The sequence below is a fragment of the Thalassolituus sp. ST750PaO-4 genome, from assembly GCF_020320405.1.
GTDB classification, from domain to species: domain Bacteria; phylum Pseudomonadota; class Gammaproteobacteria; order Pseudomonadales; family Oceanobacteraceae; genus Venatoribacter; species Venatoribacter alkanivorans.
Window position 1 is genome coordinate 722825 of the sequence record NZ_JABVCB010000005.1, and the last position, 55462, is coordinate 778286.

The 55462-nt window shown below is 54.3% G+C and carries 45 protein-coding genes and 1 riboswitch (1 of these 46 only partly in view); of the genes, 20 read left to right on the plus strand and 25 right to left on the minus strand.

Annotation, left to right across the window (positions count from 1 at the left end; genetic code table 11):
* The 8 genes from HUF18_RS05695 to HUF18_RS05730 form a co-directional block, all read right to left on the minus strand.
* A protein-coding gene (locus HUF18_RS05695) for a glycosyltransferase (RefSeq protein WP_225691452.1) crosses the window boundary here: on the minus strand, positions 1-199 show its 5' end (the start). 584 nt of this gene lie to the left of the window's left edge; only the first 199 of its 783 coding nucleotides appear in the window; its start codon is at positions 197-199; its stop codon lies beyond the left edge, outside the window.
* 9 nt (positions 200-208) lie between these two features.
* Positions 209-1144 carry an ATP-grasp fold amidoligase family protein gene (locus HUF18_RS05700; RefSeq protein WP_225691453.1) on the minus strand — a complete coding sequence of 312 codons (936 nt, stop codon included), beginning with the start codon at positions 1142-1144 and terminating at the stop codon, positions 209-211.
* Positions 1141-2730 (minus strand): YrbL family protein, encoded by a 1590-nt coding sequence (locus HUF18_RS05705; protein WP_225691454.1) that lies wholly within the window; start codon positions 2728-2730, stop codon positions 1141-1143. Before HUF18_RS05705 ends, HUF18_RS05700 begins: the two co-directional genes overlap by 4 nt.
* A complete protein-coding gene (locus HUF18_RS05710) occupies positions 2730-3884 on the minus strand; it encodes a capsular polysaccharide export protein, LipB/KpsS family (protein WP_225691455.1) in 1155 nt (384 codons plus the stop codon). Before HUF18_RS05710 ends, HUF18_RS05705 begins: the two co-directional genes overlap by 1 nt.
* A gap of 87 nt (positions 3885-3971) precedes the next feature.
* On the minus strand, positions 3972-4796 hold the full coding sequence (gene metF, locus HUF18_RS05715) for a methylenetetrahydrofolate reductase [NAD(P)H] (RefSeq protein WP_145466878.1): 825 nt from the start codon (positions 4794-4796) through the stop codon (positions 3972-3974).
* A gap of 77 nt (positions 4797-4873) precedes the next feature.
* Positions 4874-6256 carry an adenosylhomocysteinase gene (gene ahcY, locus HUF18_RS05720; RefSeq protein ID WP_145466876.1) on the minus strand — a complete coding sequence of 461 codons (1383 nt, stop codon included), beginning with the start codon at positions 6254-6256 and terminating at the stop codon, positions 4874-4876.
* A gap of 56 nt (positions 6257-6312) precedes the next feature.
* Complete coding sequence (metK, locus tag HUF18_RS05725; protein ID WP_225691456.1) at positions 6313-7524, minus strand: methionine adenosyltransferase; 1212 nt, start codon at positions 7522-7524, stop codon at positions 6313-6315.
* 43 nt (positions 7525-7567) lie between these two features.
* Positions 7568-8596: an ArsR/SmtB family transcription factor gene (locus HUF18_RS05730; RefSeq protein ID WP_225691457.1), complete on the minus strand. Its 1029-nt coding sequence runs from the start codon at positions 8594-8596 to the stop codon at positions 7568-7570.
* Between the two features lie 206 nt (positions 8597-8802).
* Here HUF18_RS05730 and HUF18_RS05735 point away from each other — a divergent pair, with 206 nt between their 5' ends.
* Complete coding sequence (locus HUF18_RS05735; RefSeq protein ID WP_225691458.1) at positions 8803-8958, plus strand: hypothetical protein; 156 nt, start codon at positions 8803-8805, stop codon at positions 8956-8958.
* A gap of 124 nt (positions 8959-9082) precedes the next feature.
* Positions 9083-9904 (plus strand): hypothetical protein, encoded by an 822-nt coding sequence (locus HUF18_RS05740; RefSeq protein ID WP_225691459.1) that lies wholly within the window; start codon positions 9083-9085, stop codon positions 9902-9904.
* 37 nt (positions 9905-9941) lie between these two features.
* On the opposite strand, the gene HUF18_RS05745 is transcribed toward HUF18_RS05740, so the two are convergent.
* Complete coding sequence (locus tag HUF18_RS05745; RefSeq protein ID WP_225691460.1) at positions 9942-10736, minus strand: MipA/OmpV family protein; 795 nt, start codon at positions 10734-10736, stop codon at positions 9942-9944.
* A gap of 158 nt (positions 10737-10894) precedes the next feature.
* On the opposite strand from HUF18_RS05745, the gene HUF18_RS05750 reads away from it, so the two are divergent.
* Together HUF18_RS05750 and HUF18_RS05755 are read left to right on the plus strand one after the other, a co-directional pair.
* Positions 10895-12058 carry a sensor histidine kinase gene (locus tag HUF18_RS05750; RefSeq protein ID WP_225691461.1) on the plus strand — a complete coding sequence of 388 codons (1164 nt, stop codon included), beginning with the start codon at positions 10895-10897 and terminating at the stop codon, positions 12056-12058.
* Positions 12055-12696: a response regulator transcription factor gene (locus HUF18_RS05755; RefSeq protein ID WP_225691462.1), complete on the plus strand. Its 642-nt coding sequence runs from the start codon at positions 12055-12057 to the stop codon at positions 12694-12696. The genes HUF18_RS05750 and HUF18_RS05755 overlap by 4 nt, the downstream gene beginning before the upstream one ends.
* A gap of 3 nt (positions 12697-12699) precedes the next feature.
* Here HUF18_RS05755 and HUF18_RS05760 read toward each other — a convergent pair whose 3' ends face one another.
* Complete coding sequence (locus HUF18_RS05760) at positions 12700-14547, minus strand: methyl-accepting chemotaxis protein (protein WP_225691463.1); 1848 nt, start codon at positions 14545-14547, stop codon at positions 12700-12702.
* Positions 14548-14697: 150 nt separating this feature from the next.
* Here HUF18_RS05760 and HUF18_RS05765 point away from each other — a divergent pair, with 150 nt between their 5' ends.
* Positions 14698-16698, plus strand: a complete 2001-nt coding sequence (locus tag HUF18_RS05765) for a DNA topoisomerase III (RefSeq protein ID WP_225691464.1) — start codon at positions 14698-14700, stop codon at positions 16696-16698.
* Positions 16699-16723: 25 nt separating this feature from the next.
* On the opposite strand, the gene HUF18_RS05770 is transcribed toward HUF18_RS05765, so the two are convergent.
* A complete protein-coding gene (locus HUF18_RS05770; protein WP_225691465.1) occupies positions 16724-20233 on the minus strand; it encodes an ATP-binding protein in 3510 nt (1169 codons plus the stop codon).
* A 283-nt stretch (positions 20234-20516) separates the two neighbouring features.
* A riboswitch (cobalamin riboswitch) is annotated at positions 20517-20728 on the plus strand.
* Between the two features lie 126 nt (positions 20729-20854).
* Here HUF18_RS05770 and HUF18_RS05775 point away from each other — a divergent pair.
* The 4 genes from HUF18_RS05775 (at position 20855) to HUF18_RS05790 (ending at position 26688) form a co-directional block, all read left to right on the plus strand.
* Complete coding sequence (locus tag HUF18_RS05775; RefSeq protein ID WP_225691466.1) at positions 20855-25264, plus strand: cobaltochelatase subunit CobN; 4410 nt, start codon at positions 20855-20857, stop codon at positions 25262-25264.
* Between the two features lie 65 nt (positions 25265-25329).
* The gene (locus HUF18_RS05780; RefSeq protein WP_225691467.1) at positions 25330-25800 is read left to right on the plus strand and encodes a MotA/TolQ/ExbB proton channel family protein; all 471 of its coding nucleotides are present in this window, start codon (positions 25330-25332) and stop codon (positions 25798-25800) included.
* Entirely contained in the window at positions 25797-26111 is a 315-nt protein-coding gene (locus tag HUF18_RS05785; RefSeq protein WP_145466855.1) for a DUF2149 domain-containing protein, read from the plus strand. Before HUF18_RS05780 ends, HUF18_RS05785 begins: the two co-directional genes overlap by 4 nt.
* Before the next feature lie 58 nt (positions 26112-26169).
* On the plus strand, positions 26170-26688 hold the full coding sequence (locus HUF18_RS05790) for a cytochrome b (RefSeq protein ID WP_225691468.1): 519 nt from the start codon (positions 26170-26172) through the stop codon (positions 26686-26688).
* Between the two features lie 57 nt (positions 26689-26745).
* Here the strand turns inward: HUF18_RS05790 and HUF18_RS05795 are convergent, their stop codons facing one another.
* Complete coding sequence (locus HUF18_RS05795; RefSeq protein ID WP_225691469.1) at positions 26746-28377, minus strand: alkaline phosphatase; 1632 nt, start codon at positions 28375-28377, stop codon at positions 26746-26748.
* Positions 28377-29174, minus strand: a complete 798-nt coding sequence (locus tag HUF18_RS05800) for a class II glutamine amidotransferase (RefSeq protein ID WP_225691470.1) — start codon at positions 29172-29174, stop codon at positions 28377-28379. Before HUF18_RS05800 ends, HUF18_RS05795 begins: the two co-directional genes overlap by 1 nt.
* Before the next feature lie 169 nt (positions 29175-29343).
* On the opposite strand from HUF18_RS05800, the gene HUF18_RS05805 reads away from it, so the two are divergent.
* Positions 29344-30186 (plus strand): hypothetical protein, encoded by an 843-nt coding sequence (locus HUF18_RS05805; RefSeq protein WP_225691471.1) that lies wholly within the window; start codon positions 29344-29346, stop codon positions 30184-30186.
* Between the two features lie 115 nt (positions 30187-30301).
* Here HUF18_RS05805 and HUF18_RS05810 read toward each other — a convergent pair whose 3' ends face one another.
* From HUF18_RS05810 to HUF18_RS05835, 6 genes are all read right to left on the minus strand, one after another.
* Entirely contained in the window at positions 30302-31231 is a 930-nt protein-coding gene (locus HUF18_RS05810; RefSeq protein ID WP_225691472.1) for a branched-chain amino acid transaminase, read from the minus strand.
* A gap of 56 nt (positions 31232-31287) precedes the next feature.
* Entirely contained in the window at positions 31288-34203 is a 2916-nt protein-coding gene (glnE, locus tag HUF18_RS05815) for a bifunctional [glutamate--ammonia ligase]-adenylyl-L-tyrosine phosphorylase/[glutamate--ammonia-ligase] adenylyltransferase (protein WP_225691473.1), read from the minus strand.
* 168 nt (positions 34204-34371) lie between these two features.
* Positions 34372-35187 carry an ABC transporter permease subunit gene (locus tag HUF18_RS05820; protein ID WP_145466841.1) on the minus strand — a complete coding sequence of 272 codons (816 nt, stop codon included), beginning with the start codon at positions 35185-35187 and terminating at the stop codon, positions 34372-34374.
* Between the two features lie 12 nt (positions 35188-35199).
* Complete coding sequence (locus tag HUF18_RS05825; protein ID WP_225691474.1) at positions 35200-36126, minus strand: ABC transporter permease subunit; 927 nt, start codon at positions 36124-36126, stop codon at positions 35200-35202.
* Positions 36123-37259 (minus strand): ABC transporter ATP-binding protein, encoded by a 1137-nt coding sequence (locus HUF18_RS05830; protein WP_145466837.1) that lies wholly within the window; start codon positions 37257-37259, stop codon positions 36123-36125. Before HUF18_RS05830 ends, HUF18_RS05825 begins: the two co-directional genes overlap by 4 nt.
* Before the next feature lie 108 nt (positions 37260-37367).
* A complete protein-coding gene (locus HUF18_RS05835; RefSeq protein ID WP_225691495.1) occupies positions 37368-38462 on the minus strand; it encodes a polyamine ABC transporter substrate-binding protein in 1095 nt (364 codons plus the stop codon).
* Positions 38463-39095: 633 nt separating this feature from the next.
* On the opposite strand from HUF18_RS05835, the gene mrcB reads away from it, so the two are divergent.
* The 3 genes from mrcB (at position 39096) to HUF18_RS05850 (ending at position 43091) form a co-directional block, all read left to right on the plus strand.
* On the plus strand, positions 39096-41444 hold the full coding sequence (mrcB, locus tag HUF18_RS05840) for a penicillin-binding protein 1B (protein WP_225691475.1): 2349 nt from the start codon (positions 39096-39098) through the stop codon (positions 41442-41444).
* Positions 41423-41905, plus strand: a complete 483-nt coding sequence (locus HUF18_RS05845) for a tetratricopeptide repeat protein (RefSeq protein WP_225691476.1) — start codon at positions 41423-41425, stop codon at positions 41903-41905. Before mrcB ends, HUF18_RS05845 begins: the two co-directional genes overlap by 22 nt.
* Positions 41906-42029: 124 nt before the next feature.
* Positions 42030-43091: a hypothetical protein gene (locus HUF18_RS05850; protein WP_225691477.1), complete on the plus strand. Its 1062-nt coding sequence runs from the start codon at positions 42030-42032 to the stop codon at positions 43089-43091.
* A gap of 87 nt (positions 43092-43178) precedes the next feature.
* Here HUF18_RS05850 and HUF18_RS05855 read toward each other — a convergent pair whose 3' ends face one another.
* From HUF18_RS05855 to HUF18_RS05870, 4 genes are read right to left on the minus strand one after another with little or no spacing between them, the layout of a single operon-like run.
* Entirely contained in the window at positions 43179-43760 is a 582-nt protein-coding gene (locus tag HUF18_RS05855; protein WP_225691478.1) for a hypothetical protein, read from the minus strand.
* Positions 43757-45052: a glutamate-1-semialdehyde 2,1-aminomutase gene (hemL, locus tag HUF18_RS05860; protein ID WP_222428489.1), complete on the minus strand. Its 1296-nt coding sequence runs from the start codon at positions 45050-45052 to the stop codon at positions 43757-43759. The genes HUF18_RS05855 and hemL overlap by 4 nt, the downstream gene beginning before the upstream one ends.
* 22 nt (positions 45053-45074) lie before the next feature.
* Complete coding sequence (hemJ, locus tag HUF18_RS05865) at positions 45075-45500, minus strand: protoporphyrinogen oxidase HemJ (RefSeq protein ID WP_225691479.1); 426 nt, start codon at positions 45498-45500, stop codon at positions 45075-45077.
* Entirely contained in the window at positions 45500-47242 is a 1743-nt protein-coding gene (locus HUF18_RS05870) for a chloride channel protein (protein ID WP_225691480.1), read from the minus strand. The genes hemJ and HUF18_RS05870 overlap by 1 nt, the downstream gene beginning before the upstream one ends.
* A 139-nt stretch (positions 47243-47381) precedes the next feature.
* On the opposite strand from HUF18_RS05870, the gene argC reads away from it, so the two are divergent.
* The 6 genes from argC to HUF18_RS05900 all read left to right on the plus strand — a co-directional run bounded on the left by argC (position 47382) and on the right by HUF18_RS05900 (position 51267).
* On the plus strand, positions 47382-48413 hold the full coding sequence (gene argC / locus HUF18_RS05875) for an N-acetyl-gamma-glutamyl-phosphate reductase (RefSeq protein ID WP_145466821.1): 1032 nt from the start codon (positions 47382-47384) through the stop codon (positions 48411-48413).
* Between the two features lie 29 nt (positions 48414-48442).
* Positions 48443-49174, plus strand: a complete 732-nt coding sequence (locus HUF18_RS05880) for a DUF6776 family protein (RefSeq protein WP_225691481.1) — start codon at positions 48443-48445, stop codon at positions 49172-49174.
* A gap of 11 nt (positions 49175-49185) precedes the next feature.
* Entirely contained in the window at positions 49186-49611 is a 426-nt protein-coding gene (locus tag HUF18_RS05885) for a bactofilin family protein (protein ID WP_225691482.1), read from the plus strand.
* Between the two features lie 51 nt (positions 49612-49662).
* Complete coding sequence (gene erpA / locus HUF18_RS05890; RefSeq protein ID WP_145466816.1) at positions 49663-50010, plus strand: iron-sulfur cluster insertion protein ErpA; 348 nt, start codon at positions 49663-49665, stop codon at positions 50008-50010.
* A 13-nt stretch (positions 50011-50023) separates the two neighbouring features.
* Positions 50024-50557: a DsrE family protein gene (locus HUF18_RS05895; protein WP_225691483.1), complete on the plus strand. Its 534-nt coding sequence runs from the start codon at positions 50024-50026 to the stop codon at positions 50555-50557.
* A gap of 95 nt (positions 50558-50652) precedes the next feature.
* Positions 50653-51267: a FecR family protein gene (locus HUF18_RS05900; protein ID WP_225691484.1), complete on the plus strand. Its 615-nt coding sequence runs from the start codon at positions 50653-50655 to the stop codon at positions 51265-51267.
* A gap of 13 nt (positions 51268-51280) precedes the next feature.
* Here HUF18_RS05900 and HUF18_RS05905 read toward each other — a convergent pair whose 3' ends face one another.
* Together HUF18_RS05905 and HUF18_RS05910 are read right to left on the minus strand one after the other, a co-directional pair.
* Complete coding sequence (locus HUF18_RS05905) at positions 51281-52366, minus strand: anhydro-N-acetylmuramic acid kinase (RefSeq protein WP_225691485.1); 1086 nt, start codon at positions 52364-52366, stop codon at positions 51281-51283.
* A complete protein-coding gene (locus HUF18_RS05910) occupies positions 52363-53652 on the minus strand; it encodes a peptidoglycan DD-metalloendopeptidase family protein (RefSeq protein WP_225691486.1) in 1290 nt (429 codons plus the stop codon). The genes HUF18_RS05905 and HUF18_RS05910 overlap by 4 nt, the downstream gene beginning before the upstream one ends.
* 149 nt (positions 53653-53801) lie before the next feature.
* Here HUF18_RS05910 and tyrS point away from each other — a divergent pair, with 149 nt between their 5' ends.
* Positions 53802-55103, plus strand: a complete 1302-nt coding sequence (gene tyrS, locus HUF18_RS05915; RefSeq protein WP_225691487.1) for a tyrosine--tRNA ligase — start codon at positions 53802-53804, stop codon at positions 55101-55103.
* The last annotated feature ends 359 nt before the right edge of the window (positions 55104-55462 follow it).

Below are 55462 nucleotides of genomic sequence, written 5' to 3' on the forward strand. Positions count from 1 at the left end.
CATTTGGATAGGTATAAATTTCATCGCTGGATACTACCGTGTTGCCATCAATCAAATTGACGCCGTCAGGAGCATTGGTGATTTCTTCATAATGATACAGGTTGACGGTATGCCCATGCTTAACAAATGAAGAGAGACATATCTGCTCCACTTTGCTTAAGTTTCCACCAATCCATAAAGCATGCAGTTCAGGTTTCATAAAGTTCTCTCAACGAATAAATCGCTTTAATATAGGGTCTTTTTTCAGCTCAAAATCTTTCATTAATAGTCCAAACTCCAGGTCCATTTCTTCCGGATTGAACTTTTCCATTCCATTGCCAGGAAGGAACGTAATTTCACCAAAGTATATGTTCGATTGGTGTGTGTATAAATCGATTCTGGAGTAATCGAAAAATTTTGATAGATCTTTTGCAATAGATATCAGCTGGATTAAATCTTCAGGTTTTTCCGGTTTGATACTGGTTTTCTTATATTTGTCAAAGCTCAGATCAAGCAAATCCCAGTCTTCTGATAAAAAAGCTAATGAGTGATCCTGGAGGCGATCAGTGCTTACCTGAATAATAACTTTCTCGCTTCCTGCTTTCCCAAAACAGTGAAATTTATAGTCTTTAGGTACTTTACCATTTTCATCAATAAGTAACTCTTCAACAACGACACAAGGCCGGATGTTTTCGTACTGTGATTCGCCAGTAAAACTGATAGAGTAGTTGCAGTTCAGCCAGGCGGAAATGAGACGCCTTAACTGAGTCTCATCCTCTTTTTTCTTGTCGTGAACAATATAGTTCCAGCCACTACCATGCGATGCTTTCATAATGAAAGATGATGGTAGCTTATCCAGCGAGAAATCTTTGGAGTCAAAGATTGTATCAATAAGCGGTATTAAGTGCTTTTCGCCAACAGATGTTTTGATGTAATCTCGCACAGAATATTTGCAGGCAAATCTGGATAGTGGAAGTAATAGACTACGCTGATATAATTTGCGATAAGTTAATTTTTCACTGAATGATTTTGGTGTAAGAAGATTTGGAAAATAACCATGTCTTTTCTTAAACTCTTTCAGAGTTTTATACCAGATTTTAAGAAGACTTCTTGTCTTCTCGCCTTTTTTCTCGAGGTGAAGTATTTGCTCTTCCAGACTTGTCATGAGCCAAACTCGCTTATAAGTTTTTTGATCATTTTCCGATAGCTCTTCTCGATTCTTTTTCGGCTGAAGTAAGGCATATAGCTGCGAAGACTAACAAATGTATCTCCAAGGCCGTCTATTATAATGGGTGTTAGATTGTCTCCGGTTTTTTTTAATACTATGTTGGAATCACTCATGTCCTTCATCAGGATGTTATTGGCAATCAAATTATCAACCAGAGGGGATAAGAGATTCTGCATATCTTTAATATTAATTTCTTTACTTTTTACGTAGTGTCGTATGGTTTTAGCAGGACTACCATCACAATCGGTGATGTAGTCAAATACCTCTCCTCGGCCAAGGTTTGTTGATACCGTGCCGTGATAACGTGAAATATAGTCCCACGGAATATTGCGATTGATCAGCTTTTTATAATAGCTGACTTCCCGCCTTGATTGAGTGTCATCTCTTGGAGATACCTTAATGCAGAGGCTGTCAGGATATTCTGGGTGGCGGTAGCAGCTGCGGTCTCTGCCAGCAGCAATAAAATGCTCAGCTCGAAACGTTAGTACGCCTTGTTTGTTATCTTGTGCTGCTGTTCTTATTCCCAGGGCCAGCAATAAGTTTAACCATAGACGTGACTCAGGCTCCCGATCCATCGATATTACTTGCAGATCCGGCCGTAGCCATTTGCAGGTTAACAGTGCAGTCGATAAGCCACCAATCACAGTTACCCTTTCCGCAAGCAATGGAAGTATTATTTCGATAGGCGTTGATGATGGTAATTCATGGCTGTTACTTGGTAATTGCCAGAAGTTTTTGAGTTGTTCTGGTGTTTTATAACGTTCTTCCGTGCGTGGATGATGCTTATAAAACACCGCCCCATTAACCTTACTAAGTAATGAGGTTAAGTTGGCCTGCGAATCAGAAACGGCAGAGTTGTGAGGTAGCAATACCAATGTGGCGACTCGTTGTAGTTGCTCTACATGCCCCTGTATGGCCAATTCGGTCAAGGATCTGAATTCCGAACGATCAAGATTATTGGGTAATTGTTTGCATCCTCGTCTGCGGATTTCGGGAATAACCATCTCGGGAAAGGCTACGATTGCTTTATCAATCCATTCCGATGCGCCAATTTGGCTAGGCTGTTTCCACCAGCGACCGTAAGTTGCTTTTTTCAGCAGATTGTCAAAAATTCTGTCGCTAAACCAACTGGTAGGGCGTCCTAGGTAGCTATAAGTACCATCATCAATGTAGGCCCCCTTTGCTTCAGGGCTGTGGGCTATTGCATATTGAAACTCAATACGGCGATCGTTACCTGTGTATATCCAATCAGGAGCACATTCTGTCAGACATCGGTCGATATTGCGGAACGCCTCTTTTCGGGCGGTACGCTTCTGCTTGTTCGGCACCTTTTCTGATATCAGTAGAATTTGCTTAAATGGGGTGTCGGGCCACTTCGCCAAAATATCGCGGAATACCTGGGTTGTCCTCGTCTGATCAATCAACCCCAATATCGCCTGGTCGCCCTTTGGCAATTCAAAAGCGACCATGGCTGCAGTTAATACGTTAAATGGCGTTGACGCCAGAAACAGATGGCTTGCCATTATTTACTCAGCTCCAGTAAGCGTTGGGCACAGGCCTGTAAGTGACCCTCGTCAGCGTGTTGCCATTTCCCTGGTAGCTGGTAACGGTTGGATAGATAGTTAAAAAACTGCTGGATATGCAGGTGGTTAGGTTGCCAGTCAGGCAGCTGTTGCAGGCAATGTTGTAATGCTTGCTGGCTGTCTGCACGCAGGCTCAGGCTGGGGTAACTGTAAAACGCATGGCCCAGCACAAGCAGCTTTTTATCCAGTAATAACGCCTCAATACCAACAGTAGAATTAATTGTGGCGACAGCCATCGCGTGCTGAATCAGCACAGGGGTTGGGGTGTCGTTGTCGATATGCAGTTTATTATGGTTTTCGAGGTGTTTGATCAGTTCAGCGTAGTTCTGGTCGCATGCAGGGTGTGTTTTAAAAATAATATCCGGCATCTGCTTGTCAAGTTTCTCGGCAGCTTGTTCAAATTCCTGAACCAGTGCATACATGTCCTTGATCCAAGGGGAAAATAACACTACCTGACTGTCAGTATTTACCTGAAATGGTACAAAAATATAACTTTCAGGCAGGTGCTGTGGACGCGGTGCAAATTGTTGTTTCAGTGATTTATTGAGCGGAGACAGATCAATGGGAGCCAGTGCTTGAAATGCATTAATGTCACGAGGCACGGAATTGAGGTAGTTGATGCCTTTCGGATCTATTGTGGTCATGTCAGGTAGTAGACCGTTTTCCATATAAACGACCTTCATTTCACAGGATTCGGCAGCACACACCGCCAGCCGCTGGCGGTATTTTAAGCCATTCCATATCACCATCTGGTGGGTGTTGGTCTGAATCAGAGCCTGACGGTATATAGCAAATAACAGCCGTGCCTCGACGGTTTTCAGCCGACGAAAACACCGCCAGTACAATGCAGAACGCAGACGACCTTTGCGGCTATTCTGCTTTTCGCGAAGGTGGTCGTTAACGATTTGTTGCCGCTGCTGGCTTGTTTTACTGTTGTTGAAGGCTAACTGCGGTATCCAATATATGGTTTGCCACAGGGTCTTATGCCACAAGACCTCACTGCGGCCTTGTGGTTCCAAGGTGTTCAGCTGCTGACTGACCCGGCTGAAATATTGCCGGTGTAGCTGCCGTGCGGCAAAAAATACAAAATTCATGGAAACCCCTGTGTTAGCTGCATTTTAGCGAAAAGACACAGGGGGGTGAAGCTGACAGTTTCAAAGAAGGCACAAAGAGCAGTTGCGTCAGACCAGATTTTTCCACACTGCCAGGCTGGGTTTAGCCTGATTCAGGGTGTAAAAATGCAGACCCGGTGCGCCACCATCAAGCAGACGACGGCACATGTCGGTAACCACTTCTTCACCGAATTTCACAATGCTGTCGCTGTCGTCGCCGTAGGCTTCCAGCTGCTTGCGGATCCAGCGTGGAATCTCAGCACCACAGCTGTCAGAAAAACGTGCCAGCTTGCTGTAATTGGTGATCGGCATAATGCCCGGAATAATCGGGATATCGACGCCCATCGCACGTACACGATCAACAAAATGGAAGTAGCTGTCGGCGTTGAAAAAGTACTGGGTAATGGCACTGTCGGCGCCGGCTTTCACTTTGCGTACAAAGTTTTGCAGGTCTTTTTCAAAGCTGCTGGCCTGTGGGTGCATTTCCGGATACGCCGCCACTTCAAGGGTGAAATGGTCGCCGGTTTCCTTACGGATAAATTCCACCAGTTCGTTGGCGTAACGCAGCTCACTGCTGGCCAGACCAGAGCCGGATGGCAGATCACCACGCAGGGTCACTATGCGTTTAATGCCCAGTGCCTGATAGCGTTGCAGCAGATCGCGCAGATCGGCGGTGCTGTCACCGACACAGGACAGGTGCGGCGCAGCGGCGATACCACGTTGCTGGATGGCCTCAACCATGGCAAAGGTACGGTCACGGGTGGAGCCACCGGCGCCGTAAGTTACCGAGAAAAATTCCGGATCAAACGCTGCCAGCTCATCGCGCACTGCGAGCAGTTTGCTGGTGCCTTCGTCGGTCTGGGTCGGGAAAAATTCAAAACTTAAAGTGGTCATGCTGACCTCGTATTCTGCGGCTGTTGGCCGTCTGTTGAGCGGTTATTCAGGCCGGGGGCAAAGCCCCCGTTCTGTTATTAATACTTGTACGCTTCCGGCTTGAACGGGCCATCAACGTGTACGTTGATGTATTTCGCCTGATCCGGAGTCAGCTGGGTGATAACACCACCGAAGCCTTCTACCATGTCACGGGCAACTTCTTCGTCCAGCTTCTTCGGCAGTACTTTCACATACACGCTTTCCGCTTTTTCCGCTTCCATCATGCTGGCGAACTTACGCTCGTACAGATAAATCTGTGCCAGAACCTGGTTGGCGAACGAGCCATCCATAATGCGTGACGGGTGGCCGGTTGCGTTGCCCAGGTTAACCAGACGGCCTTCAGACAGCAGCAGCAGGTGATCGTCGGAGGCTTTATCGCGGTAAACCTTATGCACCTGGGGTTTGATCTCTTCCCACTCCCAGTTTTTACGCATAAATGCGGTGTCGATTTCGTTATCGAAGTGACCGATATTACACACCACAGCACCGGACTTCAGTGCTGCCAGCATGTACTGATCACAGACGTTGACGTTACCGGTGGTGGTCACCAGCAGGTCAGTGTTGGCCAGCAGGGTTTTGTTGATGCCTTCTGCACTGCCGGTGTTGATGCCACCGACATAGGGGGATACAACTTCGTAACCGTCCATACACGCCTGCATGGCACAGATCGGATCGATCTCGGTAACTTTAACGATCATGCCTTCCTGACGCAGGGATGCGGCAGAACCTTTACCCACATCGCCGTAACCGATAACCAGTGCTTTTTTACCGGACAGCAGGTGATCGGTACCACGTTTGATGGCGTCGTTCAGGGAATGACGGCAGCCGTACTTGTTGTCGTTCTTGGATTTGGTTACGGCATCGTTAACGTTGATGGCCGGTACTTTCAGCTCGCCTTTGGCCAGCATTTCCAGCAAACGGTGCACGCCGGTGGTGGTTTCTTCAGAAATACCGTGGATGCTGTTCAGCATGGCGGGATACTTGGAGTGAACCATCTCAGTCAGGTCACCGCCATCATCCAGAATCATATTGGCATCCCATGGGGTGCTGCCGTCTTTTTCCGACAGAATGGTCTGCTCAATACACCACAGGAATTCTTCTTCGGTTTCACCTTTCCAGGCGAATACCGGAATACCGGCTGCTGCAATCGCCGCAGCAGCGTGATCCTGAGTAGAGAAAATATTGCATGAAGACCAGCGTACTTCGGCACCCAGATCGACCAGAGTCTCAATCAGTACCGCGGTCTGAATGGTCATGTGAATACAGCCCATGATCTTCGCGCCCGCTAATGGCTGAGACTCTTTGTATTTACGGCGCAGCGCCATCAGCGCCGGCATTTCGCTTTCAGCGATTTTGATTTCTTTGCGGCCCCAGTCGGCCAGCGCCATATCGGCAACTTTATAATCGGTGAAGGTTGTCATAATAACGTCCTCAAAATGGTCGCCGGGGGATGCCGGCGGCCTGAAAAATTAGTGTCTTATAAACCGGCGGCTGCTTTCAGGGCGTCGACTTTGTCAGTACGTTCCCAGGTGAAAGCGGTAAAGGTTTTGGTTTTTTCTTCGCCATTTTCTTTGTAGCTGTAGCTGGTTTCGAACGGCTCGCGACCGAAGTGACCATAAGCGGCGGTCAGCTGATACATCGGGTTCAGCAGTTCCAGCTGGTTCTGAATGGCGTATGGACGCAGGTCGAAGACTGAGCGGATGATTTTCGCCAGCTCAATGTCAGAGACTTTGCCGGTACCGAAAGTGTTTACCGAAATAGAGGTTGGTTCAGCCACGCCGATGGCATAAGACACCTGGATCTCGCAACGGTCAGCCAGACCTGCAGCAACCACGTTCTTGGCAACATAACGGCCCATATAAGCGGCTGAACGGTCAACCTTGGATGGGTCTTTACCAGAGAATGCACCACCACCGTGACGGGCCATACCGCCGTAGGTATCAACGATGATCTTGCGGCCGGTCAGACCACAATCGCCAACCGGACCACCGATCACGAAGTTGCCGGTCGGGTTGATGTGATACAGGGTGCCTTCGTGCAGCCACTCTTCCGGCAGTACATGCTTGATGATGTTTTCCAGCACCGCTGCGCGCAGGTCTTCAAGGCTGATGCTTGGATCGTGCTGGGTAGACAGAACAACGGCATCCACTTTTGGTGAACCGCTTTCCCAGTTAATGGTGACCTGAGATTTGGCATCCGGACGCAGCCACGGCAGAGTGCCGTTACGGCGTAATTCGGACTGACGCTGTACCAGCAGGTGAGCGTAATACACCGGTGCAGGCATCAGGTTTGGCGTTTCGTTGGTGGCGTAGCCGAACATCAGGCCCTGGTCACCGGCGCCCTGATCTTCAGGCTTGGCACGGTCAACACCCTGGTTGATATCCACAGACTGCTTACCAATACCATTCAGAACGGCACAGGTCTGGCCATCAAAACCAACGTCAGAGCTGTTGTAGCCGATACCGGTGATGACTTCACGCACGATATCTTCGAGGTCAACGTAGCAGGAGGTGGTCACTTCACCGGCGACCACCGCCATACCGGTTTTTACCAGAGTCTCAACCGCAACGCGGGCGTATGGGTCGCGGGCAATAATCGCATCCAGTACGGCATCAGAAATCTGATCGGCAACTTTATCCGGGTGGCCTTCAGACACCGACTCGGAGGTGAAAATGGAATATTCGCTCATGGTAAGCCCTCTTGATAATGGTTAGCGCGCAGGCGTCCGGCTGTTATTTCTGGCCGTTCGCGGCTGCGCGGTAAAACAAACGGAACTGGATCTGAAACCCGTTCCTTAAACCTAAAAACTGACTCTGGCCTTCATTCAGACCAGCTTCCTGCGCCCAGGCGGATAAATCCGCCGGTTCGAATCCCAGCCACAGATCGCCGCAGGATTCTCTGGCCCAGACCTGATCGTGACGACACAGATCGGTGACCAGCAAAGTACCGCCATCGCGCAACAGCTGTGCGACATCGGTGAAAATAGTTTTCGGTGCCGGCACGTGGTGCAACACCATATTGGCGACGGCAAAATCAAACTGGCCGTCCTGCTGTGCGCGCAATGTGCTGGTGTCGCCCAGCACACAGTGCACATTCTGCAGCGCTTCGCGGCTGATGGTCTGCTGCGCCTTGCTGAGCATGTCCGGCGAAATATCCAGTGCCGTTACGGCACTGAAACGGCGTGCCAGCTGGGGCAAAAATGCCCCCTCGCCAGGACCGATTTCCAGAGCGTAGCCAGTGCTCACCGCTTTTCCTGCTTGTCCGGTCAGGGAGGCAAGAATGGTCGTCAGGGCATCACCATACTGATCCCAGGACGCGATCAGATCCTGCTGCTCTTTAAACTCACCGGCATGGCGGGCAAAGAACTCAGCACAGGCTTCAGCGCGCTCGCTCAGTACCTGCTCAACCGCGCCGCTGTCCAGCTCGGACGTTGCCGCATCGATGGCGCTGAACAGCGACTTTAACCACAGGCTCCAGTGGCCATTGGCGGTGAGCAGCGGACGGCGGTAAAAAATACTGTTGCCTTCACGCTGGCTGCTGACCAGTCCGGCCTGAGCCAGCACCTTTAAGTGATGGCTCATCGCGGACTGTTTAATGCCAAACACCTGACACAGCTCCAGTACGCCAAACGCGCCCTGACCCAGTAACTGCAGAATTCCCATACGCAACGGGTCGCCGGCGGCTTTTGCAGCCTGTGCCAGTTGCTGCAGGCTCATTTCTGTCGCTGCGGGTAATTCAGATAAGGGGGTCGCGGTGTTCATGCTGCGCAGTTTAGACGCACAGGAAATCTATATCAATTTTTTTTGATATAGAATTTCCGGTCATTGTGGGTATCTGTGCAGTAGTAATGGTTTTAATAGAAAATTTGAATCAGCATCTTTTGGAAATACGATTTCAACTATGAATGAATCCTGCTTAGTCTGTTGTTCATCCGGCACACAGATGCCATCGTCACAGGAGTAATATGATGAAACAGGTCCGAACTTTGCTCACTCAACTCAGCCGTCGCCGGAAAACCGTTGTGACCACGCAGTGTAACTTGCAGTGTAACTACAGCAACGATTACTACGGTGATCAGGTCTGTCACCCTCTGGTGAAGGGTGAAATAAAGAAAGGTGATTAGATAAAAACAATCTAATGCCAAAGTACTGGCAAAAGCTTCCGCCGCTATACTGAAAGCAGTCCGACCGACGGTGTCTGTCTGCCGCCGGCCTTCTGCCTGTTGTGTTTCTGCGGGGGAGGCTGCTATGAAACATTCACTTCTTCTGGCCGGAGCGGCGGTGACCTTGTCACTGGCTCCGGCTGTCCGGGCTGATCACAACTGGAACGGTTATCACTGGGCCAGTACCGTCAGTCCCTTTACCCTGACTCTGATTAACAGCACGACCAGCGAGTGGGACCCCTTTGTCACCCAGGCGGTGGCCGACTGGTCGCTGTCCTCACGGCTGACGCTGGTAGAAAGTGAGGGCGATACCAGCAGTAAAACCCGGCGCAGCTGCAAAGGTGGCAGTGGGGGTATGCGTATCTGCAATCTGGCCTATGGCTATAACGGCTGGCTGGGCGTGGCGGGTATTTCGGTGGATGGTTATGGCCATATCACATCGGCCTATACCAAACTCAACGACTCCTACTTCTCGCCGGGCTATGCCAACGGTTATTACGACACCTTTGAGTGGCGCCAGAGTGTGGCCTGTCAGGAGCTGGGCCACGATCTGGGTCTGGATCATCAGGACGAGGTCTTTGATAACCTGCCGCTGTTTACCTGCATGGATTATCAGGACCCGCCGTACCCTTACCCCAATGCGCATGACTATGAAGAGCTGGACAGTCTCTACAGCAGCACTGACAGCTATGACTCTTACGCTGGTGGCGATAGTGGTGGTGGCGGTGACAGCGGCGGCTGTAATGCGCCGCAGGGCAAAGGCTGTAATAAGGCCGGAGTGGAGGATCATCCCGGCTGGGGGATTTCAGTTTCACGCCGTGGTGATCTGGAAGTATTCCTGCGCATCGACAGTCGGGGGCTGCGCCATTACACCTTTGTGCGCTGGATTAAAGAGCACCGCCACTGAGCCCGGCTGCTGGCTCTGAACGGAACCTGAGCCGGCATCAGTCCGGTGACCAGCTCAGCAGCAGCATTGCCTGACGGCTGACCGGCTGGCCGACCAGCGGGCTGTCCTGCAGGGTGTCGTCCAGCCACTCCTGCTGCCAGCGCAGACGCAGCAGCCACTGCGGACTGATGGGCCACAGCGCCTGCAGCGTCAGTTGCGGATTAAACGCCTGCTGCGGCTGGTATTCGGAGCGCAGTGCGTTGCTTTGTTCCGGGCTGATGCCATACACATAGCGGCTGTAAGATTCGCTCAGCCAGCGTGTACCGGCAAGCAGCTGGGCGCGCGTACCGCCCTGCAGATAAAACAGGGGCAGGGTGATGCTGGCATCGGCGGTCAGTGCACCGGAGTGCGAAGAAATATCCTGCTCGACACCAGCATTCAGCCAGCCCCAGCCGCCGCGCAGCTGAAAGGTGGTATCGCCACCATCGCTGCGATAGCCATCAAATACCGGGTCATTGCTGTCGGCTTTGCCCCATAAGCGGCTGTCGAACACCTCATCCCGCAAACCGATGCCAGCACTCAGGCTGTGGCTGTTTTGTTGCCACTGATACTGCAGCAGGGCGCCGTCGACGCCCAGGCGCCAGTTTCCACGCCGGGCTGACAGCAGCGGAAAATTAAAATGTTGGCTCTCCGCCTGCTGCCAGGGCATTGAGCGCTGCAGCGTGCCGGCGCCATATTCCAGCTGCCAGTATTCAGCCGGAGCCGTTTCATTGGCATACAGCGCCGGGCTCAGCGGCGCCATACACAGGCTGCAGCTGACTGAGGTGAATAAAAGATAGATAACCTGATTCATACGTCGCTCCGCCGGTCAGTGGTAACCGATGCTAGAGCGGCGGGGCAGCGCTGCCTTGTGGCAAATGTCACGACAGACGTGCGGCGGCACCGGGCCGACAGGCAGAAGATGACATTTGCCCTATTCAGCAACGGCAGCGCCTCTGGCACACTGCGGCCGTGAACAGAATCAAACCCAACCTCATTATTGCCGCCGATATTATTCTGGCGGCACTGACCATCGGCTTTCTGGCTGCGGCGCTGATCTTCCTCTGGCTGGGCCAGGTGGAGGCCGTTACCCGGGTGCCGGCGACCCCCGCCTGGATTGCACTGACAAGCGGTCTGTTTCTGCTGAATCTGGTTGCGAATGTGCTGGCACGTCTGCCGCCCTGGCGTGAGGCCCGGCGCCCGCCAGTCTGGTTGTGGCTGGCAATGGTCAGTGCTCTGTTGCTGATGTTGCTGTTTGGCAGCGGCATCTGTGCGGTGCTGTGGATTCTGGTGATCGCGCAGTTACCGCGTTATTTCAGCTGGCGCAGTTGCCTGCTGGCCGCGCTGCTGGTGCCGCTGCTGGTGGGCCTGTATCAGGGGCTGTTGTTTGATCAGGACTTTGTGCTGATCAACACCGTGCTCTATGCGCTGTTTAACCTCTTTGCGCTGTACATCTGTTTTACCCTGCAGGCGGAACAGCAGGCGCGGGAATATGCCTCGCAGCTGGTGCGTGAGCTGAAAGCCACGCAAAGCCTGCTGTCGTCGGCCAGCAAGCGCGATGAGCGTTTGCGTATTGCGCGCGAATTGCACGACCTGCTCGGGCACCATCTGGCGGCACTCAGTATTCAGCTGGAGATTGCCCGCCATACCGAAGCGCAACCGCGGGATCACGCCATTGACCGCGCCGGAACTATTGCTCATCTGTTGCTCAGTGATATGCGCGAGGCGGTGTCTGAATTCCGTGAACGGCGCGGGCTGGATTTGCGTCAGGCGCTGACCTCCCTGCTGGAAGCGGTGCCGCGTCCGCGGGTCTGGCTGCAGATTCAGCCGGGGCTGATTATCGATGATGTGCACTGCGCCGAAGTGATACTGCGTTGTGCGCAGGAAGCGCTGACCAATATTCTGCGCCACAGTCAGGCCAGTCGCGCGGCTATCCTGTTGCGGCAACAGGGCGCCAGCCTGCAGCTTACGGTAGAAGATAACGGCGGGCTGCGGCAGCTGCCGGTGCCCGGTAATGGCATGCGTGGCATGCAGGAACGGGCGCAGGATATCGGTGGCCGCTGCGACTGGGAATGTGGCCTGCATGGTTTAAAACTTACACTGACCCTGCCCTGGGATAATGGACTGCTCGTATGATCAATGTAGTGTTGATTGAGGATCAGCAACTGGTGCGTGAAGGCATCCGCACGCTGTTGCATCTGCGCCCGCTGTGCCGGGTGGTGGCCGAAGCCAGTGACGGCGTGCAGGGACTGGCGGCCATTGAAGAGCATCAGCCGGACGTCATCCTGCTGGATATCCGTATGCCGAATATGAGCGGCACAGAATTACTGGCAGAACTGCACCAGCGGCGCTGCAATATACCGGTCCTGGTTCTGACCACCTTTGATGACCATGAGCTGGTGCTGGAATGTATGCGCCGGGGGGCGCGTGGTTATCTGCGTAAAGACGTGGCGCTGGATGAGTTGCTGGCCGCCATCGAAACCCTGCATCAGGGCGGGCAATGGGTACAGCCGGCGGTGACGAGTAAGATCAGTGAACACCGCCTTGAGCTGGAGTTTGACAGCAGCACCAGCCTGGCTGATGAGCCACTGACAGCGATAGAGCTGCAGGTTCTGCGGCTGGTGGCGGCAGGTTATACCAATCAGGAAATTGCCGGAGCCTTGCATAAATCGACGGGCACGGTGCGTAATCAGGTGTCCTTTATTCTGGCCAAACTGAATGTACGCGACCGCACCCGGGCGGTGTTAAAGGCCATTGATAATGGCCTGCTATAACGCTCAGACGCGGAAACGCGATAGGTTTGAGCTGATATCGTGACTCAGGGTATGCAGCTGGTGAGACTGCTGGGTTGCCTGCTCAACGTTAGCCGCCAGATCATCCGACGCTGCCTGAATGGCGGTGGCAATACGGCTGATTTCTTCGGTGGCGGCATGCTGCTCACGCGAGGCATTGGCGATGCTCTGTGAGCGGCTGGAAATATCGTTAAGCGCATCGGCAATCGCGGTCAGACTGTCGGTCACCTGAATGGCGCTGCCGGCGGTTTCGGCGGTCAGCTGTTTGCTGGTTTCCATAATGCCCACGGCATTCTGGCTGTGGTGTTTCAGGCTGTCGATCATTTCCTGAATTTCGCCTGTGGCTTCGTGGGTACGCTGGGACAGGGTGCGAACCTCATCGGCAACCACGGCAAAACCACGGCCCTGCTCACCGGCACGGGCAGCCTCAATGGCGGCATTCAGAGCGAGTAAGTTGGTTTGTTCGGCAATGCCCTGAATCGTCGCGAGAATACCGGTAATCTGTTGCGCCTGACTGTCGAGCTGATTAATCACTTCGGTGGCACTGTCCATCTGTTGCGATAAGCCATCCATGCGGCGTTTATTTTCCTGCGCATTCTGAATGCCTTTATTACCTTCAGTGGTTGCACTTTGCGCAGCATTGGCCGTATCAGAAGCATTGGTCGCGACTTCGGATGAGGTGGAAGACAGCTCGTTAACAGCTACCGCAACCTGACTGATTTCATTCTGCTGCAACTGCACCGCCTGATTATTGTTTTCGGCATTTTCGCGTGCAGATTTGGCAATGCCATCCAGTTCGCGGGAAGAGTCGCGGCTCTGGGAAACCAGTTCATGGATGGATGAAACAAAGACATTGAAAGAGTTACTCAGTGCGCCAATTTCATCGTGCCGGGTCACCTGCAGGCGACGGGTTAAATCGGCTTCGCCCTGAGCAATGTCCGACATCGCACTGTTAAGCACGACCAGTGGTCGTAACAGGTAAGAGATAATCATGCCGGCAATCAGGGTTACCACCACGATAGTCAGAATGCCGATCAGCATGCTTGACCAGCGCAGGGTCGCCAGGCTGGCAAAGGCTTCGGCCTTATCCATCACCAGCAGCAGACGCCAGTCAGTACCGTCGATGGAGTAAAGTCCGACCAGGCTGTTGCGCTGATTAAAGCTGGCCTGCTGGATTTTATTCAGCTGCAGTTGTGTGCCGTTGCCGAGAAGGGCAGAAACATTTTTACCCAGCAGCTTCTGATCCGGATGGACCATAAAATCGCCTTTGCTGTCGAGCAGGGCAGCATAGCCACTGTCCCCGAGCTCGATACCCAGCACTTCTTTTACGATGGCTTCGAGAGAAATATCCCCACCGATCACTCCGCCACGCAGCGGCTCGGCAAAGGTGACGATTAATTCGTTGGTGGTAACGTCAACATAAGGCGCTGTCAGAACCTGGCGTTTTTCTGCCATCGCCTGCTGATACCAGGGGCGGGTGCGCGGATCGTAATCGGCTGGTAATTCATCATCCGGACGCATGATCATTTCGCCACTGTCGGTGCCCAGATAGAGGAACATATAGTCACCGGATGTCAGCCCCTGTTCGATCACCGTTATACGGTCGCCATTAATTAATGCTTTGGCGGTGCCACTTAAGACCTGACCTTTATTATTGATCCAGCTGCTGACGTAGCGGCTGGCACGTTCACCGGTTACCTGAATGCGCTCACCGATGGCTTGCTCGAGACTGCTGCGGGCCTGCTCGTAAGTAAAAATGCCACTCAGAGCAAGAAGCACCAGAATGGTGCCACCGACGGCGAGCATCATCTGTTTACGGATACTGTTACGCATAGGATTTATCCTGAAAAACGGGCTGTTTTCAGCATAGATCAAATATTGTACTGAGCGTTTTGTTAAAAGAGCCCGGCAATACGCGCAGGCGCTGGCACGTAAACAGGGGCTCGGCTATGATAAGTGCTGTATAAAAATACAGTGATTTCCATGCGCCTGATTATTGCCGAAAAACCCAGCCTTGGCCGTGCCATCGCCGCCGTGCTGCCCAAGCCACACAGTAAGGGCGAGGGATTTATCCGTGCCGCCAACGGCGACGTGGTGAGCTGGTGTATCGGCCATCTGTTAGAGCAGGCAGAACCGGATGCTTACGATCCGGCTTTTAAGCAGTGGCGGCTCGATCATCTGCCGATTGTACCTGCGCAGTGGCAACTGCAGGCCAAAGCGCAAACCCGTAAGCAGTTGAGTGTGCTGCGCAAGCTGGTTAAAGAAGCCGGCAGTCTGGTACATGCCGGCGATCCGGACCGTGAAGGGCAGCTGCTGGTGGACGAGGTTATTGAATTCCTGAAGGTGCCTGCTGCCAAACGCCAGGCAATGCAGCGACTGTTAATCAGTGATTTAAATCCGCAGGCGGTGAGCCGGGCACTGCAGCAGCTGCGCTCTAATCAGGAGTTTATTCCGCTGTCGGTTTCGGCGCTGGCGCGCTCCCGTGCCGATTGGTTGTATGGCATCAACCTGACCCGCGCGTACACCATAAAAGGTCGTCAGGGCGGAGTTAACAGCGTGTTATCCGTTGGCCGGGTGCAGACGCCGGTACTGGGGCTGGTGGTGCGCCGTGATGAGGAAATAGCTGACTTTATCAGCAAACCTTTTTACGAGGTGCAGGCGGCTGTTCATTTAACGGCAGATACCCCTCTGAGTTTCTACGCCAACTGGCAGCCGAGCGATGCCTGTGCCGCGCATCAGGATGAGGAAGGCCGGGTGCTGAATCCGAAGCTGGCCGCCAATGTGGCTGCCCGTATCAGTCAGCAACCGGCGCAGGTTGAACAGGTTGAGCGTAAAGAAAAAAAGCAGGCGCCGCCGCTGCCGTTTAATTTATCGGCGTTGCAGATTGATGCCGCCAAAGCGCTGGGCATGAGTGCGCAGCAGGTTCTGGACGGAGCACAGAGCCTGTATGAAAAGCATCAGTTAATTACCTACCCGCGCTCCGATTGCCGTTACTTACCACAGGAACATTTTGCCCAGCGCCAGCAGGTTCTGACCGCTATCAGTGCGCACAGCGAAGCACTGGCTTCGGCCTGCGCTCAGGCCGACAGCTCAATCCGCAGTCAGGCCTGGAATGATGCGAAAGTGGGGGCACACCATGCGATTATTCCAACCGCCAAAGCACTGCCTGGCGGACGGCTGAGCAGCAGTGAACAAAAACTCTATGCGCTGATCGCCCGCCAGTATCTGCTGCAGTTTTTTCCGCATTATGAATACGCCGATACCAGAATCAGCCTGACCATCAGTGGTGGACATTTTACCGCCAGTGAGCGTGAAACCCTGAAGCCGGGCTGGAAAGTCTTACTGCCACAAAGGGAAAATCAGGCGACCGCCAAAGCACCATTGCCGCCGTTAACGGCAGGACAGATGCTGTGGAGCGGAGAACCTTTGCTGCAGGAAAAACACACCCAGCCACCGGCACATTTTACCGATGCCTCTTTGCTGGCAGCGATGACCGGTATCGGCCGCTTTGTGCAGGACAAGGCGCTGAAAAGCATTCTGAAAGAAACCGATGGATTGGGAACAGAAGCAACCCGCGCCGGTATTATTGAGCTGTTATTTAAGCGCCGGTTTCTGCAGCGTGAGGGCAAAAGTATCCGCGCTACTGCTCTGGGAAAAGCGCTGATTAATGCGCTGCCAGAAGCAGCCACAAGACCGGACATGACAGCGCAGTGGGAAAAGCAATTACAGGATATTGCCCATAAAAGTCTGAATTATACGGCCTTTATGCAGCCGCTTACTGAGCAGCTGCAGCACCTCATCAACCTGGCGCTGACAGCCGATAGTGTGCAGTTTTCGGGGTTAGCGGGAAGTGCAGCGAATACTGCAGGCAGGCGCAAATACAGCACGGGAAAAAAGAGCGTCAGCAGGGCTGGTGCTGCGGGAAAAAGTAACAGCACAGCGGGCCGGCGCAGGAAAAAAGCACCGGCGGCAGGCCCTAATTAACCGCGTGTCTCTGAGCCGGCAGCATTTATGCCGGCTGATTTTCCTGCAGGCATTCCATCAGCGTATTGTAGCAAGGCGTCAGATGCTGGCTGAGACTTTGCAAGCGGCTGTTATCCTGCTCACGGGCTGCCTGTTCCAGCAATGCACTGAGTGCCATTAACTGCATACCGCCAATATTTCCGGCTACGCCTTTCAGCGTGTGCGCCTGTGCCTGAATACTGCTGATATCCTGTGCCGCCAGCGCATCCTGCAATGCCTGCAGCGTTTCTCCGGAAGTATTGATAAATAATTCCACGACCCGGATCAGAATACTTTCCCTGTTCATCAGACGCTGTAAGGCGCCGGCACGGTCCCATACTGTCTGGCTGCTGACCTCAGCCGGAAGCCTGTCGTCATTCTGCATAAGATTGTCTGCCTGTCTCATATTATCCTCCCTGGAGGGTGGCTGTTTTTCTTCGCCGGGCGTCAGCCAGGCACTGAGAGCATGTTGAAAACTGTTTATATCGATAGGTTTACTCAGATAATCATTCATTCCGGACAACAGACAGCTCTCTTTGTCACCGGCCATTGCCCCTGCAGTCATGGCGATAATGGTGATTGACCGGTAGCGTTCACCGGCATTACCCGCGCGGATTTTTTTCGTTGCGGCAAAGCCATCAAGAACCGGCATCTGGCAGTCCATCAGAATCAGATCAAAAGGTTCGTCGTCGCTGCTTTGTTGCAGTTTTTCCAGAGCCGCCATGCCGTTGTCAGCACTGTCGACAGCAAATCCCATGCTTTCCAGCAGGCCACAGGCAACCTCCTGATTAATGGCATTGTCATCCACAACCAGAACATGATGACGGCGTCCGTCTGGAGTGCATAAAGGAAAACGGCTGTTGCTGCCAGCGGTGCTCAGGTGCGCACTATGTTCCGGAGTCCGCCCGCCGCAGACGGCGTCGAGATCAGCCGGCGCGACCGGGCGGGTCAGGCTGGTGGCCTGCAGTTCGGCTGGTAATTGGGGTAACTCATTGTCGTAGCCCGGAGGCACCAGCACGATCAGCCTGCCGCGAAAAATGCCTTGTTGCAGGCTGGTCAGCAGGGAACCGCGCAGCCAGTGGATATCAAGTAATAAATAATCCGCAGGTGGGGTATTACCGATCATCAGTCCGGCTTGCTCTGCGCTGTGTATCGCAAGAAATTCTCCGCCCCGCTTATGGATAATATTTCCCAGCGCCTGTTGCAGTGCTTTGTTATCACAGGCAATCAGCCAGTGCTGGTCATGCAGGGAGACGTCCGGAGTATCCTGGTCATTTCCGGAACCGGCACGGAGCAAAATATCGAAAGCGATGGTTGTGCCTTCTTCACTGCTGCCCTGCACGCTGATCTGCCCCTGCATTAACGTGCAAAGCTGTCTGCAGATAGACAAACCGAGGCCGGTGCCGCCGAATTTGCGGGTGGTGCTGTTATCGACCTGATTAAAGGCTTCAAACAGTTTTTCGTGATGATCGGGGGGAATTCCAATACCGGTATCCGTCAGCGAGCAGAACAGGCGGATATCGCCATTGTCTTCTTCTGCAGTGGAAGCTTTGAGAATAATTTCGCCGGCGGGAGTGAACTTCACGGCATTGGATGTCAGGTTGGAAATAATCTGCTGCAGTCTGGCCGGGTCTCCTTGCACACGGTCATGCTCAATCGCGGCAATATCCAGTATAAACTCGATATTGGAATCAAATGCCGGAACCGATGCACTGGCGGCGATAGAACTGAGTAATGCCGTCAGACTGAAGTCGGTTTGCTCAAGCTGCAGTTTGCCTGCACCTATTTTTGAAAAGTCGAGAATGTCGTTGATCTGTGCGGTCAGAGCCGAGGCGCTGCTTTCCGCTATATGGATATAGTGCTGTTGTTTCTCGTTACTGCATTCCCGTTTTAATAATGACAGCATCCCCATGATGCCATTAATAGGGGTGCGGATTTCATGGCTGACATTCGCGATAAACAGGCTTTTTGCCTGACTGGCCTGCTGCGCTTCCTGTATGGCTTTTTCCAGCTCCTGGGTGCGCTCTTTTACCTGATCCTCCAGGCTGGTATTCATTCGTGCGATTCTTTCGTTCAGTAAATGCTGTTCGGTAATATCCCTGATACTGATTGCACAGCCAATAGTCTTTTGCTCAATAATAATGGGATAAATACTGGCCGAAATATGCAGTTTTTCACCCTTCTGAGTTCTTGCCCGGGTCTCACACTGGGTGAATACCTTGCCGGATAACACATCGGAAATCATATCCGGTGTAATCTGCTGATTATTACTGTCAAGAATTGTGTTAAATAGTGTTTTTCCTATCACTGTTTGTTCATGGTGGCCGAACATGACAGTGGCTCCACTGTTCCAGCTGTCGATTTTTCCATCCGGATTAATACCGATAATGGCATCGGTTGAATAATTAATAATGGCCCGGGCGGTTGATCTGGCCGTCAGCAGTGCCATACGTGCTTCGATGCGGCGCTGGTAAAGCCAGGCGATTGATATTGCGAATAACAGTAGTACGGCAATCAGCAACAGAACTTTAAGACGTATGCTGTCTAACTGGCTTTCTATATCTTCGGCAGAAAAGGCGGTATGCAGGTCAAGGTAGTGCCTGCTACCTGGGCCGTCGAGGAATATGCGACGGGAGTACGAATAAATAATATCATCCTTTGGACTGTTTTTACGTTTGAAGATGTTTTTGTGGTTATCAACTGCAACAGGTTCTGAATCGGTTTTCCAGTTGCTTTTCGGATCATATTCGTAACGGAACTCTTCTTTGGTGTCGGGATTTATCAGGTATCCGCCGGTATCATTCAGCAGAAATATCTGCATATTGTTTGGGGTGTCACTTTTAAGATTTCTGAGCAGTGTCTCGGCATCAAAGTTAATAATTACAAAGCCAAAAAAACGGTTTTCTGAATCAAAAACAGACTCGGCAATCCGGTAGGTCGGCCAGGCCGGGGTCTCAATTTTATTGTGTTCACGGTTAAGGTTGATGGCCGAGATATAGATTTCATCTTTATTCAGTTTTTCGGCTTCAGAAAAGTAACTGCTTTGTCCTTTTTCCTGCAGGTCTTCCTCTGCGGTAATGCGGATCATGCCATTTTTGCGTTCGACCCTAACCAGCTCCCGGCCATTATTGGCTTTACCGATAAAGCGGATCTGACGAATCTCCTCATTGGCAGCAATAAAACCGGTAAAAATAGTCTGCAGGCGTTGTTCCCATTGTTGCGTTGTGGTGTTGTCGAGCTGATCTTTACCATTATTTTCTATTGCTCTGACAATGCCGCTGATGGGAGGGGTGCTATGAATAAAGCGGACTTTATCCTTATCGGTATTCAGTGTTTTCAGAAAATAATTAGCGCGCAATGCAGCCTGCTCACTCAGCTCAGAAAAAGCCCTTTTGTAGGCTTCGTCACGGCTGTGGCTTTCGATCAATGCCATCAGTATGCCGCATAGCAATAAAGCAACCAGACCGGTGACAATAAAAAACCTGCGCATTGTGGGCAGGTTAGCGCTGCTGCTCATGTTGGATCCTTGCCGCAGACCCGTGGTCTGCGAGCGGTGTTAGCCCCTGAAAAACGGAGCAATTCTCCTGGAATTTATGCTGGTCCGCTGCGCGGTACTGTCTGACATGATTTGTAGCGGCTACCTTCTGTAACACTGCATGATTACGGGTAACCGTGACAGGAGCAGCACCTCCGGGCATTGGATCCATCGACGTTTCCCAACGTATTAAACTTAGCTGCTATTCGTATCCGGTCAATGGCATAAGGCGGCATCTTCATCTTTCGTTCGTGCCTCTCTGCAGGTATCCTCTGCGCCCTCAGGTGCCCGGCTTATGCCGGGATAATCGGGAAACAGGTTCAATGCCTGTGCTGCCCCCGCAACGGTAATGACAGCCAGCCCAACGCTGTGCTGAACCACACACCACTGTCGCTGTAAGGCGTATGGGAAGGTTGTGGTGCTGCTGATGATCAGCAGAGTCTGAGCCCGGAGACCGGCCTGAATACAAACAGATAAACAGGCGGGGTGTCCTGGAAAGCTGGTTTCAGGTCGTCTCTGCTCTGCGCCCCGCGCAGTCTTCCCCTGTTGCTGTTTTCTGCTGCCCGCCGCGCCACTCTGGTGATTACTGACGGGTACCTGATAATGTCTTTGTTACGGCTGGCTTTGCTGGCACTCCTGTTTCTTCCGGCCCAGTTGCTGGCCGCTGCTGACCGGTACGCACTGGTACTGGTGTCAGACCGTTCGGCGGCAAGGATTGTGGCGGCAGCACATCAGCACCTGCAGCAGGCGGCGGAGTTATCCATTCAGGTACGGACTTCCAGTCAGATCAATCAGCTGGATGATGATCAGTTGCAGCAACTGGTTGCAGGTGCCGGGCAGTTGCTGTTTCTGGGAATCTTTGCCGAGCCGGTAGAACGGCTGTTAGCACTTCCTTACACCGCAACTCAGACCCGGATCATACTGAACAGTGACCGGCGTTTGCTGGCGCTGCATCAGGATGATCTGGGGGGACGCTTTCCCGCGCTTTCATCCGCCGCCGCACAGCCCTTACTGCAGGCACTGAACCCCTCTGACGGAAACATGCAACAGCAATTGCAGGCCCTGCAGCAGCAGTGGCCTGCTCTGGCGCAGTGGTTACAGATGCGGGCTTACTGGCAAAACCGTGGGCAGCAGAATGATCAGGCCCTGCTGAATCTGCTGCTGCACAGCGGGCAGCCCTGGCAGCCAGTGCAGATCCAGCAGGACGAGCGCTATTTTCTCTATCAGGCTGCTCAGTCGCAGGCGCTGAGTGCAGCGGCACTGGGTCAGCGTCTGGCGCAGGAGCCGGCCCGTCCGCTGGTGATGATCATCGACCATGACAGTGGCGATCAGGCCGGTGAGTGGGATCTGCATCAGCAACTCTGCCGTTCTTTTACGTCGGCTTTCTGTGTATCTGCACTGGCTGCCTGGGGCGAGGCCAGTCGTCAGTCAAGCAGCCAGTTGCTGCAGTGGGCCTCGGATCGCCCGGCACTGCTGATCAGTCTGCAGGACTTTGTGATTGGTGGCGGCGATGGCCGCGAAGCCGTTACCCGTGCTTTCAGTTCTGCCAGTATTCCGGTGCTGAAGGGCATCCGCCTGCTGGAGCAGAATGCGGCCAGCTATCCGTACAGCAGTGAGGGGATTCCCGCTGACAGCGTGCATTACCGGATAGCAATGCCCGAGCTGCAGGGAATCAGCCAGCCTCAGGTGCTGGCGCTGGCGAGTCCGGCGGTGCTGGACCGGCAGACCGGTGCGCGTCTGTTACAGAGTGCACCTCTGCCGGATGAAATCGCCCATTTTGCCCAGCGCGCACAGAACTGGCTGCACCTGCAGCAGAGCGCTAACCACGATAAACGCCTTGCCATCATTTACTACAACCACCCGCCGGGGCGGCACAATATAGGTGCCGACAACCTGAATGTGGTTGAGTCTCTGTGGCAGATACTGCAGCGCCTGCAGCGCGAAGGTTACGATCTGGGCGATCCCCAGGCTTTGCCGGGCAGTGCTGCCGAGCTGCTGGATCTGCTGCAACAGAAGGCCGTTAATCTGCCGCAGGATGCCAGTGCCCTGCAGACGATGAGCGCCCAGGTGCAGAGCATGAGTGCAGCGACTTACCGCCAGTGGCTGCAACGTCAGCCGCCACAGGTTCAGGCTGAGCTGGAGGATGGGCCGCTGGCGGCCCTGCATCAGAGCCTGCGGGAGTATGCCGCGCAGGCCACCGGGCTGGACGTACAGAGCCGGGTGACGCTGCAGACGCTGCTGCAGGATCAGCTGCACAGCCGTCTGCACGATATCCGTTACGTACTCGACGGTGTCCGCAGTCAGTACCGCGAGCGGGCGCTGAATCTGCTCGGTCAGCTGCAGGCCCTGTATCCGTCACTGCTGCAGCAACCATTAACGGCCGAAGGCTGGGCGCAGGCTGATGCTCTGGTGCAGGCATTGCTGGAGTTACGTATCGAAGGATTACGGGGCTGGGGCAAAGCACCGGGCAAGGTGATGGTGTGGAATGAGCGGCTGCTGTTGCCGGGCGTACAGTTTGGCAAGGTATTTCTGGGGCCGCAGCCACCCCGTGGCTGGGAGCTGAACGAAGAACTGCTGCATGCCAATATGACCTTTCCGCCGACGCATCAGTATCTGGCGTTCTATCACTTTCTGGCGGATGAATTCCGTGCCGATGCACTGATTCACCTCGGACGCCACTCCACCTACGAGTTTTTGCCCGGCAAGCGAACAGGGCTGCTGGCCAGTGATTATCCACGGCTGGTCGCGGCCGATATTCCTGGTATTTACCCCTACATCGTTGATGGCGTAGGTGAAGGTATTCAGGCCAAACGCCGTGGCTTAGCGGTGATGGTTGATCATCTGACGCCACCGCTGGCGACTACCCAGCTGTACGACGGTCTGCTGGAGCTGCGGCAGCTGATTGAAAGTGCCGAAGCGGCCAGCGACCCGCTCAGCAGGCAGAAAGCGGTCAGTCAGTTGCGCGAGCGTATCGACGCGCTGAACCTGCGGGATGAACTGAGTGCCAGCATGGATGAAGAATTGCAGCTGCGCGGTATTGGTTTTAACGATATTGATGATGAATTCCTGTTGCATGAGACCGGCCACTATCTGACCCATCTGCAGGAAGAATTTATGCCCCTCGGACTGCATGTGTTTGGCCGCCGCTGGGATGACAGCGCGGTGGCAACCATGCTGACCTCAATGCAGCAGGACAATAACTGGAGCCCGGAGCGCCAGAGTCGCTACCGGCAGGCCTTAACCGCCTCGCCCGATGCCGAAATGGATGCCTTGCTGAATGCCCTGAAGGGGCGCTTTGTGGCACCGGGTAAAGGCAACGATCCGATCCGGACCCCGGAGGCATTACCTACCGGGCGTAATTTTTACGCGCTGGATGCCAGCCTGTTGCCGAGTCCGACCGGCGCTGCGGTCGGCCGCGAGCTGGCGCAGAAGGCGCGTGCTAAGACGCTGGCTGCCGGTGAAAAAGACGCTGTGATTCTGTGGGCATCGGATGCTGTACGGGATGAAGGCGCGATGATTGCCTTTGGTCTGGATCTGCTCGGGGTCGAGCCGGTCTGGAATGGCCGCGGCATTATCAAAGGGCTGAAGCGCCTGCCATTAAGTGCTGCACGGCCGCAGCGTCGTGACGTGCTGTTCACCAGTTCCGGTTTGTTCCGCGATTTATACGGCAGCCAGCTGGCGCTGCTGGACGAAGCCGTGCTGCTGGCGCTGGCGGCCAGCAGCACCACCATTGAACGTGACTACCCGGCGCTGAGTTATGCCCTGCAGCAGACGCTGGCACCGGTCTCGGCGCAGCTGGCAACAGAGAGTGCCGGCCAGGACACCGTGCTCACGGATGAACCGCTGGAGCAGAATCTGGTTGCGCGTAACTGGGTTGATGAACTGCGGCGCCAATTGCAGGCACAGCCGTCGGCCGATGTGGCGGAGCTGGCACAGACGGCCAGTCTGCGCGTGTTTGCGGCAGCGCCGGGTTCTTATGGGGCCGGGATTAACCGTCTGGCTGAACGCTCATCTGCCTGGCAGGAACGCTCTGAACTGGCAGACGTTTTTATCCGCCGTATGGGACACGCCTACGGTCTGAAGGAGCGCTCGCTGAGTTCCGGCAGCGGCCGCCAACAGGCTTATCAGCAACAACTGCAGGCGGTGGCCAACACCTACCTTGGCCGTGCCAGCAATCTCTACGGTCTGATGGATAACAATGACGCCTTTGATTATCTCGGTGGTCTGAACCTGGCGGTGGAAAGTCTGACCGGTAAAGCCCCGGCCAGTTTTGTGATTGATCACAGCAATAACGATCAGCTGCAGATTACGTCACTGCAACAGGCGTTACTGGGTGAGCTGCGCGGGCGTTTTCTTAACCGCCAGTGGATCAGTCCGTTAATGGCTGAAGGCTATGCCGGTGCGCGGACGATGGGCAGTGAGTTTATTGAGTACCTGTGGGGCTGGCAGGTAACCAGCCCCCAGCTCATTGATGACTGGGTGTGGGAAGACGTAAAAGCGGTTTATATCGACGACAGCCTGCAACTGGGGATGCAGGAGTTCTGGCAGGACGGCCACAACGTACAGGTACAGAGCAATATCCTCGCGGTGATGCTGGTGGCCGCCGATAAAGGTTTTTGGGATGCCGACCCGGCGACCCGGCAACAACTGGCGCAGATGCTGGCCGGTAATATTGTGCGCCATGGTTTACCCGGCAGTGGTCATACCCATGCCAATCATCCGTTGTATGAACAGGTAAAGCGCCTGATTGCGCCGGCGCTGGCCGCCGAACTGGAGCAGGTGCTGGCCGCCAGCCGCCTGCCTGATGATTCTGCCGCTGACACCAAAGCGCCGCATCATATTCAGGAAATTATTCTGCCTGACGACAAACCACAGGAGCCGGCAATGGCCACTGACGGGCAAAGTTCCGGCAGTGCGGAGAAACCCGCGGCAGAAGCATGGCAATACGGCTGGCTATTACTGCTGGCGCTGTTGTTGCCGGTCGCGGGTATGTTCCGCGCTCGCCGGTTGTAAATAATCCGGGCCTGCTTTAACCGTGAACAGACACCGTTCCGCAACATTATTATCAGGAAAAAACGATGGCTTTTAATATCAGCGAACTGGGCCTGACCCTGCTGCATCAACTGACCGGGCTGCTGCTGCAGCCGGTTATCTGGGCATTATTATTTTTCGTTTTACTGGCGTTATACGAGGCAGGCATTGCCTGCAGTGAGCGTCTTGGTGTGATCCGTCGTCTGGTGGCCAGAGGCGACCGCGATTATTTACTCAGCGTGGGAAAACGCCGGATCGAGCGTGCCGATTTTATTACCCGCATTGCACCGATGCTGGGCTTAATGGGGACATTAATTCCGCTCGGCCCCGGGCTGGCGGCATTGGGGGATGGCGAAATCCGCATTCTGACAACGGCCATGACCGTTGCCTTTGATACCACGGTGATTGGTCTGCTGGCGGGCATCGCCGGCTTTGTCCTCGGACGCCTACGCCGGCGCTGGTACGATGCCGGTTTACTGGAGCTTGAACGGCAACAAACACAGGCGCATGCATTATGAGCGATCAGTGGCGCCGCAGTGCTTTTGACAGTGAAGAAAGTGAGCCCCTTGGCCCGCTGGCAAACCTTGTCGACATTATGCTGGTATTCGCCTGTGGCTTAATTGCGGCGCTGGTGGCGCTGAGCCCGGAATTACGCCAGCACTTTCAGTTGCCGGCGGCACAGCCGGTACAGGCCGGAAAAGAATTAACGCAGATGCCGGTACAGTTACAGCAACAGCTGCAGCAAAAAAGTGAAGGGCGCGAAGGGTATGAATCTCTGGGACAGGTTTATCGCGATCCGGAAAGCGGCCGCTTAATTCTGGTGAAGTAGCAATCTGTAAGTGGCGGCGTTTCATCCGCCGGACATATTTCCCGGTTATAACGTACCGATGAATATATCCACTGACTATCGTTACAGCGGTTTGCGCCGCAGCCTGCACTGGTTGTCAGCACTGGTGATTATCTGGGCTCTGATCAGCGGCACCTGTCTGGCATTTTTTCCTTTAACCGCAGATGTTCAGCAGTGGCTTGGCCGCTTTAATGTAGCGCTGACTCTGCTGTTTATTCCGTTCTTTTTATTGCGCTCGGTTCTGGCTGTGCTGCAGCCGAAACCGGTGACAACAGCGCTGACTGTGCGGCAGCAGCGTCTGGCAGCCACGGGTCACGGGCTGATTTATGTTGTTGTGCTGGCTGTATTATTCAGCGGGGTGTTTATGCTGGAGCGTCCGGCTCCGGTGTTTGGTTTGACGGAATTAATGCCACCGCTCCGGGCCGGGGCTGCCACCGCCTTCTTTGCAGCCCTGCACCATTATTCCTGCGCGTTGCTGGCTCTGTTGGTGCTTGGTCATATTGCTGCGGTTATTGTGCATCAGCGCCGGGGAATCCGGCTGCTGCAGAAAATGCTTTAGTGCCGGTTATCTGGTGCCGGCCAATTTTTTCATTCGACTCTGTTCAGTCGGCCCGGTTCAGTCGGTTTTAATCAGCGCTTTCAGCTGATGCCCTAATTTTGCATGCTGGGTAAAACCCTGAAAATTCTGCAGTATCGGCTCTGGTCCGCTGATAACCACCGGCACCGGCGCTGCGGTATGAGTGCCGGTACTCCACACCACGCTTTGTGCAGAGGCCAGCTCACGAGCCAGTGCATTCAGATAGCGCTCTTCGCGGTATACGTAAAAATCACTGAAGTCTTCGATATGCGGCTGAGTTGCGCCTGCCGGGTCATCGGTCTGCGGATCAAAATGCGGATTGGGATCGCGGCGCAAGACCCGTTCGGCCTGTGTGCGCGAAAACGGAAAATCCAGTGCAGCATTCACTTCGGCCATTAACGAATCCGCTGTGGGTAAGCCTTTATTGCCGTCTGAGCTGGCATCCGTGCTGGCATCGGCCCAGAGGCGGTAATAGCCTTTTTTCTGTGCGTATAAACGATCGAGCAGACTCAGTGGCGCAAAATTATAGTTGGGGGCAAAAGCCTGACCGCGCATACCATTACCGGGTAGCGTTCTGGCCGCCGGAACATCGTGCGCGCTGTAGGAAAAACCAAAGCCGCCGGTCTCATGGTCGGCGGTTAATACCACCAGAGTATCATCGCGGTCTGCTGCCCAGTTCACCACTTCCTGAATCGCAGCATCAAAACGCAGCAGTTCATGCAGCAGGGCGCCAGCATCGTTGTTATGCCCGGCCCAGTCGATCTGGCCACCTTCCACCATCAGAAAAAAGCCGTGCTCAGAAGCGCCCAGTAACTGCAGCGCTTTGCGCGTTAATTCGTTTAAATCCGGTTGTGCGGAAGCCGGATTCTGGCGGGCATAAATTGCATCATCCATGGCCGAACTGGCAAATAAACCAAGCACAGGTAAATGTTGCTGTTGCGCTAATTGATCGCGACTGAAGGCCAGTGCATAACCCTGCTGTTGCGCTTTGCTGAGCAGGTTGCGCTGGTCTGTGCGTTTTGATTTTAAGGTTAATTGCGCTGCGCTGATTTTTTTTTGCTGCTCTGTGCTGATGTTTGCAGCGTCCTGCGGCAGAAAATAACGCAGTCCGCCGGACAGCATTAAATCCGGGGCGGTGGTTAACAGATCGGCGGCTATCTCATTTTCAAAGCGGCGATGTGGCTGGTGTGCGGCAAAAGCGGCCGGGGTGGCGTGGGTAATACGGGTGTCGGAAACCAGACCGGTACGCATGCCGGCACGTTTGGCTTTTTGCAGTATGGTTTCAACGCGATCGCCACGGGCATTTAAGCCAATCATTTCGCTGCCACTGGCTTCGCCAATAGCGAGCTGTGTGGCTGAGCAGGCCGAGTCGGTGACCAACACGTCATGCGGCCCGGTATCGGACAGCAGCACTTTCCCCTGTTGCATTAACTGGCTGACCGCTGTTGGCCGGCCCTGATAAATACTGTTGGGCGCGCGGCGGGCATAACTTTCCAGCAGACCAAACTGCGCCGGGCCCATGCCATCACCGATTAACAAAATAATATTGCGAACGCCCGCAGGTTTGTTTTCTCCGGCCGGTATATCCGCGCTGCAGCTCAGAACAGAAAACAGAGCAAGCAGCAGGGCAAAAAACAAGGCAGAAAACGGAGCTGAAGAACGCAGGCGCATCAGTTGCTTTCCCGTGGCGGCAGAGAGGTTAAACCTTCAGCAACCACTTCGCCCAGTTGCCATAATTTCCACTCACCGCGTTGGTAAATATGCCAGTCCTGCTCGGCGGTTAATGGCTCGGTGGCGATAATGCTGACCACATCGTTGGGGGTGGTTTCGGCGGCAAAGTCGACGGTAACGTCGGCATCTTTTAATTGTGCCGGGCCAAAGGGTGCGCGGCGGGTGATGCAGGCCAGCTTGGTGCTGCAGTAGGTAAACAACCAGTCGCCATTGCTGAGCAGACAATTAAACACACCCTGCTGAGCGTATTCATGGGCAAAGCTGACCAGGCATTCGGCCAGCTGCTGTGGCATGGCATCGCGCGGTAATGTCTGACGCACACGGTTCATTAAATCGCAGAAAATATTTTCGCTGTCGGTATCGCCTACCGGTTCATACATACCGACATGACGGACAAAATCCGGCACCTGTCCATTATGGGCAAACACCCAGTGGCGCCCCCAGAGTTCGCGCACAAAAGGATGGGTATTGGCGAGGCAGATATCGCCGACATTGGCCTGGCGGATATGGCAGATCGCATTTTTGCTTTTGATCGGATAGTTCTGCAGCAAGCCGGCGATGGGTGATTCGCAGCTGGGTTGTGGGTCATGAAACTGGCGTACGCCCTTACCTTCATAAAAGGCCACGCCCCAGCCATCTTTATGCGGCCCGGTATTACCACCGCGCTGGGTCAGGCCGGTAAAACTGAAGCATAAATCGGTCGGGGTGTTGGCACTCATGCCAAGGAGTTCGCACATATAATCAGGCCTTTTTTGGTCAGAAAAAAATTCTGATAACAGTAATCATTATGAGGTAGGGAATCCAATATAGGTATATCGATATTTGTCGCAGATTAACAGCTGCACTGGCTATTTAATAACGGTAGAATGTGGCCTCTTGGATATATACATATTAAGGACATTTCTTATGAAAGTTAAAGTAAGTGGAGCTTTATTCGCAGCGGCGTTGTTGACGGCCTGTGGTGGTGATGATAGCAGCAGTAATAATGGCTTGAATATCAGCATTAACGAAAGTGCTCTGCTGAGCGCCCCTAGCCAGCCATCACTGACCTCTGCAACGGTTAATGATGCAGACAGTATCATTTTACACAGCCGTAATACAGGCTCTATCGGTGATGGTGCAACTCTGGATTTCAATTATCTGGCTCAGGCAGACGTTGATAATGTTCTCGTGCGTCTGACCTCCGGAGCGGAAGATCTGGATCTTGCTGTACGCGCGAGCGACTACTCGGTGAGTGAATATGCCGATACATATTCCTCCGAAGAATATATTATTTTTGATGCAGCAAATAACGTGAATTATAGTGTCAGCGTTGAAAGTATTGAAAGTTCAGGTAATTTTGAACTGATACTGACAACTCTTAACCGTGAAACGCTGAAGCTGGCCGGTGGTGAAAACCTGGTTAAACATTCAATAACCGGTAATGAAAACTGCGGTGATGGCCCTTACTCTATAGATTATGACGATTATTCTGTTATCAACTGGAAAAAGGGCTATATCCGTACATTGAATTCCGATTATAAAGAATCTTTTTCTGCTGCAGAAGGAAATACTTTTACTATTAAAAGCTCAGACAAGGAAACGGAAGACGGCTACAGTTATACCTCACAGGAAAGCTATACACTGACAGTCAATCCTGAAACTGCTGTGATCAGCGGAACAGGTTCAGGTAGCTCTACCGAGGTGGATGGTGGTGATACGGAAACCTGTACCTGGAATCTGACCTTTAATGGACAGGTTCTTTTGTAAGCGCTGATAGTGATCAGATGACTCTGACAGGACGACAATGTTGTAACGACGTTTGTCAGATATAAAAAACCCCGGCAGGCCGGGGTTTTTTATTACTAACGCTTAAAGCACCGGCTTATTTAACCGGAGTAACCCACTCAGCGTTAAACGGATCTTTAGCAGTTACGGTATCGAAATACATGGTTTGCAGCATTTCGGTTACCGGGCCACGACGGCCTTCACCAATGATACGGCCATCCAGTGAGCGGATTGGCAGTACTTCAGCGGCAGTACCGGTGAAGAAGGCTTCATCAGCGATATACACTTCGTCGCGGGTGATGCGTTTTTCACGCACTTCGATACCACGGGCGCGCGCCATTTCCATAATGGTGCGGCGGGTAATACCGTCCAGGCAGGAAGTCAGTTCCGGGGTGTACATCACGCCGTTGCTCACCATAAAGAAGTTCTCGCCGGAACCTTCGGCCACGTAGCCTTCGTTATCCAGCAGCAGGGCTTCTTCACAGCCACTGTCCAGTGCTTCGCGCAGGGCGAGCATGGAGTTCATGTAGTTACCGTTGGCTTTGGCCTTACACATGGTGATGTTCACATGGTGGCGGGTAAAGCTTGAGGTACGGATTTTAATACCCTGGGTTTTGGCTTCTTCGCCCATGTAGGCTGGCCATTCCCAGGCAGCAACCATCACGTGTACTTTCAGGTTTTCGGCGCGCAGGCCCATACCTTCAGAACCGTAGAATGCCATCGGGCGGATATAGGCGCTTTTCAGGTTGTTCTCACGCACAGCAGCACGCTGAGCTTCGTTAATCTCGGCTTTGCTGAAAGGCAGTTTCATGTTCAGGATGTGGGCCGAGTTGAACAGGCGGTCGGTGTGTTCCTGCAGGCGGAAAATCGCCGCGCCCTGTGCTGTTTCGTAAGCCCGCACCCCTTCAAAAACGCCCATGCCGTAGTGCAGGGTGTGAGTCAGTACGTGGACTTTCGCTTCGCGCCAGTCAACCAACTCTCCGTCTAGCCAGATCAGACCATCGCGGTCGGACATGGAAGGTAGCATAAGGACCTCACTCTAAATTCAGTAAAAAATATGTGTTCCGGGGATGATACGCGTAATCACGAGGCCGTATCAGTCTCCAACCAGAGTTTCCACAGTCGGGTCACATCGTTGCGCCGCGCATTGAAGCCAAGTTTGGACAGGGTGTCTGAATCCAGTAACAGCTTTTGTTTCTGCAATGCACGCCGGTGAGTTTCGGCTCGGTAGGACAGGTAGGTTTCCTGCAGGGTCTGACAATCTTGTGGATCCATCAGACCGGCTGTGTCGAACGCGTCCAGCAACCGCATGTTGTCGGTAACGTCTAACAGCTCTGGGTATTGGTGTGACCAGGCCAGAACCCCGTATTGAACCAGAAACTCGATGTCAACAATACCCCCGGCGTCCTGCTTCAGGTGAAATTGTTGGCCGCTTGTATCTTTGGAGCCGAGATTATCCACCATTTTCTGACGCATGGCTCGCACTTCTTCGCGCAGGCTACCAAGGTCGCGTGGCTGGCTGAGGGTGGCGTTGCGGATGGCCTGAAATTCATCCGCTGCCTGCTGGCTGCCACACAATACGCGGGCGCGTACCAGCGCCTGATGCTCCCAGGTCCAGGCGTGCTTCTGCTGATATTCCTCAAAGGCTTTCATCGAGGCGACGATCATGCCGGAGTTGCCGGACGGGCGCAGGCGCATATCGACTTCGTACAGATCGCCGGAGCGGGTCTGGGTGGTCAGGATATGAATCATGCGTTGGCCCATGCGGGTATAGAACACACCGTTGTCCTGGCTGCGCTCGCCATCGGTATAGCGGCCGCTGGCGCTGTTGTGCAGTAACACCAGATCGAGGTCGGAGCTGTAGCTCAGCTCCAGTCCGCCGACTTTGCCATAGCCGATAACGGCAAATTCCGGCTGGCTTACCGCTTCGCCGGCGGTATTGGTCGGGTAACCGTATTTGGCCACCATCTGACTCCACGACAGCTCCATCACTGTCTGCAGCGTCACTTCCGCCAGCCAGGTCAGGTAGTCGCTGATTTTCATCAGCGGCAGGGCATCCATTACTTCGCAGGCGGCGGCGCGCAGTTTGTGTGCGCGCACAAACTGACGCAGCTGTTCCATCTGCTGTTCCAGATCTTCCGGATCAACACGCAGCAGGCGCAGGTGTAATTCTTCTGCCAGTTCTTTGCGCTCCGGCAAACGGTAGAGGTTGGCCGGGCTTAATAATTCGTCCAGCAGCAGCGGCGTCTGGGTGATGTATTCCGCCACCCAGCTGGATGCACCGCAGAGCTTAACCAGCTGGGTTAAGGCCTGCGGATTTTCTTTCAGCAGCACCAGATAGGCGGTACGGCGTACCACGGCTTCGAGCAGCGGCACGATGCGCTCCAGCGTGGTGACTGGCTCAGGCTGTTGCCACAGTTGCTGCAGCAGCAGCGGCATTAAGGCATCGAGACGCTCGCGGCCAATCTGTTGCATTTTCAGCACGGTACGGGAATCGCGGAAATTGCTCAGCTGCTGTTGCACTTCCGTTGAGTTAGCGCAGGGATGCTGCTCAAGAAAGGCAGCGGCCTGTTGCTCGTCCAGCTCGCCGAGCCAGAGATCGGTCCACACCTGCTGCAGCTCGTCGGTTTCTTCGTTGTCGTCATCGCTGGCGACGATCTGGGCGAAATGATGACGCACTTTGCTGCGGTGCTGCTCCAGCTCGTTCAGGTAGCTGTCCCAGTCGCTGAAGCCCAGCGCTAAAGCCACCCGGGCGCGCTGGCTGTCATCTTCCGGCAGCAGCTGGGTCTGTTCGTCGTTTAATGCCTGCAGCGCGTGTTCGCTGTCACGCAGAAATAAATAGGCCTGCTTCAGCTCGTCGCAGGCGGCGGCCGGCAGATAGCCTTCGGCCTGCAGAATGCCCAGCACTTTTACCAGCTCGCGGGTCTGTAAGCTCTTATCCTGACCGCCGCGGATCAGCTGGAACGCCTGCACGATAAATTCCACTTCGCGGATGCCACCGGCACCGAGTTTCACGTTCATTTCCAGACCACGGCGGCGCACTTCGGCGTTGATCATCGCCTTCATCGAACGCAGCGAGGCAAAGGCGCTGTAGTCGACGTATACACGGTAGGTAAAGGGACGCAGAATGCTCAGCAGTTCTTTCGCTTCTGCACTTTGCTCGCCGTTCATAATGCGCGCCTTAACCATGGCGTAGCGTTCCCAGTCGCGGCCCTGATCCTGGTAATACTCTTCTACAGAGGCAAAGTTCATCACCAGCGGACCGCTCTGGCCGTAAGGACGCAGGCGCATATCGGTGCGGAAAACAAAACCATCGGCGGTGTGTTTATCCAGCGCCTGAATCAGCTTCTGCCCGAGTTTTACAAAAAATTCCTGATTGGTAATGACCTTCGGCCCGCTGGTTTCGCCGCTTTCCGGATAGGTAAAAATCAGGTCGATATCGGAGCTTAAATTCAGCTCGTAAGCGCCGAGTTTGCCCATACCCAGCACCAGCATCTGCTGCTCATTGCCGCTTGCTTTACCGATGGGCCGGCCATGACGTTCAAATAATGAACGGCTCAGAAATTCCAGCGAACGCACCACACACTCATCGGCCAGATCGGACAGCGCACGGGTGGTTTCCAGTGTTGGCGCCAGACGCAGCAGGTCGCGCCAGATAATCTGCACCATCGCCCGGCGGCGTAATACGCGCACCGCTTTGTGCCAGTCTTCGTCGCTTTCTGCACCGGCGCTGAGTTCATCCAGCCACTGGCTGATGGTGGCACGTGGCAGCGGCTGCGACAGCCGGTCTTCTGCCAAAGAGGCGGTAAACCAGTGCGGCTCGCGCGGCAGGGCGTCTGCCACGTAGTCGCTGATGCTCAGCACTTTTTGCGCCCGAGCCTGTTGTTCGGTACTCAGGCTTTGCCACAGCGCGGGCCAGTCGAAACCGGTGCGTTCACCGTGATCGGTCAGGCCGGTGGTAACCTGTTGCCAGTGGTCGTGCAGTGCGGCGGACAGCATAAAAGGGCGGGCTCCGTTATTGATCAGAACAGGAAGCCAATACTCTAGCGTTTTTTGCTGAGTAAAAAACAGAGGCAGGGCAATTAATAAAGGATAAGGGGATGAGGTGTGGGAGCGGCATTGCTGCCGCGATGAGTATCGTGACTTAAAGTCACTCCCACAGAGTTGTCAGCTCTTACGCTGCGCCTTCAGCTCTTTGCGGTACATGGTGACACCGGCAATTAATACCGCGGTGGATACCACGGCGATAATAATGGTCGCCAGCGCGTTAATCTGCGGGCTGACGCCCAGACGCACGCTGGAATACACCACCATTGGCAGGGTCGTTGATCCCGGACCGGAGACAAAGCTGGCGATCACCAGATCATCCATCGACAGGGTAAAGGCCAGCAGCCAGCCGGCAGCCAGCGCCGGAGCGATCATCGGCAGGGTAATGGCAAAAAAGACTTTTACCGGCCGTGCGCCCAGATCGAGAGCCGCTTCTTCAATGGAAGTATCCATATGCGCGAGACGGCTCTGCACAATCACCGTGACATAAGCCATGGAGAAGGTAACGTGCGCCAGCAGAATGGTGGTCTGACCACGGCCAGCGGGCCAGCCGATTAAATCTTCCATCGCCACAAACAACAGCAGCAGCGATAAACCGATAATAATCTCCGGCATCACCAGCGGTGCCGTCACCATGACGCCAAGGCTTTTATGACCGCGGATACCGCGCAGACGCACCAGCGTCAGCGCCGCCAGCGTGCCCAGTACCACAGCAAGCGATGCGTTTAACGCAGCAATTTTAATACTCAGCCAGGCGGCATCGAGCAGCGGACCGTTGTTGATTAATTCGCCGTACCATTTGGTACTGAAACCACCCCACACAGTGACCAGACGGCTTTCGTTAAACGAATAAATAATCAGGCTGAAAATCGGCAGATACAGAAAGGCGTAACCGAGAAACAGCAGACCAAACAGCAGTGGATAGCGTTTTAACATATGACCTTTCCCCTACTTCAGTTCTTCGGCGGCTTTCTGTTCGTAATGACGCATCAGCACGAACGGAATAATCAGTACCACCAGTAATACCGACGCCAGCGCCGAGGCTAATGGCCAGTCTTTATTACTGAAGAACTCGGTCCACATCAGCTTACCGATCATCAGGGTGTCGGGGCCACCAAGCAGGTCAGGAATCACGAATTCGCCCATCACCGGAATAAATACCAGCATCGAACCGGCTAAAATGCCGGGCACCGATTGTGGCAGGGTAATGGTTAAAAACTGTTTCCATGGCCGCGCACCGAGATCCGCCGCTGCTTCCAGCAGCGTGTTATCCAGCCGCACTAAGGTGGCGTACAACGGCAACACTAAAAACGGCAGATAGCTGTACACCACGCCGATATATACCGCGGTGGGCGTATGCAGAATTTCCAGTGGCTGATCGATCAGGCCGATACTCATTAAAAAATGATTGAGCAGACCGTTATTTTTTAAAATACCAATCCAGGCGTAGACGCGGATCAGGAACGAAGTCCAGAACGGCAGAATCACCAGCATCAGCAGTGGCATGCGCCAGTGCGTCGGTGCCAGGGCAATGGCATAGGCCATCGGATAACCGATCAGCAGACAGAAAAAAGTCGAAATCGCGGCAATTTCAAACGAACCCCACAATGCATCGCGGTAGAGCTCGTCTTCCCACAGCATGGCGTAATTGCCGAAATTCAGCTTAATGGTGATCAGGCCGTCTTCAATTTCGCGGATCCAGTCCTGATAGGGCGGTTGTGCCAGTTGCGGTTCGGCCAGGCTGATTTTCAGTACAAACAGAAAAGGCAGTACAAAAAACAGCGCCAGCCAGAACCAGGGCGCGCCAACAATCAGACCCTTACCCGGCACCAGCGCACGGATACGGTTGTTTAATTGCAGCAGCCAGCCGTTCATTGAGTCAGCACCCCACAGCTGTAAGCATTCCAGTTGAGCGCGACTTCCTGTCCCCAGGTCAGTGGTTGTTCGGCCAGAGCCAGTACGTTTGACTGGGTAAACTGCACACGCTTACCGCTTGGCAGTTCAACGTGGTAAATGGACACGTCACCGAGGTAAGCAATTTCCTGAATAATGCCGTGAATGCTGTTCGGATCATCGCCGTGATGATCACGTACGGCGATTTTTTCCGGACGGATAGCCACGGTCACTTCCATGCCCGGGTTCAGCGGCTGACTGTGATGCACCAGCAGATCGCTGCCGGCTTCTTCCGAATGAATCAGCACCATGTCATTTTCATGGGACACCACATGGCCGTTAAACAGGTTAACCGAGCCGATAAAGCTGGCGGCATAACGGGTGGCCGGAAATTCGTACATACGGCGCGGCGCATCGACCTGCTCGATACGGCCATCGTGCATCAGGGCGATACGCGATGACATGGTCATGGCTTCTTCCTGATCGTGGGTCACGATAATAAAGGTAATGCCCAGACGTTCCTGAATATTCACCAGCTCGAACTGAGTGTGTTCACGCAGTTTTTTATCCAGCGCGCCCAGCGGTTCGTCGAGCAGCAGAATTTTCGGCTGCTTGGCCAGTGCCCGTGCCAGTGCCACACGCTGACGCTGACCACCGGATAACTGATGCGGTTTACGCGTTGCCAGTTTTTCGATCTGTACCAGCGCCATTACCTCGGCCACGCGTTCGCGGATCAGGGCCGACGGCATACGTTCCTGCTTCAGACCAAAGGCAATGTTCTGCGCCACATTCATATGCGGGAACAGCGCATAACTCTGGAACATCATATTGATCGGACGCAGGTACGGCGGCACATCGGTCACGTCCTGACCGTCGATATAAATCCGGCCGGAGGTCGGGGTTTCAAAACCACCGAGCATACGCAGCAGGGTGGTTTTGCCGCAGCCCGACGCACCCAGCAGCGAGAAAAATTCGCCACGGTGAATATTCAGACTGATTTCATCGACGGCGTAGGTAGAACCAAAGGTCTTGGTTACCTTGTCGATGCGGACAATAGGCTCTTCTTCAGGCGCAGCCCAGGGCTGCTCAGAGGATGCTGGACGAATCTGTGTCATCTCGTTCCGGACGCTCCAGTGAAACGGTTAATAGGTTTGCCGATAAATGAAAAAACCCCGCAACCAACGTTGCGAGGTTCTGGTCGGCGTAATCCGGTGAACAGCGAATTATTTACCGGTTTTCGCCCGCGTCCACATACGGGACATATTACGTGCTTCTTTATCGGTCGGCGTTTTCAGCACTACCAGTTTTTCCTGGGTAGCAGCCGGCGGATAAATGCCCGGGTTGTTACGCACTTCGGCATCAACCAGCGGAGTGGCTTTGGCGTTGGCGTTGGCATAAGCCACATAGTTGGAAATAGGTGCAATTACTTCCGGCTGCAGCAGGTAGTTGATGAACTTATGTGCTGCGGCTGGGTTTGGTGCGTCGGCCGGAATTACGGCAACGTCGGTCCATACCACAGCGCCTTCGCTCGGTACGATGTATTCAACGTTGACGCCGTTGGCTGCTTCGGCAGCGCGGGCCTGAGCCTGCAGCATATCGCCGGAGTAACCGTGGGCTACACAGATATCGCCGTTGGCCATATCGTTAATGGTCTGTGAGCTGTGGAAGTAACGGATATTGGCGCGTACTCCGGCGATTACATCGGCCGCTTCCTGAATGGCTTTCTTACTGAAGTCGTCGGTTGGTTTGCCCAGATAAGCGCGGGCCGCAACGAATACTTCCGTCGGGTCGTCCATCAGGGCAACACCACAGGCTGACAGCTTCTTGCTGATTTCCGGGTCGAATACCAGCTTCCAGCTGTCCAGTGGCATATCGTCGCCCAGAATCGCTTTTACTTTGTCGACGTTATAAGCCAGACCGGTAGTACCCCACATGTAAGGCACCAGATATTGGTTGCCCGGGTCGATATCGCTCAGGGATTTCAGGATAACTTTATCCAGATTGTCGTAGTTGCTCAGCTTGCTCTTGTCGTAAGACTGATACAGCTTGGCGCGGATCAGACGGTCGGCAAACGGGCGTGCGGTCGGGAAGGCCAGATCATAGCCGCTGCGGCCAGCCAGCAGTTTGGCTTCCAGAACTTCGTTGGAGTCGTATACGTCATAGGTCACCTTGATACCGGACGCCTTTTCAAAATTGGCGATGGTGTCTTCGGCGATATAATCAGACCAGTTATAAATATGCAGTTCTTCCTGAGCAGATGCAGTAACAGCAGTTGCCATCAGTGCGGCTGCCATGGAACCAATACCCAATAAACGCATTTTCATTAAGCCAGTTCTCCAGCTCCGTTCCCCGTGAGGGAAGCCAATAAAACAGATAAACCTTCAGCGGTTTATCCGGTCTCATAAGAAATTCGGGAGTATCTTAATGCCACCTGCAGACCGAAGCCCGAGGTAAGAGTACGCCATTTCTTAGTGCCAGTTTGCATAGACAGATCGCCATATTCGTCGCCCTGCTGCTGCGCGCCATAATGGCAATATTCCGCAAAAAATACAGATAATAGATTGGATTGTCACGATTAATATCTCTTGTTCAAATGACGGCCGCTTTATGCCTGCCAACTGCGGCGGAAACCCGCGCCGCAGCTGCAACCGCAGGCTTTACAGCAGCGTACGGCAGAGCGCCATAAATGCAGGCCCTGTGTCCGCGATTCGGCACTTAACTGTCCTCATTGTTATTTATGATGATGTCAGGGAACAGGCATATACCGCACATAGCTGTCGTGCGCTCGTCATCTTTGCTGTTCAGAATGACAGGTTCGCAGACCGCTGGTTTCTGTCATCCGGTGCTCTGATATCCACCTGTTTGTAGTTATGGCTGTAGAGCGGGTTGCTGTTAGGCGGGTAAACAGTGGCCTGTTATGATGCCGCCAACGATAAAAAGTGAAGGTTCTGATGGTTTCCCGTAACGGTAAAAAGACGTCCCGTTCCCCCTCTGCCAAGCGTTCAGCTTCCCGCCGTCCGGCGGCCCGGAATCAAGCCAAAGCCTGGCCACGTTGGCTGGTGTGGCTATTACGACTGATGCTGGTGGGGCTGGTGCTGACTCTGGCCGGGCTGGTGTATCTGGATGCTCAGGTGCGGGCCAAGTTCGATGGTAATAAATGGACGCTGCCGGCCAAGGTGTTTGCCCGGCCGCTGGCGCTGTATCCGGGGCTGCTGCTCAGCCCGGAGCAATTAAAAGCCGAACTGGAATGGGCCGATTACCGTGAACAGGCCGGGGCGGTGCGTCCGGGCAGTTATTACCGCGATGGCGATGACTGGGTGGTTTATCGCCGTGCTTTTCCGTTCTGGGACGGTCAGGAACCGGCGCGCAAGCTGCGGCTGGAATTCGCTCAGGGACGGGTCAGCAACATTGTTGAAGACGGCGACGACCAGGCGCTGGTGCGGCTGGAGCCCCAATACATCGGCGGTATTTTCCCGGCTCATAACGAAGACCGTGAACTGGTTAAGTTGGAGCAGATTCCGCCGGCTTTAGTCGCCGCGCTGATCGTTACCGAAGATAAAGCCTTCTTCGATCATTGGGGCGTATCGTTGCGTGGTATTGCCCGCGCCATGCTGGCCAACGTCAAGGCCGGTGGTTTTGTGCAGGGGGGCTCTACCCTGACCCAGCAGCTGGTGAAGAATTTCTTTTTAACCAGCGAGCGCACTCTGGCGCGTAAGGTTCAGGAAGCCTTAATGGCACTGCTGCTGGAGCTGCATTACAGCAAAGAGCAGATTCTGCAGGCCTATTTAAATGAAGTGTATTTAGGGCAGGCCGGGCGCCGGGCGATTCATGGCTTTGGTCTGGCCTCGCGTTTTTATTTCGGTAAACAGGTGCAGGAGCTGAATACCGCCGAAATCGCCACACTGGTCGGGCTGGTCAAAGGCGCGTCTTATTATAATCCGCGCCGTAACCCGGAACGCTCGAAACAGCGCCGCGACCTGATTCTGGGGTTAATGGCCGAGAACGGCATTATCTCCGATGCCCAGCGCATTCTGGCGCAGGGTCAGCCGCTGGTGACCGCCGATTCGCGCCGCGCCGGTCAGCGTGAATATCCGGCCTTCCTTGAACTGGCCAAAGCGCAGCTGCAGCGTGATTACCGGCTGGAAGATCTGCAAAGCGAAGGTCTGCATATCTTCACCACCCTCGACCCCTGGGCCCAGCATGCGGTAGAGCAGGCGGCCGAACGTCAGCTGGCACAGCTGGAAAGCCGCTCGGCCAAACTCAAAGGTCAGCTCGAAACCGCAGCGGTGATTACCAGCGTCGATGGCGGCGAAGTGCGGGCGTTGCTGGGCTCGCGTCAGGCAGAATTCTTTGGTTTCAACCGCGCTCTGGCCGCCAAACGTGCCATCGGCTCGCTGGCCAAACCGGTGGTGTATTTAACCGCGCTGCAGAGTGGCCGTTACCACTGGGGCACGCCGCTGGAAGATAAGCCGGTGTCGGTATCTGGCCCCGGCGGCCAGTTATGGCAGCCGCAGAATTACGATCACCGCTCCCACGGCGTGGTACCGATGGTCGATGGTCTGGCGCTGTCGCTGAATCAGGCCACCGCCCGTCTGGGCATGAAAGTGGGGCTGAGCAATGTTGCCGCCACCTTCCATAAACTGGGCCTGCAGGCCGAAGTGCCGCCGTATCCGTCGATGCTGTTGGGGGCTATTTCGCTGTCGCCCTATGAAGTCGCTGGCATGTATCAGACCATCGCCTCGCAGGGCTTTGTGATGCCATTGCGTTCCATTGAAGCGGTCACCACCGGACAGGGACAGACGTTATCGTCCTATGCGCTGCGTGGCGACCAGGCCTTCGACCCGGCGATGATGCAATGGCTGCGCTATGGCATGGAACAGGTGGCTGAACGCGGTACCGCACGGCGTTTAACTCAGGTACTTAACGGCCCGCTGGCGGCGAAAACCGGTACCAGTGATGACCAGCGCGATGCCTGGTTTGCCGGTTTCGATAACCGCTATCTCGGCATTATCTGGGTCGGACGCGACGACAACCAGCCGATGCCTTTCGCCGGTTCCAGCGCCGCTCTGCCAATCTGGCTGGATACCTTCCGCACCGTTGGCAGCGAACCATTGTTGCCAGCCTCGGCGTTACGTTCTGCGGCAGTCAATGAACGTGGCGAGCTGGTGGGCGGCGGTTGCCGTGGTACGCTTTATCCTTTTATCAGCAGCCGTTTACCGGCTTCGCTGCCTGACTGTCAGCCGCTTCAGCCTGAACCGGCGCCTGAGGAGAAAAAATCGTGGTTCGACTGGTTGTTCTGAGTGCTGTATCTCTTCTTATTTTTCTGGGTGGGCTGAGCGGCTGTACACCGCTGCCGCCAAAACCGGAACAGCAACAGGCAACGGCCGACGATCTGCCTCAGTGGCAGGACGGTATGCTGGCCTCGCTCAGTCAGGGCGAACATCACCCGGCGGTTGCCAGTTTGTTTGCCAAAGCCGAACAGGCACGCCAGCAACAGCTGTGGCGTAAAGCCATGACTTACCTTGATCAGGCGCGCCAGATTCAGCCGCGCAACCCGGCGGTATTTTATCGTCAGGCCTGGGTCAGCCTGCAGATGGGCGATGCCGTGCGCGCCGAACAGTTACTGCAGCGCGCGCTGGTATTTGCTGGTGGCGACATGGAATTAACCCGGCGTTTGCGTTTGTTAATGGCCGAAGCGCTGGATGCGCAGGGGCGTGGTGCCGAGGCGGATAACCTCAGACGGCAGGCGGCGTTGGGGTAACAGTAAAAGCATACTGTCAGTTATGTCAGTTGTTGGTAATGTCGCGTTATAAGCTCATGCTGTGCCTAAACATCCGGAGCGGATGCCGATAACAGGTTAAAGCCGCAGAGTAAGGACGACTCGCATGGACATTACCACTCCGTTATCGGCTGTCATGCAGGCAGCAAACCTTCCGGCCAGTCAGCAGGCCGACAGCCAGGTGAATGGCCCGGCTGAGCCCTATCCCCTTGAGAACCTGGTTACTCACCATGGCGGCATCAGTGTCGCTGCGCCAACAACGCAGGTGTCTCTGCAGGTCTGGCAGGATGCTCAGCGCTATGTCGGTTACCAGCAGAATGGCGTGGGTTCCGGCAGCCAGCTCAACCTGCTGGATGACAACAAGAACGTCGTGGATTTCACCTCCGATCAGTCGCTGCACTATATGGAAATTTCCAATGCTCAGGGTCTGGCCGATGCCGAGAAAGTCCGTCAGGTTAATGCCGACCTTATCAGCGGCAAGCTGAACCCTGGCCATGATCTGGCGCTGTTCAGTGCCGGTCAGGCCTCGGGCAATATGAAGCTGGAATACGGAGTCGCGGAATATTCACCTTCGATGATGTACAGGCAGGATGCGGTTACTTACGGCCCCCGCCCTAATGACGCTTCCAAAGGGGGCGGCATTGTCACCAACGAATTTAACGCATCTGCGTCCCTGACTCTGCCGAGTGGCAACCGCATCAATCTCGATTTCTCATACAAGGAAGAGCTGCTGGTTGGTAAACCAGGCAGTATTTCTATGGGTGCTTTGGAAACGTTTGAGGAATTTGAAGCGCGGGTTGAAATATGGCGGAGAACAAAACCGGAGTCAGAATCGGATTACCGAAGCCTCGCGATTCAGTATTCATCCGGTAAGCCTCTTTCCGAAGAAGACGCCAAATACATGGATCAGATCAATCAGTACCTGATGAGCATGGCGAAAGTGGCCGGACAAGGTCAGATGAACAATCAGAGTCGCGGGCTCGAGACAGTGCTTAATCAGGTTCAGTCGCTGGGTGTTGATATGAAAATGAACGCCACTTATCAGGGCTATGCTCAGGGCGATACCGAAATAACGTTGTCTTTACTGGGGAGTCAGAGTGAGCTGCGGGTGAAATCAGAACCTGTATTGCCGGTAAATCAGAATCCGGTTGTTGATGAGTTCTGGTAAAGCACCGGCTTGTGGTAATTCCTGTTGTTAATTCTGGCTCAGATGGGGAGAAGGGAAAATTCCCTCCTCTTTTTTTGAACAGACCGATCAGCGCAACCGCTCCGCCCATATCGGCATCACACTGATGCTGATCATGCTTAGCCAAAATAACAGCGGTTCCGGTTGATTCTGGCTGGCTGATATCCAGGCCAGTGCGCCGCAGGCCATAATCAGTTGCGCGGCCAGCCAGATACGGATTTTTGCCAGCTTCCACAGCGCCAGCAGCAGGGCGATTACGGCTGCCGCAGCGATGGTAATCAGCAACGCATCGAGCTGGTTATTACGGCGGCAGAGCTCAAACACCACACATAATGCCAGCAGTACCCGTCCCCAAATCATCCGTGACCACTGATACCCCAGCGCCTGAGCGCCGAGCACAATAATCAATAACGGCAGGGCAGCGTACAGGCTCAGCTGTTGCAGTAATAATGTGGCGTTGGGCGGTAGCTGAAACAGTTCGGCGGCCGCCGCGCAGAGCAGTAACAGGCCCGCAGCAAAACGCGCGGCCGATTCGCCGCGCCATTCTGCTTTTATTCCGTCATTTGGCTGTTGCTGGTTTGGGCGCTGCTGCAGGCACAGCCAGGCGCTGACCAGCAACAGCATTAATGCAGCAAATAACGGATCCATCACAGCGTTGCCATTACCCGATCAGCGGCGGCGATGGTTTCCAGAATATCCTGCTCGCTGTGGGCGATGGACATAAAACCGGCTTCAAAAGAACTTGGCGCCAGGTAAACGCCTTCTTTCAGCATGCCGTGGAAGAACTGATTAAAACGCGCACCATCGCAGTGGTCGGCCACATCGCGGAAGGTGTTTACTTCTTTCAGCCCGGTAAAGAAGAAACCAAACATAGAACCGGCGCTGTTGTGGGTAAACGGAATATTGTGCGCATCGGCAGCGGCCTGCAGGCCGTTCAGCAATAATTGCACACGGGCGTTCAGCTGGTCGTAGAAACCTGGCTTCTGAATGGCTTTCAGCATGGCTAAACCGGCAGCCATCGCCAGCGGATTACCCGACAGTGTACCGGCCTGATAGACAGGGCCCAGCGGTGCCAGATATTCCATAATTTCACGCTTACCACCAAAGGCACCCACCGGCAGACCGCCGCCAATGACTTTTCCCAGACAGGTCATGTCCGGCACGATGCCGTAATATTCCTGAGCGCCGCCCAGTGCTGCGCGGAAACCACTCATGACTTCATCAAAAATCAGCACCACGCCGTGCACGGTACACAGCTCACGCAGACCCTGCAGGAAAGATTTGCTTGGCGGAATACAGTTCATATTGCCGGCCACCGGCTCGATGATCACACAGGCAATTTCGTCGCCCATTTGCGCGAAGCATTCTTTAACGCTGTCGAGATTGTTGTAGTCGAGGGTGATGGTGTTGGCGGCAACGGCGGCCGGCACGCCCGGAGAGGTTGGCACACCTAAGGTCAGCATGCCGGAGCCGGCTTTTACCAGCAGGGAATCGGCGTGGCCGTGGTAGCAGCCTTCGAATTTCACCAGTTTATCGCGGCCGGTAAAACCACGCGCCAGACGAATCGCACTCATGGTGGCTTCGGTGCCGGAGTTCACCATACGCACCATATCCATGGACGGAATCAGTTTGCACACTTCTTCGGCCATTTCGATTTCGATATGGGTCGGTGCGCCAAAGCTCAGGCCTTTATCCATACGGGCGCGTACGGCGTCGAGAATTTCATCGGCGCTGTGGCCCAGAATCATTGGCCCCCAGCTGCCCACGTAATCGATATAGCGGTTGCCGTCGGCGTCAAACACATAAGCGCCTTTTGCATGATCGAAGAAAATCGGGGTGCCGCCCACGCCTTTAAATGCACGCACCGGTGAATTAACTCCGCCGGGAATGTGTTTCTGTGCGGCGGCAAACAGGGCTTCGGACTGGGCGATGGAATAACTCATAGCACTCTCTTTTTACAAGAAGTTAAAACGGACGCACGACCACCAGAATAACAATGGCGATCAGCATGAAGACGGGAATTTCGTTAAACCAGCGGTAAAACACATGGCTGCGCTGGTTGTTATCGTCGCGGAATACTTTTAATAAGTGGCCGCAGTAAAAATGGTAAATCACCAGCAGGGCAACCAGCGTCAGCTTGGCGTGCATCCAGTGGCTGTCGATAAAGTAGTAGCGCGGATTAAATGTCAGCAGCCAGGCGCCCAGCGCCAGCACCACAATCATCGACGGTGTCATAATGCCGCGATACAGCTTGCGTTCCATGATTTTAAAACGCTCACGCGACATCTGATCTTCGGCGCTGGCGTGATAAACAAACAGACGTGGCAGATAAAAAATCGCGGCAAACCAGGTGACGACGGCAACAATGTGAAAGGCTTTTACCCAGAGCATCAACGGCCTCTTGGCTGGTAGTGATAGAAGTGTTCAATGTGTGTGCGTGAGACAATGCCAACACAGCGGCTGGACTGGTCATCGCGATAAACGGCCAGCCATTGTAAGTGATGCTGCTGCATCAGGTCTAAGGCATCCTGCAGATTGGCTTTAAGCGAAATACGCTCAACCTGCTGACGGTCGGCGGGGATGGCAATCAGATCAATATCGTCATCGTTGCGCTCACCGCTTTCTTCTTCCTGTTCTTTACGCAGGCTCAGTGCCTCGGCCACTGCGGCTGGCGGCAGAATAACGTTTTCTTCTTCCAGTAACAGCCACTCCGGTTCGCGTTGCAGGATAAATCCGGCGGCTTCCGGTGACAGCTGACGCGAGGCGGAGACAAAAGATTGTTCCATCGCTTCGGCCACCCAGGTATTGCGCAACATCTGCTGCACCGGGTCGGGCTGCTGATAATTGTGGCCGCCGCCGAGCTGCACTTCGAACACCGATGGCAGACGGAAGATTTCACTCACCACCAGACTGGCAATCACGATGGTCAGCATGCCCGGCATAATAATGTTCGGGTTGGCGCTCAGTTCCAGCAGTGCCACCAGAGCGGCCAGCGGCGCGCGTAATACCGCGCCCATTAAGGCGGCCATACCCAATAATGCATAAAAACCGACAGACACCGGATACTGCGGCAGCCACCAGGCGGATAACTGGCCCAGCAGGCCACCCAATGCGGCACCGATAAATAAGGTCGGGCCGATTAAACCGGCGGGAAAACCCACAGCGGCGGCCCAGGCGGCCAGCACCAGTTTGGCCAGCAGTAAGCCAAACAGGGTTCCCATCACCACCTTGCCGGCCAGGGCATCGTTCACCGTGTCGTAGCCGATCCCCATTACCTGCGGCAGGTACAGGCTGATCGCCACGGTGACGGCGGTCAGCCCGCCCCATTTAAGCCACAGCGGCAGAGGATTCAGGCGCTGAAAAAACCGTACCAGCAGAATAAAACCGCTGGCGACGATGCCGCCAATAATGCCGAGGGCAAGAATATAAGGAATTTCCAGTAGCGAATTCATATCAACGCCGGGCACGGCAAAGGCAGTCTGCGCACCGAATACCGCTTCGCTGACAATGGCACCGGCGACCGAGGCGAGAATAATCGGAATAAAACCGCGGATGTTGTATTCCAGCAGCACCACTTCCATAGCGAAGATGACGCCCGCCATTGGTGTGTTAAACGACGCCGAAATCGCACTGGCGACACCGGCTCCGGCAATAATCCGCAGGCGGTGATGCGCCAGACCAACGCTCTGGCCAATCTGGCTGGCGGTACCGGCACCAAGATGAATGGCCGGCCCTTCGCGCCCAACGCTGTGGCCGCTGATAATGGCGATCACCGCGGCAAACCACTGCAGTACAATATTCGGCTGCGGCAGATAGCCCTGATGCGATTCCATCCGTTGCAGCACATGGGTTACGCCAACGCCGCGGCGCTCGGGTTTAACCAGGTAAAAAATAACGATCAGCAGCAGGCTGCCACCACACAACAGAGCGATACGGGCAGTTTCGCTGAGGTTCTCGAAGTCGTCGGAGTTGGCAACCGGCAGCAGAGTGACAAAGGGAAATTCAATCGCCAGGCGGAACAGGGTGATCACCAGCGCACTGGCTAGGCCCGCCAGCAGGGAGAGTAACGCCAGACCGATCTGGTTATCTGACAAAGAAATCAGGCTGAGCCACTGTTGTCTGAGGCGCTTCACGGTAAACCGGCATCCTTATCCGGTAATGGGCTTACCGGCGTGGTGTCAACGGGGGACAAGAATCAGTATTATACCTGCCTTTCTGTATTTAACCGCTCCCCGTTTTTGCGGGGCGGTCTTCTGACATACGAGGTTTGGCGTGATTAAAGTCGGTATCGTTGGTGGCACCGGATACACCGGTGTAGAACTGCTCAGAATTCTGGTAAACCATCCGGACGTTGAGCTGAAGGTGATCACCTCGCGCAGTGAAGATGGCCTGCCGGTGGCTGATATGTTCCCCAACCTGCGTGGTCATACCGATCTGCGCTTCAGCGTACCTGATGTACAGACGCTGGGTGAGTGCGATGTGGTGTTTTTTGCCACGCCACACGGTGTTGCTCACTCGCTGGCGGAAGAAATTCTGAATACCGGCGCCCGCGTGATCGACCTGTCCGCTGACTTCCGTCTGCAGGACGCAGTTGAGTGGGAAAAATGGTACGGCCAGCCACATGGTGCCAAAGGCATTCTGCCGCAGGCGGTATATGGTCTGCCGGAAGTAAACCGCGCACAAATTAAAGAAGCGCGTCTGATTGCGGTGCCGGGCTGTTACCCAACCTCGGTACAGCTGGGTTTCCTGCCGCTGCTGGAAAATAACCTGTTACCTGAGCAGATGCTGATTGCCGACTGTAAATCCGGCGTCAGTGGTGCCGGTCGTGGTGCCAGCGTGGGTTCGCTGTTGTGCGAAGCCAGCGAATCGATGATGGCCTATGCGGTTAAAGGGCACCGTCATTTACCGGAAATCCGTCAGGGTATGGAACGCGCCGCGGGTAAAGCGGTCAACCTTACCTTTGTTCCGCATCTGACGCCGATGATCCGTGGAATTCATTCTACACTCTATGCTCAGGCTCCGGGGCTGGCAGAAGATCTGCAGGCGTTGTACGAAGCACGTTACGCTAACGAACCCTTCGTTGACGTTATGCCGGCTGGCAGTCACCCTGCAACACGCAGTGTGAAAGGCAGCAACGTCTGTCGTATTGCCGTTCATCATCACGCCCATACCGGTCAGGTGATCGTGTTGTCGGTTATCGACAACCTGGTTAAGGGCGCGTCGGGTCAGGCGGTACAGAACATGAACATCATGTTTGGTCTGGCCGAAGATGCCGGCCTGAAACAGGTTGCCCTGTTGCCCTGATATATACATAAACCAATAAGGACACACGCATGGCGGTAGTAAAAGGTAGCCAACAAGATCAGCTGATTATTCGACAGTACCGGCCGTGGGAGCGCTTCCGTCGCACCCTGTATATGGTGCTGTTTATTGTGGCGGTGGGTGTTGGTGGTTACTTTGGTGGTGTTTATGACAGCATGAGCAGCATTCAGCAGCTGACCACCGCCCGTGATACGTTACAGTCGGCGCTGCAGGATGCTGAGCGTACCATTACCAATCTGACCCAGCGTGTGGGTGTTCTGGAGAAAGGTGGCCAGGTTGACCGTAAGGCCACCGAAGGTATCCGTCAGACGGTTAAAGAGCTGAAAGCGCAGATATCCACCCTTGAAGAGGAAGTGGCTTTCTATAAAGGCATCATGGCACCGAGTGCCAATGATAAAGGCCTGCGCATCAGTAAAGTTGAGATTCAGCCGCAGGAAGGTGCCGAAACCTTCCGCTACTCCATCATGATGACTCAGGTTGCCGACAACAGCTCTTATATTTCCGGGCTGGCGGCGGTGAATTTTGTCGGTATGCAGGGCGCGGAAAAAGTTATCCTGCCGTTACGTGATCTCGACAGTAATGTGACCGATCTGGGCGTAAAGTTCAGGTTCCGTTATTTTCAGGAAGTAGCAGGTGATCTCAGATTACCGGCTGGTTTCGTGCCGCAACAGGTGCAGGTTGTTCTGCAATCCACCGGCGGTAAAGCACAGCGCGTCGAACAAACCATCGACTGGCCCCAATAAGGAGAGGCTTAATGTTCAGCAGTAAAGACAAGGGCAGCAACACTCATTACGACACCCTGATTTCTGTTAAAACCGAAATCACCGGTGATGTGAAGTTCACCGGCGGCCTGCACATCGATGGTGTGATCAAAGGTAATCTGCTGGCTGAAGCTGGCAGCGGTGCTACGGTGCGCATCAGTGATAAAGGCCGTGTGGAAGGTCAGATCACAGCGCCGAAGATCATCATCAATGGCCGTGTGATCGGTGACGTGCACGCCAGTGAACACATTGAGCTGGCGAAGAAAGCTCAGGTAACCGGTGACGTTTACTACCCGGCCATGGAAATGGTGCTGGGTGCTGAGGTGAACGGCAAGCTGCACCATCAGGCGAAAGGCGACAGCCGCAAGAAGCCTGAACCGGTAGCGGTGGTTGCTACGCCTGAGGTTAAAGTTGACTAAATTAGTCGGAAAAACCGATAATTTGCCGATATTCAGCAAGCCGGAATCATTATGAGTGCAGTACAACAGGCCAGCCCGATCGAACTCAGCCAGGCAGCACAGGAGAAAATCCGTGAGTTGCTGCTGGAAGAGGCAGACGACGAACTCTGTTTAAGGGTTTTCGTTACCGGCGGTGGCTGCTCCGGCTTTCAGTATGGGTTTACCTTTGACGATGAACGCGCCGAAGACGATACGCTGATCAGTATGGATGGTGTGCGTGTGCTGGTGGACCCGCTCAGTTACGGTTATCTGGTTGGCTCGGTACTGGATTACAAAGAAGGGCTGGAAGGTTCACGCTTTATGGTGAATAACCCCGGCGCTTCATCCACCTGCGGCTGTGGATCGTCGTTCTCCATCTGATAAGGATTGCCCGATGGCCCTTTCCCGCGTTGTTTTACTCTCTTCTCTGTTGCTGGCGCAGCCTGCTTTGGCGGCACTGGTGCCGCTGACGGAAGATGAACCAGCCAATGCGGTTTCTCCTGCTGTCGCCGATGCCGTGGTTTTACCTCAGGAAGGTATCGCTCCGTCCGGTGAGCAGGGCTTGCAGCCCGGCAGTAAAATTCAGGCGGTGGTGAAGTTGCACACCGCAGAAGAGCTGCAGGCCTTACTGACCCGCGCTGAAGAACTCTCCCGCAGTGTCGACTATCGCAATAACGAACCGGTCAGACTGGTACTGAGCGGTGATGAAATCGCCATCTTCGTGCGCAGCAGTTATCGCGGCAACAAGGCGCTGGTTGATCTGGCGGCCCGTCTTGATGCCTTTAACGTTGTCGAGCTGAAGGTGTGCCAGAACTGGATGGCGCGTAACAAAGTCGAAACTGCAGACCTGCCGGCTTTTCTTGATCCGGTGACCAACGGTGCAGAAGAAGTGACGCGTATGCAACTCGAAGGCTACGTCAGCTTCTGATGCTTCCCTCCGCGTATGCCACCGGTATGCGCGATCAGCTCCTTGATGCTATGTTGTGCTGACGGAATTGCCCCAGCCGCGTTCAGGAGCCAGACATGAAATCCCTCTTTTTTGTTTTGTTAACCTTACTTTTTCTGCCAGCACAGGCTGAAAGTGTGGGTGTTATCAGCGTGAGTGTCGGCGAGGTCAGTTGGTATCGTGCAGGTAATGAATTACAGCTGCAGCGCGGTGATGCGGTAGAGCAGGGGGATAAAGTATCCACTGGCCGCAATGCCCGTCTGGTGCTGAAAATGAATGAAGGCAGCGTGATTACCCTCGGAGCCGACACCAGCGTTCAGCTCAGTGAGTGGCAGTATGCGGCGGGTAGTGACAGCAATTCAGCGCATCTGGAGTTTGTAGAAGGGGCCTTCCGTTTTATTACCGGCTTAATAACCCGTCAGGCCGATCCGCAGCTGACGGTCACCACGCCAGCAGCCACTATCGGCATCCGTGGCACCGATTTCTGGGGTGGTTATCTGCAGCCGGATGCACTGGATGTCATCATGCTGGAAGGCGAGCATAAACTGGAAATCCGCAATGACGCCGGGGTGGTGTTTATTAATGAACCGGGTTTTGGTGTGTCTGTAGTGGCTGGTGAGTCACCACGCCAACCCCTGAAGTGGGGCGAAGAGAAAGTACAGCGGGCGGTTCGCAGCGTCAGCCTGCCCTGAGCCGCCCGACGTATCAGGCGGGATAAATCCCGCCCAGAATACGTTCACCACTGGCGCCGGTAACGGCCGGCGCATTACCGCTTAAGCCTTCCAGCGTGCGTTGCGCCAGCCAGGCGAATGCCATGGCTTCCATCCAGTCAGGGTCTATGCCGCGTTTGGCACTGCTCTGCACCTGCAGTTGCGGCAACACCTGTTGCAGGCGCTGCATCAGATAATGGTTATGTACACCGCCACCACATACCAGCAACTCACCTGTGGAATGACCAAATTGCCTGATCGCCAGTGCGATACTCTGCACGCTCAGTTCGGTCAGTGTGCTCAGCACATCCTGCGGATCTTCATGGCTCAGGTCGCCCAGATGCTCCAGACGGAACAGTTCACGACCGGTACTTTTCGGCGGTGGTAGCTGAAAGTAGGGCTGGCTCAGCCAGTCTTCCAGCAAGTAGTTAATGATGTTGCCGTTGGCCGCAAGCTGGCCACGGTCATCGCGCTGGCAACCAAAATATTGCTGGCACCATTCATCCAGCAGCGCATTACCCGGACCAGTGTCGAAGCCCATCATGCTGTCGGGCTGGCTGTCGGTTGGCAGTACGGAAAGATTGGCAATACCGCCGATATTCAGCACCTGCACATTGCGGCCAAAACAATGCTGATGGAAAGCCGGAACCAGCGGAGCGCCCTGACCGCCAGCGGCGATGTCACGGCGGCGGAAGTCGGCAATGCAGCAAATGCCGGTATGCTCAGCAATCCAGCTCGGGTCATCCAGCTGCCAGCTGAAACCATCCGGCTGACTGCGGTGGCGCAGGGTATGTCCATGGGAGCCGATAGCACGGATATCGGCAGCACTGAGGCTGTTACGCTGCAGTAATTGCATCACTGCTTCGGTTGATAAGGCCGCAATACGGCGTTCGAGCAGCGCAATACTGTTGATATCAGCTTCGCGGGCAACGGCGAGGGTACGCAGCTGCTGGCGGAAAGCAGCATCATAAGGCAGGCAGAGCGCATCCAGTAAGCGCGGAGCGCCCTGGGCAAAATCGACCAGAGCGGCGTCCATTCCATCGGCACTGGTGCCGGACATCAGGCCGATATAAAGGGTCACTGAAACGCTCCGATACGGTTATCTTCGTTTTCGTTATAGCTGTTCAGCCAGCTAACCATGCTCTGGGATTTCTGGCGGAACGCGGCTTTTTCCTGAGACGGAATAGAGTCAGCCTTTGGCAACTTAACCCGTAATGAATCACGGTGCACACCGTCAACGCGGAATTCGTAGTGCAGGTGCGGGCCGGTTGCCAGACCAGTGCTGCCGACATAACCGATCACCTGACCCTGCTTGATGCTGCGGCCAACCCGGGCGCTGCGGTTAAACTTACTCAGATGTGCATATAACGTTTGATAGCGCGATCCATGCTGGATAATCACACAGTTACCAAAACCACCTTTGCGCCCGGCGAACACAACTTTACCGTCGCCAGCCGCTTTAATCGGAGTGCCGGTTGGTGCCGCGTAGTCGGTCCCTTTGTGGGCGCGCAGGGTATTCAGTACGGGATGTTTACGGTTCAGGTTAAAGCGTGAGCTGATTCGGGCGAAATCAATCGGGTTACGCAAAAAGGCTTTGCGCATACTCTGACCTTCCGGCGTGTAGTAGTTGGCGTAGCCGTTTTTATCTTCATAGCGCACGGCCGTAAGCTCACGTCCCTGATTGGTAAAGCGCGCAATCAGAATATTGCCGTTGCCGATTTTTTCACCGTCGAGGAACACCTCGTCATAAATCAGACTGAAGCGGTCGCCCTGGCGGATATCCAGAGCGAAGTCGATATCCCAGCCAAAGATCGCGGCGAGTTCAATCAGAATCTGTTCGGGAATATCGGCACGGGAGCCATCAAGAAACAGTGAATTTTCAATGGAGGTACCGACAAAGCGTGGGCGGTAATCGGCATGACGCTCTGCCAGTTCGTATTTCAGACTGCCATCGGTGGTGCGCTCAAAGGTATGACGGGCAAGAGGAGATAATTCAATCTGGAATTGCTGTATATGGTTATCCTGCGAGCGCACCCAGTGCAGTGTCTGGCCGGGTTTAAGCTGGATAGCTTCCTTTGGCGCGACGGCGGCAATTTCAATAACATCGGCGGCGCTGAGGTTATGGCGACTGAACAGAATGGACAGGTTATCGCCGGGGCGTACCGTGGTTTCTTCCCAGTTGAGTGCTGCTGCTTCAGCCTCTGGTTCAGCCGGCGTGTCCGGCATTTCAATAATATAGCGGGTCTGTTGCAGATTCTTTTCTGGTGCCTGAGGCCAGAACAACAACATCAGCAACACAACCAGAGCGGTCAGAACACCGAGTAAGTGAGTCAGAGGGAAATACTGCAGGCGTCCCGACAAGGCCATAGCGATCTGGTCGTCCTTATTCTGTAAATGATTGAATGCTTCACAAGTGTAAACAATTCGCCGGCATTTTACCCAGCGAACTTGATTTTGCACATTGATCAGGTATGTTCACCAACCTTTCTAATACCGACACAATTCAGAGTGCTCCCATGACAGCTGCATTATTAGACGATTTAAAAGCACGCGGTCTGATTAATCAGGCGACGGCGGATGAGGAACTGACCAAACATCTGGAATCTGGTTCCATCACCCTGTATTGCGGCTTTGATCCGACGGCTGACAGTCTGCATCTTGGGCACCTGGTTCCGCTGCTGGTATTGACCCGCTTTCAGAATGCCGGACACAAGCCGATTGCACTGGTGGGCGGAGCAACGGGTCTGATTGGTGATCCGAGCTTTAAAGCCGCCGAGCGTCAGCTGAACACCGCCGATGTGGTTGCCGGTTGGGCCGATAAGATCCGCCAGCAGGTCAGTCAGTTCATTAAATTTGATGGCATCGACAACGCCGCTACCGTGGTGAATAACCTCGACTGGGCCGGACAGATGAACGTGCTCGATTTCCTGCGTGATGTCGGTAAACACTTCTCTGTTAACGCCATGATTAACAAAGAATCGGTACAGCAGCGTCTGAACCGTGAAGGTGCCGGTATTTCCTTTACCGAGTTTTCCTACGCACTGCTGCAGGGGATGGACTTTGCAGAACTGAACCGTCGTCATGGCTGTACGCTGCAGATTGGCGGTTCGGATCAGTGGGGCAACATCGTTGGTGGTATTGATCTGGCGCGTCGCCAGAATGGTGCACAGACGTTTGGCCTGACCGTACCGCTGGTAACCAAATCCGACGGCACTAAATTCGGTAAAACCGAATCCGGCGCCGTATGGCTGGACCCGGCGAAGACCTCGCCATACAGCTTCTATCAGTTCTGGATGAATACCGCCGATGCCGACGTGTATAAGTTTATGCGCTACTTCACCTTTATGTCAGTAGAACGTATTGCTGAAATCGAAGCGCACGACGCCACCATCGAAGGCCGTAAAACAGCGCAGCCAATTCTGGCAGAAGAAGTGACCCGCCTGGTACATGGCGAAGAAGCTCTGCAGTCTGCACGCCGTATTACCGAAGCGCTGTTCTCCGGTGATATCGCCCAGCTGTCAGAAGCCGAGCTGGAACAAATTAAACTGGATGGTCTGCCATCAAGCGATCTGCAGCTGGCTGGCCTGTCTGAGGTTCCGATGACCACGCTGTTTACCGACAGCGGTATGGTTAAAGCCGGCCGTGAAGTAAAAGATGCCCTGGGCCGCAATGCCATCTTCATTAATGGCGTTGCCCAGGGTGCGGAAGACAACATGAAAACTGCCGAAGCGTTCAGTGCGGAAAAGGCACTTTATGGCCGTTTCTTTCTGGTTAAACTCGGCAAGAAAAAGTACCACCTGTTCGAGATTGCAAAATAGTTTGAAGAAAGAGTTGACGGCGCATCCGGGATCTCTATAATGCGCCGCTCCTGAGTTGAGACGGATTCGAAAGAGTTCGAAAAACAAAGGAAAAACAAGGGGTTGACAGAAAGTTAAACGACTTTATAATGCGCCCCGCTCTGAACGACACGGCTTAGCCTGACGATCAGAAAGACGGAAAAAAGTGGTTGACATTGAGAAGTGAATCTTTAAAATGCGCAGCCCGCTTCGAGAGAAACGAGGCGACGTTCTTTAACAATGTATTTAGACAATTACGTGTGGGTGCTTACTGAGACGCTCTGGAGACAAAGCATTATCAAGTAAGAACTCGTCGATAATTCATTTATGAAGCAAAGACA

Excerpts from the sequence above, each read along its gene's own strand:
- tyrS (WP_225691487.1), top strand. The coding sequence starts at position 53,802 with ATGACAGCTGCATTATTAGACGATTTAAAAGCACGCGGTCTGATTAAT.
- hemJ (WP_225691479.1), bottom strand. The coding sequence starts at position 45,500 with ATGCTCTGGGTAAAAGCCTTTCACATTGTTGCCGTCGTCACCTGGTTT.
- HUF18_RS05880 (WP_225691481.1), top strand. The coding sequence starts at position 48,443 with ATGGCGGTAGTAAAAGGTAGCCAACAAGATCAGCTGATTATTCGACAG.
- HUF18_RS05850 (WP_225691477.1), top strand. The coding sequence starts at position 42,030 with ATGGACATTACCACTCCGTTATCGGCTGTCATGCAGGCAGCAAACCTT.
- ahcY (WP_145466876.1), bottom strand. The coding sequence starts at position 6,256 with ATGACAACCTTCACCGATTATAAAGTTGCCGATATGGCGCTGGCCGAC.
- HUF18_RS05835 (WP_225691495.1), bottom strand. The coding sequence starts at position 38,462 with ATGCGTTTATTGGGTATTGGTTCCATGGCAGCCGCACTGATGGCAACT.
- HUF18_RS05760 (WP_225691463.1), bottom strand. The coding sequence starts at position 14,547 with ATGCGTAACAGTATCCGTAAACAGATGATGCTCGCCGTCGGTGGCACC.
- HUF18_RS05780 (WP_225691467.1), top strand. The coding sequence starts at position 25,330 with ATGGCTTTTAATATCAGCGAACTGGGCCTGACCCTGCTGCATCAACTG.
- HUF18_RS05735 (WP_225691458.1), top strand. The coding sequence starts at position 8,803 with ATGAAACAGGTCCGAACTTTGCTCACTCAACTCAGCCGTCGCCGGAAA.
- erpA (WP_145466816.1), top strand. The coding sequence starts at position 49,663 with ATGAGTGCAGTACAACAGGCCAGCCCGATCGAACTCAGCCAGGCAGCA.
- HUF18_RS05895 (WP_225691483.1), top strand. The coding sequence starts at position 50,024 with ATGGCCCTTTCCCGCGTTGTTTTACTCTCTTCTCTGTTGCTGGCGCAG.
- HUF18_RS05740 (WP_225691459.1), top strand. The coding sequence starts at position 9,083 with ATGAAACATTCACTTCTTCTGGCCGGAGCGGCGGTGACCTTGTCACTG.
- HUF18_RS05805 (WP_225691471.1), top strand. The coding sequence starts at position 29,344 with ATGAAAGTTAAAGTAAGTGGAGCTTTATTCGCAGCGGCGTTGTTGACG.
- HUF18_RS05730 (WP_225691457.1), bottom strand. The coding sequence starts at position 8,596 with ATGAACACCGCGACCCCCTTATCTGAATTACCCGCAGCGACAGAAATG.
- metF (WP_145466878.1), bottom strand. The coding sequence starts at position 4,796 with ATGACCACTTTAAGTTTTGAATTTTTCCCGACCCAGACCGACGAAGGC.
- HUF18_RS05795 (WP_225691469.1), bottom strand. The coding sequence starts at position 28,377 with ATGCGCCTGCGTTCTTCAGCTCCGTTTTCTGCCTTGTTTTTTGCCCTG.
- HUF18_RS05710 (WP_225691455.1), bottom strand. The coding sequence starts at position 3,884 with ATGAATTTTGTATTTTTTGCCGCACGGCAGCTACACCGGCAATATTTC.
- HUF18_RS05910 (WP_225691486.1), bottom strand. The coding sequence starts at position 53,652 with ATGGCCTTGTCGGGACGCCTGCAGTATTTCCCTCTGACTCACTTACTC.
- HUF18_RS05830 (WP_145466837.1), bottom strand. The coding sequence starts at position 37,259 with ATGACACAGATTCGTCCAGCATCCTCTGAGCAGCCCTGGGCTGCGCCT.
- HUF18_RS05820 (WP_145466841.1), bottom strand. The coding sequence starts at position 35,187 with ATGTTAAAACGCTATCCACTGCTGTTTGGTCTGCTGTTTCTCGGTTAC.
- HUF18_RS05765 (WP_225691464.1), top strand. The coding sequence starts at position 14,698 with ATGCGCCTGATTATTGCCGAAAAACCCAGCCTTGGCCGTGCCATCGCC.
- HUF18_RS05785 (WP_145466855.1), top strand. The coding sequence starts at position 25,797 with ATGAGCGATCAGTGGCGCCGCAGTGCTTTTGACAGTGAAGAAAGTGAG.
- glnE (WP_225691473.1), bottom strand. The coding sequence starts at position 34,203 with ATGCTGTCCGCCGCACTGCACGACCACTGGCAACAGGTTACCACCGGC.
- HUF18_RS05745 (WP_225691460.1), bottom strand. The coding sequence starts at position 10,736 with ATGAATCAGGTTATCTATCTTTTATTCACCTCAGTCAGCTGCAGCCTG.
- HUF18_RS05705 (WP_225691454.1), bottom strand. The coding sequence starts at position 2,730 with ATGGCAAGCCATCTGTTTCTGGCGTCAACGCCATTTAACGTATTAACT.
- HUF18_RS05755 (WP_225691462.1), top strand. The coding sequence starts at position 12,055 with ATGATCAATGTAGTGTTGATTGAGGATCAGCAACTGGTGCGTGAAGGC.
- HUF18_RS05810 (WP_225691472.1), bottom strand. The coding sequence starts at position 31,231 with ATGCTACCTTCCATGTCCGACCGCGATGGTCTGATCTGGCTAGACGGA.
- HUF18_RS05790 (WP_225691468.1), top strand. The coding sequence starts at position 26,170 with ATGAATATATCCACTGACTATCGTTACAGCGGTTTGCGCCGCAGCCTG.
- metK (WP_225691456.1), bottom strand. The coding sequence starts at position 7,524 with ATGAGCGAATATTCCATTTTCACCTCCGAGTCGGTGTCTGAAGGCCAC.
- mrcB (WP_225691475.1), top strand. The coding sequence starts at position 39,096 with ATGGTTTCCCGTAACGGTAAAAAGACGTCCCGTTCCCCCTCTGCCAAG.
- HUF18_RS05885 (WP_225691482.1), top strand. The coding sequence starts at position 49,186 with ATGTTCAGCAGTAAAGACAAGGGCAGCAACACTCATTACGACACCCTG.
- hemL (WP_222428489.1), bottom strand. The coding sequence starts at position 45,052 with ATGAGTTATTCCATCGCCCAGTCCGAAGCCCTGTTTGCCGCCGCACAG.
- HUF18_RS05825 (WP_225691474.1), bottom strand. The coding sequence starts at position 36,126 with ATGAACGGCTGGCTGCTGCAATTAAACAACCGTATCCGTGCGCTGGTG.
- HUF18_RS05800 (WP_225691470.1), bottom strand. The coding sequence starts at position 29,174 with ATGTGCGAACTCCTTGGCATGAGTGCCAACACCCCGACCGATTTATGC.
- HUF18_RS05900 (WP_225691484.1), top strand. The coding sequence starts at position 50,653 with ATGAAATCCCTCTTTTTTGTTTTGTTAACCTTACTTTTTCTGCCAGCA.
- HUF18_RS05700 (WP_225691453.1), bottom strand. The coding sequence starts at position 1,144 with ATGACAAGTCTGGAAGAGCAAATACTTCACCTCGAGAAAAAAGGCGAG.
- HUF18_RS05770 (WP_225691465.1), bottom strand. The coding sequence starts at position 20,233 with ATGAGCAGCAGCGCTAACCTGCCCACAATGCGCAGGTTTTTTATTGTC.
- HUF18_RS05775 (WP_225691466.1), top strand. The coding sequence starts at position 20,855 with ATGTCTTTGTTACGGCTGGCTTTGCTGGCACTCCTGTTTCTTCCGGCC.